60 protein-coding genes (1 of these 60 running past the window's edge) are annotated in these 55,098 nt (G+C 62.2%); 20 read left to right on the forward strand and 40 right to left on the reverse strand.

What is annotated here, in order from left to right; all coding sequences use genetic code 11:
* Positions 1-4: 4 nt before the first annotated feature.
* From WFP78_RS09095 to WFP78_RS09105, 3 genes are read right to left on the reverse strand one after another with little or no spacing between them, the layout of a single operon-like run.
* Positions 5-919, reverse strand: a complete 915-nt coding sequence (locus tag WFP78_RS09095) for a HEPN domain-containing protein (RefSeq protein ID WP_048577510.1) — start codon at positions 917-919, stop codon at positions 5-7.
* Positions 920-938: 19 nt separating this feature from the next.
* Entirely contained in the window at positions 939-1,391 is a 453-nt protein-coding gene (locus tag WFP78_RS09100) for a type II toxin-antitoxin system VapC family toxin (RefSeq protein ID WP_222887034.1), read from the reverse strand.
* A complete protein-coding gene (locus WFP78_RS09105) occupies positions 1,388-1,684 on the reverse strand; it encodes a type II toxin-antitoxin system Phd/YefM family antitoxin (RefSeq protein WP_169575441.1) in 297 nt (98 codons plus the stop codon). The genes WFP78_RS09100 and WFP78_RS09105 overlap by 4 nt, the downstream gene beginning before the upstream one ends.
* Before the next feature lie 461 nt (positions 1,685-2,145).
* On the opposite strand from WFP78_RS09105, the gene WFP78_RS09110 reads away from it, so the two are divergent.
* The 3 genes from WFP78_RS09110 (at position 2,146) to WFP78_RS09120 (ending at position 3,461) form a co-directional block, all read left to right on the forward strand.
* Complete coding sequence (locus tag WFP78_RS09110) at positions 2,146-2,490, forward strand: type II toxin-antitoxin system Phd/YefM family antitoxin (RefSeq protein WP_336960867.1); 345 nt, start codon at positions 2,146-2,148, stop codon at positions 2,488-2,490.
* Entirely contained in the window at positions 2,487-2,870 is a 384-nt protein-coding gene (locus tag WFP78_RS09115; RefSeq protein WP_169575440.1) for a type II toxin-antitoxin system VapC family toxin, read from the forward strand. The genes WFP78_RS09110 and WFP78_RS09115 overlap by 4 nt, the downstream gene beginning before the upstream one ends.
* 105 nt (positions 2,871-2,975) lie before the next feature.
* Positions 2,976-3,461, forward strand: coding sequence for a hypothetical protein (locus tag WFP78_RS09120; protein WP_222887033.1), 486 nt, complete (start codon positions 2,976-2,978; stop codon positions 3,459-3,461).
* Here the strand turns inward: WFP78_RS09120 and WFP78_RS09125 are convergent.
* Genes WFP78_RS09125 through WFP78_RS09140 form a run of 4 tightly spaced genes read right to left on the reverse strand, consistent with a single transcriptional unit; the run spans position 3,448 to position 10,200 of the window.
* Positions 3,448-7,215: a conjugal transfer protein TraG N-terminal domain-containing protein gene (locus WFP78_RS09125; protein WP_336960873.1), complete on the reverse strand. Its 3,768-nt coding sequence runs from the start codon at positions 7,213-7,215 to the stop codon at positions 3,448-3,450. The genes WFP78_RS09120 and WFP78_RS09125 overlap by 14 nt on opposite strands.
* 11 nt (positions 7,216-7,226) lie before the next feature.
* Complete coding sequence (locus WFP78_RS09130) at positions 7,227-8,651, reverse strand: conjugal transfer protein TraH (protein ID WP_336960875.1); 1,425 nt, start codon at positions 8,649-8,651, stop codon at positions 7,227-7,229.
* 53 nt (positions 8,652-8,704) lie between these two features.
* Positions 8,705-9,280 (reverse strand): hypothetical protein, encoded by a 576-nt coding sequence (locus tag WFP78_RS09135; protein ID WP_272799482.1) that lies wholly within the window; start codon positions 9,278-9,280, stop codon positions 8,705-8,707.
* Positions 9,280-10,200, reverse strand: coding sequence for a conjugal transfer protein TraF (locus WFP78_RS09140; protein WP_336961310.1), 921 nt, complete (start codon positions 10,198-10,200; stop codon positions 9,280-9,282). Before WFP78_RS09140 ends, WFP78_RS09135 begins: the two co-directional genes overlap by 1 nt.
* Before the next feature lie 129 nt (positions 10,201-10,329).
* On the opposite strand from WFP78_RS09140, the gene WFP78_RS09145 reads away from it, so the two are divergent.
* Together WFP78_RS09145 and WFP78_RS09150 are read left to right on the forward strand one after the other, a co-directional pair.
* Positions 10,330-10,545: a type II toxin-antitoxin system TacA family antitoxin gene (locus WFP78_RS09145; protein ID WP_333975775.1), complete on the forward strand. Its 216-nt coding sequence runs from the start codon at positions 10,330-10,332 to the stop codon at positions 10,543-10,545.
* Positions 10,546-10,566: 21 nt separating this feature from the next.
* Complete coding sequence (locus WFP78_RS09150) at positions 10,567-11,082, forward strand: GNAT family N-acetyltransferase (protein WP_336960879.1); 516 nt, start codon at positions 10,567-10,569, stop codon at positions 11,080-11,082.
* Positions 11,083-11,183: 101 nt separating this feature from the next.
* On the opposite strand, the gene WFP78_RS09155 is transcribed toward WFP78_RS09150, so the two are convergent.
* From WFP78_RS09155 to WFP78_RS09235, 17 genes are all read right to left on the reverse strand, one after another.
* Entirely contained in the window at positions 11,184-11,789 is a 606-nt protein-coding gene (locus WFP78_RS09155) for a S26 family signal peptidase (protein WP_336960881.1), read from the reverse strand.
* Entirely contained in the window at positions 11,761-12,606 is an 846-nt protein-coding gene (locus tag WFP78_RS09160; RefSeq protein WP_336960883.1) for a type-F conjugative transfer system pilin assembly protein TrbC, read from the reverse strand. Before WFP78_RS09160 ends, WFP78_RS09155 begins: the two co-directional genes overlap by 29 nt.
* A gap of 7 nt (positions 12,607-12,613) precedes the next feature.
* The gene (gene traN / locus WFP78_RS09165) at positions 12,614-13,738 is read right to left on the reverse strand and encodes a conjugal transfer protein TraN (RefSeq protein WP_336960885.1); all 1,125 of its coding nucleotides are present in this window, start codon (positions 13,736-13,738) and stop codon (positions 12,614-12,616) included.
* Positions 13,735-15,591, reverse strand: coding sequence for a hypothetical protein (locus WFP78_RS09170; RefSeq protein ID WP_336960887.1), 1,857 nt, complete (start codon positions 15,589-15,591; stop codon positions 13,735-13,737). The genes traN and WFP78_RS09170 overlap by 4 nt, the downstream gene beginning before the upstream one ends.
* A 251-nt stretch (positions 15,592-15,842) precedes the next feature.
* A complete protein-coding gene (locus WFP78_RS09175; RefSeq protein ID WP_272799475.1) occupies positions 15,843-16,859 on the reverse strand; it encodes a TraU family protein in 1,017 nt (338 codons plus the stop codon).
* On the reverse strand, positions 16,856-17,545 hold the full coding sequence (locus WFP78_RS09180; protein WP_336960890.1) for a conjugal transfer protein TraW: 690 nt from the start codon (positions 17,543-17,545) through the stop codon (positions 16,856-16,858). The genes WFP78_RS09175 and WFP78_RS09180 overlap by 4 nt, the downstream gene beginning before the upstream one ends.
* Positions 17,535-17,768 (reverse strand): hypothetical protein, encoded by a 234-nt coding sequence (locus WFP78_RS09185; protein WP_336960893.1) that lies wholly within the window; start codon positions 17,766-17,768, stop codon positions 17,535-17,537. The genes WFP78_RS09180 and WFP78_RS09185 overlap by 11 nt, the downstream gene beginning before the upstream one ends.
* A complete protein-coding gene (locus WFP78_RS09190; protein ID WP_336960896.1) occupies positions 17,765-18,100 on the reverse strand; it encodes a hypothetical protein in 336 nt (111 codons plus the stop codon). The genes WFP78_RS09185 and WFP78_RS09190 overlap by 4 nt, the downstream gene beginning before the upstream one ends.
* Positions 18,097-20,595: a TraC family protein gene (locus WFP78_RS09195; protein WP_336960899.1), complete on the reverse strand. Its 2,499-nt coding sequence runs from the start codon at positions 20,593-20,595 to the stop codon at positions 18,097-18,099. The genes WFP78_RS09190 and WFP78_RS09195 overlap by 4 nt, the downstream gene beginning before the upstream one ends.
* Positions 20,592-21,224 carry a TraV family lipoprotein gene (locus WFP78_RS09200; RefSeq protein WP_336960902.1) on the reverse strand — a complete coding sequence of 211 codons (633 nt, stop codon included), beginning with the start codon at positions 21,222-21,224 and terminating at the stop codon, positions 20,592-20,594. Before WFP78_RS09200 ends, WFP78_RS09195 begins: the two co-directional genes overlap by 4 nt.
* Before the next feature lie 34 nt (positions 21,225-21,258).
* Positions 21,259-22,554, reverse strand: a complete 1,296-nt coding sequence (locus WFP78_RS09205; protein WP_336960905.1) for a TraB/VirB10 family protein — start codon at positions 22,552-22,554, stop codon at positions 21,259-21,261.
* Complete coding sequence (locus WFP78_RS09210; RefSeq protein ID WP_336961315.1) at positions 22,551-23,339, reverse strand: type-F conjugative transfer system secretin TraK; 789 nt, start codon at positions 23,337-23,339, stop codon at positions 22,551-22,553. The genes WFP78_RS09205 and WFP78_RS09210 overlap by 4 nt, the downstream gene beginning before the upstream one ends.
* Entirely contained in the window at positions 23,329-23,928 is a 600-nt protein-coding gene (locus tag WFP78_RS09215; RefSeq protein WP_204369905.1) for a TraE/TraK family type IV conjugative transfer system protein, read from the reverse strand. The genes WFP78_RS09210 and WFP78_RS09215 overlap by 11 nt, the downstream gene beginning before the upstream one ends.
* Positions 23,929-23,969: 41 nt before the next feature.
* A complete protein-coding gene (locus WFP78_RS09220; protein WP_043152464.1) occupies positions 23,970-24,236 on the reverse strand; it encodes a type IV conjugative transfer system protein TraL in 267 nt (88 codons plus the stop codon).
* Positions 24,237-24,343: 107 nt separating this feature from the next.
* Positions 24,344-24,661 carry a hypothetical protein gene (locus WFP78_RS09225; protein WP_048577939.1) on the reverse strand — a complete coding sequence of 106 codons (318 nt, stop codon included), beginning with the start codon at positions 24,659-24,661 and terminating at the stop codon, positions 24,344-24,346.
* Between the two features lie 188 nt (positions 24,662-24,849).
* On the reverse strand, positions 24,850-25,614 hold the full coding sequence (locus tag WFP78_RS09230) for a DsbC family protein (protein ID WP_336960915.1): 765 nt from the start codon (positions 25,612-25,614) through the stop codon (positions 24,850-24,852).
* Complete coding sequence (locus WFP78_RS09235; protein ID WP_048577937.1) at positions 25,598-25,891, reverse strand: hypothetical protein; 294 nt, start codon at positions 25,889-25,891, stop codon at positions 25,598-25,600. The genes WFP78_RS09230 and WFP78_RS09235 overlap by 17 nt, the downstream gene beginning before the upstream one ends.
* A gap of 368 nt (positions 25,892-26,259) precedes the next feature.
* On the opposite strand from WFP78_RS09235, the gene WFP78_RS09240 reads away from it, so the two are divergent.
* The 6 genes from WFP78_RS09240 (at position 26,260) to WFP78_RS09260 (ending at position 30,706) form a co-directional block, all read left to right on the forward strand.
* Entirely contained in the window at positions 26,260-26,709 is a 450-nt protein-coding gene (locus WFP78_RS09240) for a hypothetical protein (RefSeq protein WP_222887020.1), read from the forward strand.
* A 112-nt stretch (positions 26,710-26,821) separates the two neighbouring features.
* On the forward strand, positions 26,822-27,241 hold the full coding sequence (locus WFP78_RS09245; RefSeq protein ID WP_200866987.1) for a helix-turn-helix domain-containing protein: 420 nt from the start codon (positions 26,822-26,824) through the stop codon (positions 27,239-27,241).
* A complete protein-coding gene (locus WFP78_RS09250; protein ID WP_272799468.1) occupies positions 27,238-27,873 on the forward strand; it encodes a GntR family transcriptional regulator in 636 nt (211 codons plus the stop codon). Before WFP78_RS09245 ends, WFP78_RS09250 begins: the two co-directional genes overlap by 4 nt.
* A gap of 179 nt (positions 27,874-28,052) precedes the next feature.
* Positions 28,053-28,193, forward strand: coding sequence for a benenodin family lasso peptide (locus WFP78_RS09255; RefSeq protein WP_148564814.1), 141 nt, complete (start codon positions 28,053-28,055; stop codon positions 28,191-28,193).
* 330 nt (positions 28,194-28,523) lie between these two features.
* Positions 28,524-28,919: a lasso peptide biosynthesis B2 protein gene (locus WFP78_RS23400; protein ID WP_419722944.1), complete on the forward strand. Its 396-nt coding sequence runs from the start codon at positions 28,524-28,526 to the stop codon at positions 28,917-28,919.
* Complete coding sequence (locus WFP78_RS09260) at positions 28,919-30,706, forward strand: asparagine synthase-related protein (RefSeq protein ID WP_048577935.1); 1,788 nt, start codon at positions 28,919-28,921, stop codon at positions 30,704-30,706. The genes WFP78_RS23400 and WFP78_RS09260 overlap by 1 nt, the downstream gene beginning before the upstream one ends.
* Here the strand turns inward: WFP78_RS09260 and WFP78_RS09265 are convergent.
* The 5 genes from WFP78_RS09265 to WFP78_RS09285 form a co-directional block, all read right to left on the reverse strand.
* Positions 30,699-32,717, reverse strand: coding sequence for an Atxe2 family lasso peptide isopeptidase (locus WFP78_RS09265; RefSeq protein ID WP_336960928.1), 2,019 nt, complete (start codon positions 32,715-32,717; stop codon positions 30,699-30,701). The two genes, WFP78_RS09260 and WFP78_RS09265, sit on opposite strands and share 8 nt — an antisense overlap.
* 120 nt (positions 32,718-32,837) lie before the next feature.
* Positions 32,838-35,444, reverse strand: a complete 2,607-nt coding sequence (locus WFP78_RS09270; protein WP_336960930.1) for a TonB-dependent receptor — start codon at positions 35,442-35,444, stop codon at positions 32,838-32,840.
* A 99-nt stretch (positions 35,445-35,543) separates the two neighbouring features.
* Complete coding sequence (locus WFP78_RS09275) at positions 35,544-36,608, reverse strand: FecR family protein (protein ID WP_336960933.1); 1,065 nt, start codon at positions 36,606-36,608, stop codon at positions 35,544-35,546.
* Entirely contained in the window at positions 36,601-37,149 is a 549-nt protein-coding gene (locus WFP78_RS09280) for an RNA polymerase sigma factor (RefSeq protein ID WP_048577931.1), read from the reverse strand. Before WFP78_RS09280 ends, WFP78_RS09275 begins: the two co-directional genes overlap by 8 nt.
* A gap of 276 nt (positions 37,150-37,425) precedes the next feature.
* Positions 37,426-37,776, reverse strand: a complete 351-nt coding sequence (locus WFP78_RS09285; RefSeq protein WP_235209798.1) for a helix-turn-helix domain-containing protein — start codon at positions 37,774-37,776, stop codon at positions 37,426-37,428.
* Positions 37,777-38,217: 441 nt separating this feature from the next.
* Between WFP78_RS09285 and WFP78_RS09290 the strand changes: the two genes are divergently transcribed.
* Together WFP78_RS09290 and WFP78_RS09295 are read left to right on the forward strand one after the other, a co-directional pair.
* Positions 38,218-38,853: a hypothetical protein gene (locus tag WFP78_RS09290; RefSeq protein WP_336960938.1), complete on the forward strand. Its 636-nt coding sequence runs from the start codon at positions 38,218-38,220 to the stop codon at positions 38,851-38,853.
* Between the two features lie 191 nt (positions 38,854-39,044).
* Positions 39,045-39,974 carry a DUF7146 domain-containing protein gene (locus WFP78_RS09295; RefSeq protein ID WP_336960940.1) on the forward strand — a complete coding sequence of 310 codons (930 nt, stop codon included), beginning with the start codon at positions 39,045-39,047 and terminating at the stop codon, positions 39,972-39,974.
* Positions 39,975-40,198: 224 nt separating this feature from the next.
* Here WFP78_RS09295 and WFP78_RS09300 read toward each other — a convergent pair whose 3' ends face one another.
* Genes WFP78_RS09300 through WFP78_RS09310 form a run of 3 tightly spaced genes read right to left on the reverse strand, consistent with a single transcriptional unit; the run spans position 40,199 to position 41,936 of the window.
* The gene (locus tag WFP78_RS09300; RefSeq protein ID WP_336960942.1) at positions 40,199-40,987 is read right to left on the reverse strand and encodes an ImmA/IrrE family metallo-endopeptidase; all 789 of its coding nucleotides are present in this window, start codon (positions 40,985-40,987) and stop codon (positions 40,199-40,201) included.
* Positions 40,984-41,367 (reverse strand): hypothetical protein, encoded by a 384-nt coding sequence (locus WFP78_RS09305; protein ID WP_336960943.1) that lies wholly within the window; start codon positions 41,365-41,367, stop codon positions 40,984-40,986. Before WFP78_RS09305 ends, WFP78_RS09300 begins: the two co-directional genes overlap by 4 nt.
* Positions 41,367-41,936: an RNA polymerase sigma factor gene (locus tag WFP78_RS09310; RefSeq protein WP_336960946.1), complete on the reverse strand. Its 570-nt coding sequence runs from the start codon at positions 41,934-41,936 to the stop codon at positions 41,367-41,369. Before WFP78_RS09310 ends, WFP78_RS09305 begins: the two co-directional genes overlap by 1 nt.
* A 175-nt stretch (positions 41,937-42,111) precedes the next feature.
* On the opposite strand from WFP78_RS09310, the gene WFP78_RS09315 reads away from it, so the two are divergent.
* The 7 genes from WFP78_RS09315 (at position 42,112) to WFP78_RS09345 (ending at position 48,794) form a co-directional block, all read left to right on the forward strand.
* Positions 42,112-42,960 (forward strand): adenylate/guanylate cyclase domain-containing protein, encoded by an 849-nt coding sequence (locus WFP78_RS09315; RefSeq protein WP_336960948.1) that lies wholly within the window; start codon positions 42,112-42,114, stop codon positions 42,958-42,960.
* 138 nt (positions 42,961-43,098) lie between these two features.
* Positions 43,099-44,646: an IS21 family transposase gene (gene istA, locus WFP78_RS09320; protein WP_336960783.1), complete on the forward strand. Its 1,548-nt coding sequence runs from the start codon at positions 43,099-43,101 to the stop codon at positions 44,644-44,646.
* A 34-nt stretch (positions 44,647-44,680) separates the two neighbouring features.
* On the forward strand, positions 44,681-45,424 hold the full coding sequence (gene istB, locus WFP78_RS09325) for an IS21-like element helper ATPase IstB (RefSeq protein WP_336960785.1): 744 nt from the start codon (positions 44,681-44,683) through the stop codon (positions 45,422-45,424).
* Positions 45,425-45,640: 216 nt separating this feature from the next.
* Entirely contained in the window at positions 45,641-46,336 is a 696-nt protein-coding gene (locus WFP78_RS09330; RefSeq protein WP_336960951.1) for an adenylate/guanylate cyclase domain-containing protein, read from the forward strand.
* Positions 46,323-47,135 (forward strand): E2 domain-associated cysteine-rich protein, encoded by an 813-nt coding sequence (locus WFP78_RS09335; RefSeq protein ID WP_336960953.1) that lies wholly within the window; start codon positions 46,323-46,325, stop codon positions 47,133-47,135. Before WFP78_RS09330 ends, WFP78_RS09335 begins: the two co-directional genes overlap by 14 nt.
* The gene (locus WFP78_RS09340; RefSeq protein WP_336960956.1) at positions 47,132-48,046 is read left to right on the forward strand and encodes a TIR domain-containing protein; all 915 of its coding nucleotides are present in this window, start codon (positions 47,132-47,134) and stop codon (positions 48,044-48,046) included. The genes WFP78_RS09335 and WFP78_RS09340 overlap by 4 nt, the downstream gene beginning before the upstream one ends.
* Before the next feature lie 34 nt (positions 48,047-48,080).
* Positions 48,081-48,794 carry an adenylate/guanylate cyclase domain-containing protein gene (locus WFP78_RS09345; protein ID WP_336960959.1) on the forward strand — a complete coding sequence of 238 codons (714 nt, stop codon included), beginning with the start codon at positions 48,081-48,083 and terminating at the stop codon, positions 48,792-48,794.
* Positions 48,795-48,916: 122 nt separating this feature from the next.
* On the opposite strand, the gene WFP78_RS09350 is transcribed toward WFP78_RS09345, so the two are convergent.
* From WFP78_RS09350 to WFP78_RS09380, 8 genes are all read right to left on the reverse strand, one after another.
* The gene (locus WFP78_RS09350) at positions 48,917-49,873 is read right to left on the reverse strand and encodes a hypothetical protein (RefSeq protein WP_336960961.1); all 957 of its coding nucleotides are present in this window, start codon (positions 49,871-49,873) and stop codon (positions 48,917-48,919) included.
* The gene (locus WFP78_RS09355) at positions 49,870-50,568 is read right to left on the reverse strand and encodes a Fe(II)-2OG oxygenase family protein (RefSeq protein ID WP_336960964.1); all 699 of its coding nucleotides are present in this window, start codon (positions 50,566-50,568) and stop codon (positions 49,870-49,872) included. Before WFP78_RS09355 ends, WFP78_RS09350 begins: the two co-directional genes overlap by 4 nt.
* A complete protein-coding gene (locus tag WFP78_RS09360; RefSeq protein WP_336960966.1) occupies positions 50,558-51,244 on the reverse strand; it encodes a hypothetical protein in 687 nt (228 codons plus the stop codon). Before WFP78_RS09360 ends, WFP78_RS09355 begins: the two co-directional genes overlap by 11 nt.
* Before the next feature lie 1,036 nt (positions 51,245-52,280).
* Positions 52,281-52,643, reverse strand: coding sequence for an SEC-C metal-binding domain-containing protein (locus WFP78_RS23405; protein ID WP_419722943.1), 363 nt, complete (start codon positions 52,641-52,643; stop codon positions 52,281-52,283).
* A complete protein-coding gene (locus WFP78_RS09365; protein WP_336960969.1) occupies positions 52,540-53,229 on the reverse strand; it encodes a phytanoyl-CoA dioxygenase family protein in 690 nt (229 codons plus the stop codon). Before WFP78_RS09365 ends, WFP78_RS23405 begins: the two co-directional genes overlap by 104 nt.
* 144 nt (positions 53,230-53,373) lie before the next feature.
* Positions 53,374-53,949 (reverse strand): ATPase, encoded by a 576-nt coding sequence (locus WFP78_RS09370; RefSeq protein ID WP_336960972.1) that lies wholly within the window; start codon positions 53,947-53,949, stop codon positions 53,374-53,376.
* An 8-nt stretch (positions 53,950-53,957) separates the two neighbouring features.
* Positions 53,958-54,314: a ParD-like family protein gene (locus tag WFP78_RS09375; RefSeq protein WP_336960975.1), complete on the reverse strand. Its 357-nt coding sequence runs from the start codon at positions 54,312-54,314 to the stop codon at positions 53,958-53,960.
* Positions 54,315-54,550: 236 nt separating this feature from the next.
* Positions 54,551-55,098 carry the 3' portion of a Ros/MucR family transcriptional regulator gene (locus tag WFP78_RS09380; protein ID WP_336960978.1) on the reverse strand. The gene runs 208 nt beyond the window's last position, so the window shows 548 of its 756 coding nt (coding positions 209-756); the start codon falls outside the window, past its right edge — the gene reads right to left on this strand; the stop codon is at positions 54,551-54,553.

The following is a 55,098-nucleotide window of genomic DNA, read 5'->3' on the forward strand; positions in this document are numbered from 1 at the left end:
GCGCCTATAGCTCGGCGCGCAGTTCTTCCAACCTTTTCTGGCAAAGTTCGTTGACGATCGTGCCAAGCACCTCGACGCGCTCGGAGAGGTACGCGAATTCCTCCTCCGTCATCTTGAAATGCTCCGAATGCCTAGCCTTCACATATGCATCTTTGAGCTTGTTGAAATACGCTTCCTGCTTGCGGGTCTCCCTTGGCCAAGCATCGACGAGGCGCGCAGAAATCGTTTCAGCGCGCGTCCGAAGGAATTTGATATTGTGGCTATATGGGGTGTAGAAGGTGTAGACGAGAAGAACGCAGTAATAGAGACGTTCGCACGCCTGTTGAAGATTATAGGCTGCGTCGGGAAATTGCTTGTTGTCGTAGAAGAACTGAAAGCCCAACCGTGACGATATTGCGAGGCCGAACCACTGGTCGAAATAACCCTTCGCCATGTCATAGGCTTGCTGCGGGGTCTTGGGCTTGGGCTCGTGCAGTTCGCTGTTGTCGACTTGATACAGCGCAATGCCATCGCGCGCGATGTCCATAAAGAAATAGCGGCCATGAGCCAGCCCATCGTTCACTTCCTGCAGCGTGTGAACGATGAAATTGACCGGCGTGCGCAGGCGGTTGAGGATCATGGTTTCCCGGTCGAGGCGTTCTTCCGCTTTCTCCCAATATTCGGCTCTGTCCGTCAGCTCCTTCTGGTTGACGATGATGAGCAGGTCGAAATCCGATCGATAGCCCCTCTCGGTATGCGGCTCATGCACCCACCGTCCGGTCGCATAGGAGCCGTAGAGGATGATCTTGAGGATGCGGCCAAGCTTGCGCGGCCCAGTCGGCTGGCCAAGCGCGTCCTCGAACTCCTCAAAGAGGATCCGGATGACCCGATCGAGTTCGCGCCGCTTGTTTACCGGAAGATGGTCGAGTTCGGTTTTCATCGTCTCATCGTCATTCGGGTCATGTGAGAGGGAAGCGCGAAGGCTCGTCTTCCCACGGGTTGAAGATCACGGCGCCGCTGTGGCGAGTATCCTTGATGTTTCGCGTCACGAGGAAGAGGTCGTGCTCGATCGCGGTTGCCGCGAGCAGCGTATCGATCACCGGCGGGGACTGCCCCGTCCGCCGCTTCACCTCACCCGAAATTGCGCCCCAGCGATAGACGATGGCGTCGTGAACGGAGAGGAGCCGGTCGCTGAAGCGTTCAGCGAGGGCGTCGCGGGCCGCTATATAGCGCGAACGATCCGGATGTTCCGGCTCGAGATTGTGGATGCCTTTATCGAATTCCGCGAGCGCCAGGACGCTCAGGAACATCCGGTGCTCGGGTTGCGCTGTCGCCCATGCCTTGACGCTTGGCGCACCGTTCCGGCTGGCCAACGCAGATACGATATGCGTGTCCAGCAGCCAGCCTTTCACAAGGCGACGTCCCGCCCGCGGTCGATCTCGCGCTCAAGGTTGAGGCCGTCGAGTCCGAGGCCCTCGAGGAACGGAACGAACGCAGGCTTGCCCGCATCCCTGGGCAGAAGCCGGTCGAGTTCGTCCACGCTCATCACCACTACGGCCTCCCGGCCGCGGACCGTGACCCGCTGCGGTCCCTCGCTCTGGGCACGCCTGACGACTTCGCTGAAGCGGGCCTTGGCATCTTCGAGTTTCCACGTACTGCGGGGACCGGATTTCTCACCTTCCGTCTTGCCAACTGCCGTGCCCATTGATTATCTCCTGACTAGCTAGTCAGATATAGACTGCTCCAGCCGCTATCGCAAGACCAATCGCCCCTTCGCGAGCAAACGGCTGATATAACTAAGTGCAAGGCTCCGCCCGTGGACCTCCCATGTCAGCCAGGGAGCGTCGGTCTGCGGAGGTGTTCTATCGGCACATCCATCCACTATACTCCGGCGATGTCCACGAAGAACGATTCGTACCAAGGCTCGCTGTTCCGCGAAGGCGATTTGCCCTCACGCAGGCGCAACAGCCTTGCCTCCCGATCCGATACTCAAGGCGATTTGTCTTCAGACCCGCCACCTGCCAGCTTTCACATTCGGGTCCGTCGCGGACCGGAACGTCATCCGCTTGCCCGATTATGGCGCATTCTGCTGCGCGGCCGCCCACATGACGAACCTTGATCCAGATAGTCGCAGGGTACCCGCTGACTAGGGAGCTATGCCCTGACGTGGCCACGACATTGAGCAAATATCTTGACATGGACCATGCAATAGTCCAAAAAATTCATGTAGCCGACGGCCAGTGGGAGTTCAACATGCGAGTCTCTGTGAGCGACGCCAAGGCGCAGCTGACCGAGTTGGTGCGGCGGGCCGAAGCGGGAGACGAGATTGTCCTGACGCGACATGGACAACCGGCAGTGAGGTTGGTCCCCGTCCGTCCGGCGAGCGATGGAACGGCGCGCCGCAAGCTCCTCGACGCCGCTCGGATAGCTGGAGCAGCGAAGGCAACCACCGGTCCTGACGCTGCGCATAGCCAGGATTTCCTCTATGGCGACGATGGTTTGCCCGCGTGATCGCGGTCGATACGTCTGCACTGATGGCGATCGTCCTTGATGAACCGCATGCGGCTACCTGTAGCGATGCGATCGAGGCTGCGGATGAATTGATCATCTCCGCCGGAACCGTGGCTGAAACTCTGATCGTCTCGGCCCGACGGAACGTCGCTGAGGAAATGGTGAGCCTAATCGACGGGCTTGGCTTCGAGATCGTGAGTGTGACCCCAGCCGCTGCGCACCGCGTTGCCTCGGCCTATTCCAAGTGGGGAAAGGGCGTTCATGCAGCCGGCCTCAACTTTGGCGACTGCTTCGCCTACGAAGTCGCCAGGGAGCATGGATGTCCTCTCCTCTTCGTAGGGGACGACTTCACCAAGACCGATGTTGAGAGCGCAATATAGTCGGCGAAAGGTCACGCTCCGCCCGAATCTCGCCTTGAGACGACTATGTAGACCGTGGAAATCTGGCCCGATCTGTGATATGGGGCAGTGGAAGGGATATTCCCGGTGGAAGCTGCCATCAACGATCAGGAGCCCCGTAGCGTCAGTGACCAGCCGAGACTGTCGGCCTGGATTTGGCGGCCATGGTACGCGAAGCTTTGGTGGACTTCCATTCCGATCTGGTGGCTGGGCATGGCGGCGGCGACACGAGTTTCCTCGCTCGAAGCCCTCTACGGTAGTGCGCTCGCCGGTTATCTGAATATCCTGTTCTTCCCGATGACGGCGCTCATGGTGCTGGGCGTCGGCTATGTTCGGGAGCGTCTCGACGGTTTTGTGCAGCCCGGCGACGGAACGCCACTGTCAGACGAAGAGGAAGAAGAGGCCCTCTACAGAAGGCGCGCTCTTGAAGAACATGATCGTTGGGCGAAAAGATGGCGCGCCGGGTTCGACCCAGCGGACCCGCGGTCTGGGCCTCTCTGGATCGGCAATCCCTTGAATCCGACTAACCCGGGGCACATCAATCCTCACACCGGGAAATTCAACGCTTCTTGAATGTGCTGTCGCCGTCACCCGGACTACCTTGGATATCGGTCGAGAAGCTCCCTTTCGCGAGAACAGAGTTTTGCTCGAGCGAGGTCAGCGGCCCGGTTATATCGAATGTGGCGCGCCCGTTGTCCGCATCCTGAAGGTAGCGATTGCGCATGCCTTCGCTCCCCAAGACACGATTCGATAGCTCACGGGAGAAGGTGGCTGCGGGATCGCTCGAGCGCGCTGCGGCACGCTCAGCGGCAGCAATCGACTCCCGCACATCATAATTGACGATGTCCAAACTTGATTGTGCGCTTTCGCTGGTGCTGCCTGTATCGTGGCTTTCAAAGCCTACCCTCGCACCGAAACGTCCCACCGTGGCGCGGTCTGTCTTCTCGACAGGCCCCGGTGGCGCCCGCCGGCCCCGGCCCGGAGTGCTGGCACGACCGCCAGTCGTTTCAGTATCGGAAACACTGATGTCCCGGCCCACGTCGACGCCAAGGTTGGTTCCCATCGTTGTCTGATCTTGGGCCAATCGTGACACGGACCGCTGCCACCCAGTCTGGGCCATGATCGCCTGCACATCACGCTGGAGCGTGTCGGCGACCTGCGGCTTCAGCCGCCATTCGCCCTTGCGGTCCATCTCGAACCCGCCGCGCAGCCAGTTGGAGAGCATGGCCTGGCCTTCCGCACCGCCGCCCATGAAATGCTCGATCGTATCCGATCCCGCCTGCTTGCCGGCTTCGAACCGCGTGCTGGTGTCGCTGCGCGCCGATTGGCTGAAATCCGTTCCGCTGGAGACGAGGAGATCGTTGTGCGCGAAGCTGAAGCGGGCGTGCCCGCCATTGGCGATCGCTCCCAGCTGGCTTTCGTTGATGAGCCCCGCTCTCCACATGGCCGCCGCCGTCTCAGGCGTGAGATTGAGGCCAAGGTCGCCATTCTGGTCCATCGCGATTTGTCGTTTGGTCAGCTGGATGCCGTTGTCGCCCAGAAGCCTTTGCATGCGGGTGAGCCGCTCCCGATCGACGATCGAGGTGAGCCGCTCGTTACGCGCGCGATCGGCCACGCCCTCGGCGCCGCCCTCGGCCATGTCGACCTGGTTGCCCGCGGTCCGGCTCAATGCCTGGATGAAGCTGTCGAGCCGCGCTGCCTCGCGCGTCGATACGCCGGCTGCCTCCGCGCCCTCGGCAAAGCCGAAATTTTCCGCCTGACGCCGCTGCTCGCCGATCCGCGCCGCGCCGCGCGTGCCTGCGGTTCCGACTTCCCGCTGCGCATCGAGCTTGCCGGAGCGCTCGGCAAAGTCGTACCCAGCCGCCTCGGCCGTCCGTCCGTAGACACTGGTGCCCTCGCGGCCCGCTTCGGCAGTGGCGCCATCAGCGGTTCCGACCTGCACCGCCATATTGTAGCGCTCAAGGGCCGTCATGACCTGCGCCTCGTTCCTTCCCGTCGCGCGCCCGAGCTGCGTAACGGCGGTGCTTCTCGCCTCGCCAGACAGCGCATTGATGAACCCGACCCGGCGCGCCGTCTCATCAACGGAGAGACCGAGCATCGAAGCCGCCTCTCGCTGGCCGTGATTGCTGCCGCTGCGCCAGCCCTGCTCGGTCGCGACATTGGTGCGCTCGACGCCCGCGACATTATCGCCGGCATAGTCGCGGCGCCCTTCCATCGCACCGACCTGGATCTGCGCCGACGTGAGGTCGTTCCTCAGCATCTGCTCCTGTTCGAAGGTGTTGGCGATCAGCTTGGCTAAAGTCGGATCGGCCTGGGCCTCTCCGATCACGCCCGAGGCTTTGAGCTCGGCATCGCTCGCCGAATAGCCGGCCCGCTCAAAATGGCGCGTGGCCGCCTGCATCATCATGCCGTAAGCTCGGCTGTCGCCGAACGCGCGCCATTGCACCAGGTTCTGGCTGAAGGCCGCGAACGTCCTCTCGCCGGCCTCACCCTGGCCGAAATAGCCCGTCCCGAGGCTCCTGAGCGCATCCTTCTCGGCAAATTGGTGGATCGCAGTGGTCGCGGCATTGGCCTGAACGGCGCGCGCAACCGCCGGGTCGGCGAGATCCCGGCCAGCCAACGCCGGCGCAAGGCTGCCAAGCTGACGAGAGCCCTCGATGCCGCCAAGCGCCATCGCCGTCCCGCCCGGGGTGCCGGGTCGCTGGCCAAGGATATGACCTGCCTCACCGAAGACGCGGTTGGCGCCGAAGGTCGATCGTTCCCCGAAATCGCCGAAGCTCGATGACGCAGCGGCGCGGGAGCGGGTGCCCAATGCCGAGGCCTGCGCTTCCAGCGCAGACGCTTGTCCCTCGGCCGTACCCATGGGCGCGGCGGCGGCCGTGCCTTGGCTCGCCACGCCGAGGGAGCCCGACGTGAAGGAGGTGAACACATTGCCGCTGAAGCGGAACACGGTAAAGACGAACGCGCCGGCTAGGCCGGCCGCGGCCGTGCGAAAGCTGCCGAAGATCGCCAGCGCCTTCATCGCCGCCGAAGGCGCGAGCAGCCAGGCGTTGGCCGCAAGCGCGTTCGAGCGCAACTCCGCGAGCGTCGCCGTCGCGCGACCGAGCGTGAGCTGATAGATGCCCGCATCGATAACGCCCCAGAGCGCCACAAAGACGAACATGCCGAGCGCAAAGCTCGCGACCCGCAGATTGATCGGCGTCAGGATGAACAGGAGCGCGATCGGGATCATGAACAGCATGATGCCGAACACGGTGGCGCGGATCGTCGGCATCCATTCGTTCGCCACCGACATGGTCGCGAGGCCGTTGGAGATGACTGCCCGATTGGCCATGACTCTCGCCGCACTCGCCGGTGAATCCTCGAACAGCACGTCGCCCACCGTGTTGCCGAGCAGAATGTGCGTCAGGAAGGCCTGCGCACTCAGCGGCCGGCCGAGCATCATCTGGCCCATCTCTCCGACCTGTTGCCGGCATCGTGTCATCTGCTGGACATTGTCCGTGTCATAGCCGGTTCGCGCGCAAATTTGCTTCGTATAGCCGTCGAACAGGACCGGGTCGGACAGGCGATCCGAAATATACGTCCAGGCATCGCTGCAACTGACCGTCGTGCCGCCCTTGTCGGCTTCGGTATAGACCGTTGAGAAGGTAGCGGGGCCTGCCATCGCCGCGAGGGAAGCCGGCAAGTCGGTTGAAGTCCGGAAGAGTTGGTCATCGTCCACGCCATAGGCAGCCGAAACCCGTGCCACCGGATAGCATTGCCGGACATAGTCTTTGATTGTCGCGTCCAGGAAGACGTCGGTCATTGGCCCGCGCGGCGAAACGGCGTTCAGGAACAAGTCGAAGCTGTGCCCACCGGCCCCGAACTCGATCTTGGCATTGGGATCGAGCGTGTTGTCGTCTATCGTCTCAACCATCGCGCGCTCGATCATGTTGGTCGCGCCGGCGACGAGCACGAGCAGGTTGGGAACGCCGCCGACCGGCTGATAGGCGTTGCGCACCCGGTCGTAGACATGGACCGTTCCCGTCGTGGCGACGAGTCCGACGAACAGGCCGACGCCGATGAGGATCTGGAAGCCGAAGGCGACCAGCCCCATGCCAGTCCCGCGCACGCTGGCGATGATCGCGCCGAGGCCGATCCCGACCGTCGCGACGATCATCACCAGCGTCTCGTAACGCGGATCGCCGAAGATCATCGACACCAGCCGGAAAGCCTCGACCGTCTCGGCAAAGCCGTCATAGGTGTGGAAGCTCGTGTCGACCGCCAGGGCGGGGGAAGCGAGGAACAGGGCGGGAAGGGCGGCAAGAAGCCTTGGAAGCCGGCGCATGACAGACGATCCTACTGGTTGCGGGCCGCGGCGCCGGCGGCGTCACGGGCGTCCCGATCGCGCTCGCGCAGGAGCCCGGCATAGTTGGCGGAGAGGTTGGTCTGGTTGAGGGCCGCCATATAGCTCTGGCGCATCTGCGCGCGTTGGCGCAGCACCTCGTCTCTCAAATCCCGTAGCTGCTCGATTCCCTTGGACAATATCCGCGTCTGGCAGACATTGGCGTTGTTGCTGTCGGCCGACCCCGCCACCGTGGCTCCTCGCTCTGCATTGGTCACCGTGAAGTCGATGGTGCGGGTGAGATCGTTGAGCATCTGGTAGGCGAGGGTGAGCGCGACCAGTTCGTCCGTGTCGGCGATCACCGAGTCGACGACGCCCTGGCGCACACCCCATTCGAGCATGCGATAGACGGGAAGCGTCCGGACATTGGCCACGAACTGCCGTTCCTCGGCCGCCAGCGCAGCGCGCGTGCGGATCTTGGTGGCGATCGACTGCATGCGCTCGCGCGCCAGGACGAGCGCACCGCGTCCGCTGCCGTCCTGCGCGCAGTCGCCGCCAGTGGGCGGGAAATTGAGCGTGCGGCGCTGGACGCCCCCCGTCAGGAAATCCTGCGCGCTTTCCGTGTCCTGCGCGGGGCATTGGGGGATGGCCGTGAAGAGCGGCACTCGGTCGCCATCGTCCCAGCGCATGTACACGTCGCCGACCCGGGCACGCATCACGCTCGCCCAGTCGCCGGCGCCGACCCGCTGCGCTGCGTGGGCGAGAAGCGAGCCGGTGCGGAAAATGTCCGTCACCTCTGCCGGGCAGTTGGCGAGCGCGTCCTTCAAATCCTCGGTGGGATTGTTGTTGTTGGCCTCGATCTTCTCGCGGCTCTGCTGGTAGCTCTTGGCGAACCCTTGCTTGACCGAGCGATAGCCGGTCATCTCCTCGATGATCCCAGACATATTGTCGTCGCCCTTGGCAATCTGCACCATGCGGTTGGCGAGCCGGCAATCGTTGACCTGGATCGAGTTCAGGAAATTGGTCGCCGCTTCCATCTTCGAGATGATGTTCCCCATCTTCTCGTCGAGCGTCTCGAGGAGATACTGGAACGCGACCGCGGGAGCTGCCTGGAGAATGCTTTCGAGCTTCTGGACGAGATAGTCCGGATCGAGGAACGACATACCGCCAAGGAACATGTCGATCCCGCCGCAGCCGGCGCGGACCTTGGGCAGGCTGACCGACATGAGATAGTCGTTGTGGACATCGACGCGGCCCGACATGCCACCGGCCGTGACGTAACCCCGCGTCTGGTCCTGGAAGCTGCCCGGCGACGTATAGGTCACATTGTCGAACCAGCTCTCGGCCCAGCTCTGCGCGTGAGCGGGAGCTGCGGCAACGATCGTCGCGAGGGCAAGGGCGATCAGCGAACGGACGATGGCGCGGTGGCAAGCGAACATGGCGGACTCCGGACGATTGGGGATGACGAAGGAAGGACCGAGGCCGCCATTGCTCAGCGCCTTCCTGCACGCTTCGCCGACAGCCCCACGATGCCGGTGAACTTGGACATGGCCCGGACGCCGACGTCGGGCCTCACCCCCGTCAGCATCTTCGCGGCCAGATAGAGATTGCGAGCCAGATTGGGCGAATGGTCGGTGCCGATCGCCACCGGCACGACACGCGCATCGTCCGCCATCGGCCGCACCCAGGCGACCGGATGCCCGACCCAGGGCAAACCGAGGCGTCCCGACCGGATCATCGCCTCCTGACTGCCGATGGTGTGTACCTGCCAACCATAGCGCGCGCCCAGCGCGGCCAGCTTTGTCCAGAGGTCGCCGCACGGTATGCAGCCGGGGCTTGTCGTCATCTCGATGATGAAGGCGGCGCCATGTCCGCGTAGCGTTGTCGTGAAGTCATCTGGAAAGTCATGCGTGACAGGAACGCGCGAGAGCCAAGCCTGCAGGGTCTTCGCATCGCCGACCGGGTGGATCGCCGCTCGCATCGCGTCCTCGCGGCTGACGGTCTGCGCGGATGCCGAGCCCATGCCGATGACGAGGCCCGGGATGCCGAGGAGGATGAGACCGCGCATTATGGCCTCGGCTCGCTGGAGGTTTTCACGAGATCGCCGCCGAGCGCTCGCGGATCGGTCGCTGATACCGGGCCGTTGCCAAGCGCATCGAAGAAGCCCGCATCCTCCCCCGGACCGGTCATGAACTGTTCCGGCCGGATGTCGCCACGCAGCAGGCGGACCGCTTGATAAGCCATCTGCGCGAGGTTGGGATAAGCCTCGACGCCCGAGGCGATGATCATGCGCTGCTGACTTCCTCGGCGAATGACCATCGTCGTCGGTGTGATCTCGACTCCAAACCGCTCCCTCAGGTCGGGCCGCTTGTCCAGATCCATGGGCGTGACCTGCCAGCCCATCTCTTCCTGGAAGCGCTGGATGATCGGCCACTGGACACGACAATAGCCGCAGGTCGAACGTGAGAACATGACGAGTGCGAACTCGCCGGCATGCGCGCGCAGATAGGACCGGCGAGTGGCGTCCTTCTCTGCGGTCAGCTCGGAGCGCGCGTCGCCCACCATCGGATTTGCGGACTTCGAGTTGAGTTCGGGATATTGCAGCATCGCGATCTGGGTGACGCCGGCGAACGCTCTTGCCTTGCGCCGCGCAAAATCCTGAAGCCGCCAGAAATCCGCGACGGCATCGACCGTCAGCACCGTTGCTGCATAGTCCCGCTGCTGCTCGATGAGCTTGCGAATCTTCGGCGGCGTCCAGGTGGCCAGCTCCGCCATGGGCGGGATGACCGGCTTCACCAGCACATCCGCTTCATCCGGCTTTTCGGGAGGCGCAGGCGGCGCCTGATACCACCAATAGCCCTGCTTGGACGCCACGGCAGTCGGGCTCGCGCCTTGCGCACTGACTGATTGGGGAACGGCGAAGAAGGCTGCCCCGGCCAAGCCCACGACGACAAGCCGATGACCAGGGAAGTACAAATGTATTGACATTGTCGTGGCAAATCGCCAAATGTCGGCAAGGAGTTTAGCGATATGGCACAGCACGCCCGTTCCGACCGAAGCGCCTCTGCGCGTAAGGACGATGTCATCCAGATCAGGGCTGCAGCCGAGCTCAAGGCGATGCTCAGCCGCGCCGCTTCTCTGCGAGGCCAGAAACTGTCCGAGTTCATGCTTGCGAGCGCGCGGCGGGAAGCCGAGGCCGCCATCCTCGATCAGCGAACCTTCTTTCTGGATGCCGAGAGCCATGAGCAGTTTCTTAGCCTTCTCGATGCGCCGGCCGTGCCGTCGCCTAGCCTTGAAAAGCTGATGAAGCGCGAACCGCTCTGGAATCGATGATCGGACGCGTCGCTCATTTCCATGTCCACGCGCCGTGTTACGCCGCCTGAGCGATTGAACTCCGACCATGATGTCGATGCGTTCCGCAATGGACGGCATGCCTCGCTCGATCTTTGGCTCAACGAGCGCGCGCTCGCCAGTGAAGGCGCTTCGGCCCGCACCTACGTCGTGTGCGGTGCTGACCGGCCCAGTCAAGTTGTGGGCTATTATACGATCACGACCGCGATGGAGGAGCGTGCGGCGCTGCCCACGGCAAAGCTGCGAAAGGGCATGCCGGACAAGGTGCCTCTCCTTCTCATCGCAAGGCTGGCCGTCGATTCCGCCTTCCAGGGGCTTGGCTTGGGTCCCGATCTGCTCGCCGACGCGCTCCGCCGCTGCGCGGCCGCCTCGGAGATCGCCGGCGTTCGCGCCGTCATCGTACACGCGATCGACGACGATGCCGTGGGCTTTTACGAACGGCATGGCTTCATCGCCTCGCCGTTGGGAGAGCGCGTTCTCCTGATGCCCATCGAGGCCGTCCGGGCCTTGCAAGACTGACGACACCCCGCATTGCGTAGGGGCGATCACAGCCTCCTGAAGATCGCCAGAGTCACTCCGCTGCGGGATGTGCTCGGCGAGCGTCCGTTGATCGCGCGCGGTCACAGGATGCGCTCCATGCGGGTGAGACGCGCGATCGGTAAGAGTCCGAAATAACGGCTGTCGAATCCGCGCGGATGCGTCGAACCCACATAGACCATGCCGGGCGGAATGATTCCGCTCCAGCTCATATGCTCGAGCTTCATCCCGTTATGGGCTTGCGGAAGGCTCACGCCCAGGAGCACGCCGTTGCAATAATAATGACCGTCTCTGCTATGAGGGATGAGGGGCGAGGGGGTCTCGAACATCGTCAGCCGGTCGCCGGCCATGCAGAGTGCATGCTTGGTGACGGACACCGGCTTTGGCCCGGCGATCGGGTGATGAAGCGTGAACATGACATAGTCGCCGCGTGCAATCGGCCCCGGGCTCTTGTGCACCGCGAAAGCCTCGATCGACGGCGACATGACCAGAGTGACCTGCGGGACGACGAGCGCCGCGAACAGCGCAGGGGGCAGGACGACCAGCATTGCCAGCCACAGGCGTTCGGGTCGCGCCGGTGCGTCAGGGCCGGGTGCGCCCAGCGCCACCGCCGCTTTGCGCGGCAATCGGCGCAGACGCGGCCACAGGCCGGCGATCGCCCTAGCGAGCGCGAGCAAGAGCCTGAGCATGGCTCACCTCCTCCTTCCCCCCGAGACGGGCATATTCTTCGAACATTCCCGAAAGCGCGCTGTCGCCGAAGACGACATGGGTCGCGCGGGGGCTTTCCTCGTCGCGCTCGCAATAGGCCTGGGTCGGATCGCCCGGGATCATCGCGAGCGCCGGAACCTGGGCGATCCCATGTTGGCGAAACACGATCGGATCGATGATGATCTGCACGTCGCGCATCACGCAGTTCGGGCCCTCGCAACCCGGGTCAAGCCTAAGGATTTGCGCCGTCAGCTTCGCCATCGGGCCCATCTTCCTGAGACCGCCGGGCACCCCGCGGAATGCCATGACGCCTCGAACCTTTTCGAGCTGGACGGCATAATTGCGCAGTGTCGAAATCGGCATGGACGAGGACACAAACAGGACCGGCACCCATCCCGCTGCGGCCACCGGCGGCGCAGCTTTGGCGAGCGCCAGCTCTTCCGCCGGCTCTAGCCCGAGCGCCCGACGCAGAGCCTTGGCCTGCCGCTCACGCTCGGCCGCGAGACTTGCCTCGCCGCGCGCCTGCGCTGCGCGAGCGCGTGCTTCCATGTCCGGCTCGGCAAGTCGCTTGTGCAGGCCGTCGAACGCGCGCCTTCGGTCGGCGGGATCGTCGGTCCGCGGAAGCCTGGGATCGGGAAGTTGCGCCGCATCGTTCTTGCCGCGGGAGACCGCGCGCTCCAGCCGGTTCATGCTCGCTTGGCCTTGGTCCGCGGCGGACTGCCTCGCAGCGCCGCGAGGGGCGTCACTCGCGAAGCTCTGCGCGAGCGCGGCCGTCGCCACGCCCAACAGCAGGCCCATGCAGGCGCTATGGATTGACCGCTTTGAGATACGCATCGATGCGCTCCCCCATGTCGATTTGGATTTCGGATTGGGCGCGGGCTTCGATGTCCGCATAATATTCGGAGAGATCCATCTTGCTGAAATCGAGCGCCTGGAACTCCTCCGGCGTGAACCCGCGGCACATCGGCTTCTTGGCCGTGCCCCACAGGTTGCCGTTGAAGGCCTTGAGCTGGGGACGGCCCTGTTCCTGGATGATTCGGCCGAGCTTGGTGTTGAAGCAGCAATGGCCACGGGCCTTCTGCAGGCAGACGCCAAGGAAGCTCGAGGTGCAGTAGCTGCCGATCTCGTGGCACATGCCTGACGAGCGCAGCATCGCCGTCTCCATGTCTTGGCTGTCGCAACCCGCGAACAGGAACTCCATCATGAAGTTGATCGCCAGGCTGACGGCGATCGAGGTGGGGTCGAGACCCACGATCAGCGCATTGGCGCCGGCACTCGCGGCCTGGCTCGCGGTCGCACCGGCCTTGAAGGCGACATAGGCAGCCTTCATGCCCGTGAACACGCCCTTCGCGACCGCGATCTTGGTACCGATCGACGAGATGGAAGAACCCATCCCGTCCTTCACGATCTTGCCCTTGTCCTTGCAGCAGTTCGCGAAGGTGGTCGAAAGCCCGGCGGGCCGGCACCGCACTCCGCGTCCCGAGAATATCTCGATCTTTCCCAGGCAATTGCCGTCGGCATCGACGCCGCCGTCCGGCGCGGTGCCTGGATCGTCCATCGGCGGCTCATCCACGATGGGATTGGTCGCGAGATCGGCACACTGATTGGGCGAGCAGGCCGGCGCGCCACCCTCAGTCTTTACGAGGCAAGCATATTGCGGGCCGACCGGGCAGCTATATTGGCCCATCGCATCCGCGACGCAGGCGACCTCCTGGATCGGGCAAGCCCAAGCGCCGCTGGTGGTGGAACGGCAGCTCGCCTGCTCACCTTCATCGGCCGCATCGCCGTTATTGTTGAGATCCGCCGCGCAGATCTGCTGCGCCCTGGCGGCACTGGGGCAGACGAGAACGAAACCAATGCCGAGCACCAGCGCGAGCGCGGCGCCGCGCGGATCGAGATACCAATATCTCGTTGTCGGGAGGCCGTTCATTGCACGCTCCCCGTGCAGACCATGTCGGCGCCGGCGAGGCGCACGGTCTGCATCATCACGACCGCTTCGGGAAAATCGTCGAGGCAACCGCAGGCGGAGACGACCTCCTCACCGGGGCCTGCCGGGCATTGATTGTCCGCAGTGCAGGCGTGGAAGAAGGTGTCGTAGCCGGTCGGCACATTCTGTTTCGCACCCACGACGCCATCGGGCGCCGCCTCGCTGTTGGCCTTGGCCGCGCGGGTCTTGCACACGGGCTCGCAGGCCGCGACCGAGCCCCGGTCGGGAAGGCTGAAGGCGCGCGTCGATGTCGCATAGCTTCCGTCGCTCTGGCGCGTCCGGTCGGCCAGCATCGTCTCGGTCGAATGGTCGATGATATAGGCGCCGCGGCTCGTGTCGGGCTTCGCGATGTCATCGACCGCGCAGCGATAGGTGCGGTCCTTCAGGAAGAAGTCGCGCGTGAGTTGTGTCGGGCAGCTCGGCCCGCCCAATATACGGGTCTGGGGGAGGGGGCGTAGCCCGGTCACGACGCCGTTGATCCAGGTCTGGACACCATCGACCAGCTCGCTGTCGAGTTTGCATTGCGGATCGGAAGCGATCGCGCCGCAACCATCGACGACCTGCTCCAGCGTCTTGCAGCTGTTGTCGACGTCGACATGGACCTGCGCGAAGCCTTCGCCGCCCTCCGCGACCGCGACGCGCAGCCAGATCTCATGATCGCCTGCGGTAAGATAAGGCCGCAGATCGAGGTTCGGATAGGCGTAGAAGGTTTTCTTGAGTTCGCATTTGCCCGGAGGAAGGCCAAGGCTAGTCCAAGCGGAGGGGCCCGAGCCGATGAACTGCCCATCGATCCGCACCTGCGCCCAATCGTCGGCAAAGAACTGAGCAAGCCGTGCGTCGACGATGCGGTCGGGGTCGTTCACATGCAACGTCATGCGGAAGTCGATGAGCGTGCAGCTTCCGCCGGCGAGGCTGTTATCCGCCGGTGAGCCCATCAGGAAATCGAAGGACGAGCCGTTCTGTATCGTGGAATAGCCGCCCGAGGTTCGGCTGATGATATCCTCCGCGCCGGGCTTCAACACGGTCACCCGCCGCTCGATCGAGCAATGGCGATATTGGAGCGCGGTGCCCGTACCGGTCGCCGACCCCTTGAGCGCCTGGAACACGGAATTGCTTGTGGACGCGGCATAGGCGTCCGACGCGATCGTCGCGGGATTGGCGCGATAGGCGGTCTGGGGAAGGTCGGGATTGGCGGAGCAGGCGGTCGACCTGGCGCCCACATAGCGGATGGAGGGGCCGTCGATCACAGCCTCGGCAACGCCGTAGCGCGGGTCGGCGGTGGTGAGCGCGCCAATCATCCCGCCGCCAAGGTCGCGCAGCACCGAGGCCATATTGCCCCAGGCGAGGTTGGTGCCGCAGCTATTGTTGAGGCAATAGCATCCGGCGAGCTTGGGCATGTCGACCGAGGTCAGCTTGAGCGCTCGCCCCCCGTCGACATCCCAGCGGAAGAAGCTGCACCCATTCCAGGTGCCGGGCTGGCAGGAGACGATCCCGTTCGCGCAAATGCCCGATACCGGGACGGGAAGGTTCGCCGTGCTGTCGACCGTTCCGTCGAGATCGGTGTCGCGGGCGATCGTGACCTTGCCGAGATCGCCAGTCCCTGCCGGTTGCACCAGCACCTCCAGCATCGACGCGGTTTTCTGGCAGGCGATGTTGGGCGCGAACGTGCGACTGTTGTCGACCGTCGAAATCTGCTGCCCGGCCAGGCCCGGCGTCACATAATTTTGCTGAAGCGCGTCGCTATCGCCGCTCTTTGCGCGCGACGCTTCGGCTGCGGCCCGGGCGCGCTCTTCCATCGTCTGCGCCGCTGCGGGCGCGGTGAGCGGGATGGCCAGCGCGGTCGCTAGGACGGAACAGGCGGAGAGGAAGCGCCGATCCCATCGGGGGAGCGTTGCGGCCGCGCTGGCCGGGGGTGGAGCGGCGCCGCCAGGGGGGCATGGCGACGCCGCTCCGGTTCCGCACGGAAGCCATCGGCCGTAGGGGCCTTGGCGAACAGACCTCCGGAATGGACGGCTGTCTCGCGCGGAACACGGCGGAAGCGACCTGTTCATGGCACGGGTATCCCGGCGCAGCAGATCACCTTTTCGAAGAGCATGAACTGGGCGTTGTCCTTGCCCGGCGCGTGCTTGGCTGAAGACCAGAGCGCGCCGGGCCTGCCGATATTGACGCACTTGCCGCCCTTCACCGGCTCCACGATCTGGAGCTTGTAGCGGGACTTGGTCCACACGGGCTGGGGGATGAAGGAGCAGCCGTCCGCCGAACTGATGGTGAGCGCGCCCAGCCGACCCATCATGAAGACCCCGCGCGCCGCGAGCCCCGCCCAGGCCTCGACGCTGTCGTCGAAATGGATGTCGCCGGCGATCGGATAGGTCGCGCCCCAAGAGCCCATGCACCAGAACAAGGGGTCGATCACCTTGCCCGCCGCTGCCGCGGCGCTGTCGCCCATGCAGGCGAGACCGGCGGCGGGATTGCCGAAAAGAATGCCTTCGGGCTGGATGATCGCGCCGAGCGTGCCCGACTGCCAGGTCGGCAGAACCTCGGTGATCATGGCGACGTCGAAGCCGTCATTCTCGAGGCACGGCAGGTCGGTGAACATGTCGAGCATCGCCCAGACCGGCGAGATGTAATAGTGCATCTGCGCGAACATCTTGCGGGTGTTCGTCCCGTCCGAAATCGACGACTGGCTGCCTTGCAGCTTGCCGCCGGTCGGCAGGAGATCGGCGCCAAGCGCCATCATGCAGCCGGGTTCGGTCACGATGTCGACCATCCGGTTCGGCGACCAATAGGAGACCTTGACACCGAACCAGAACTGGAGTCCCTTGCGGCAGGCGCACAGAGGCTTGGACGAGGATTGTGCGTCAAGCGCCTTGTCGAGCTTGTCGAAACTCCCCACCCGGATGCCGCCGACCGTGATCGGAAAGATGCAGGTCCAGCGCACCTTGGTGATGGGGTTGAAGACCGTGCCGGCCTCGCATTTGGAGGCATGGGCCTGACTCGGCCAGGCGAGCGTCATCAGCAACCCGATGACGAGGCCCGCGACGAAGACGGGAAGACGCCCGATCATCGCGTCGCTCCTTTCGCCGCGGTCGCGGCAGCCCGGCTCTTGGGGCCATATTCGGTGAGGACGAGGCGCGTGCCGGACTGCTCGACGATGACCGGAGCCACGGTGAGTCCCAGACGCTGCTTGACCCGCTCCTCGAGAATGTAGATCGGGCGGCCGGTCTTTTCGCTCAGATCGATCGCGTCGCCATTCTGTGCCCCAAGCGCGGAGAGCAGGATGAAGTCGCTCGCCCGGGCACTACGGAGCGCCCAGCCAAGGTCTTGGCGATGCACGACGACAAGGCGCTGCGGCAGCTTCACATAGGTCAGCGGGTTGAAGGCGAAGCCCTTCGGGTAGAGCGTCTTGCCGCCCGGGAGCGTGATGTCGAAGTCGAGCGTGTAGAAGGGGACGACGCTGCGCACGCGATCGGCGACGGCGACGCCGAGCGGCGCCGCCTTCAGAGCGCTCCATTTGTCGCGCGGGCCGAACGCCTTGCTCATGTCGCTGCGCAGCGTCGCGACCTTGGCCTCGATCTCGGCGAGCGCGTCTGGCTCCGCGATCGGCCAGGTTCGCCCGATCGTGCTGCGCGATTGGGCGCTGCCCGCGATCGGCGCGGCCGCAGGCAGTGTTGCCGCGACGGCCAGCATGTTGCCCGTGACGAGCACCAGAAGAGGACCGCGACGAACACGGCGGAGCAGATCAGCGGCCATGGCGCTGCCTCCAATGCCTCTCGGGAGGCTCGGGAATGCCGATGAGGGCCGCGACGAAGGCGGAAAATGCGAGCGGCGTCAGAAACCAGATCAGCGTGCCGGCATCGCCGCCGAACGACGGCGACATCAGCAAGAGCGCGCTCTGGACAGCCAAGAGCAGGAAGCCGCTGACGGTGAGCCGGATGGCTGATTGCGAGGGCGTGGAAGACACGAGGCCGTTCATTTGCCCCTTCTCCTGCGCAGGCGGCTCATGACCCTCGCGGTGCCCGCCGACAGGCTGAGCAAAAGGAGACCGGTCGCCAGGCACGACGCGGCAATGATGAGCGAAGCGCGGAGCACTATCATCGTCGGCTGCTTGAGGAACAGCCCGGCGACGAGCACCAGCAGCCCCATCATCACCGTCTCGATCATCACGAGCCGGAAGCGCCACTGGAAAGATTCCGCTTCGAACCGCTCGGCAAGGCGCTGCTCAACGATGACTTCGATGGCTTCGTTGTCGGACCAGTTGAGTGGCAGCTGGTCGGGGTGAGGAGTATGGCGTGCCATGTCGGTCATGCTCCCACGAGGCCGGACGCGGCGCGCGCGCCCAGGATCTGCGAGGGCTCGACGCCGGCGAGGCGGCAGATCGCTTCGAGCGGTGAAAGTCCCTGGCGCAACAGGGCCTCGAACGCGGCCACCTCGTCGGGCGCGGACGTGTTGATCCAGTAGGAGAAAGGATCGACCACGAGCCGGGCGATGCCAAGACCCAGGGGCGAGTCGATGAACACCTCGCTGTAGTTGGGCTTGGAGTTGCGGACCGACTTCAGGAGATCGAGGACGAACCCCGAATAGTCGAGGATCTTGTTGTCAACCGCCCGATCATAGGTCGAGCCCTGAAGCAGGAACCGCGTCGCGGCATTTTCGAGGATGACCTGACCCGTCCCGCCGAACAGCGTCAGGTCGTTCATCGACTGCAGCACGATGCCGAACGAACCGCGATATTTGCGCGCGCGCCGATAGCCCTGGCCGAATGCCTCGGCGAGGCGCGAGAGATCCTGCCCGTCAGTCCGGGTCATGAACTGCGCGGCTTCGTCGCATAGCACGAAGCGGGGACGGTCACGCGCGGACAGGTAGAGTTCCTGCGTGACCGCGTTCACCACCACCATGACGATGACGTTGAAGAGGTCGGGCATCGCTTTGAGGCGCTCGAGCTCGAGCACCACGAATTCGTCATTGCGGATGTCGAGGGTCGACGGCCCGTTGAAATAATGGCCATAGGCGCCGCCCGAGCCGAAATCCCGCAGATTGAAAGCCAGCTCGCGTGACGTCGGCACGAGGTGGTCGACGCGGTCGAGATCGGTCTCGACGAGTGAGGGATAGGTGCCGAGCCACTCGCGCACGGCATCAATGCCATGATCGGCCCTCCCTGTGTCGATCGTCCATTGAACGGCGGACTTGAGGAGGTTCCATTCCGAGGTGGTGACGCCCTTGCGCGTTGAGGCGTTGGCCATCTCGGCGACGATGGCGACCGCCATGGTGATGGCCGACTGCTTGTCGTCGCCGTCGAGCGCCAGCCCCATGTCGAAGGGGTTGAGCACCAGATGCTCTTCGCCGATGTCGATATAGCGGCCCGAGCAGAGCGTGCAGAGTTTCCGGTAGCTGCCGCCGATATCGATGATACGGATGAGCGCGCCGCAGGCATAATATTGCTGGCAGAGATTGTTGAGCAGGAAGCTCTTGCCCGCGCCGCTCTCCGCCGAGACGATGAAATTGTAGTTGTTGATCCTGGGGTCGAAAAGATCGAGCGTGACAAGCTGGCCCTTGCGCCCCGTGTAGAGAAGCGCCGGACGCCCGCCGCCGCGAAAGTCGGTCTGGATCGGCGCCAGCATTACCGCCGCTTTGACCGGCATGCGGAAGTCGCGCTCGAGCAGGCGCAGCGTCGCGCGGTCGGGATAGAGCCCGAACGGCAGGCTCATCACCAGCAGGGTCGGGTTGAGATAGCTCTCCTCCTGCATCGAGAAGGGCAGGGGTTCGCCCTCCCACAGTCGCTTGGCGCGCGCGGCGAGATCGCGGGCATGGGCACGGTCGCGACCGAACACCCAGATGGTGGGAATGACCCGGACGAACTTGCTGTTCCCCGCCTCGTCGAGGATCCAGCCGATCTCCTCGATCTGCTTGCCGACCTCGACGGCGAAACTGCCCGCGGCCTTTTGCGCCGAGAGGATCTGCGCCCGCTTGTGGATCTCGAATTGGGAATGATCGAACAGGATATTGAGCGTATAGAGGAAGGGGCCGCCGATCTGGTCGCTATCCTCCGAGGCGCCGCGCATCCCGCCCATCAGACGGTTGGCGCGCTCCGCGGTGATGCGCCGGGCTGGCGCCTTGGGCGTCAGGCAGCGTGCAACCTGGTTGCCGAGGAAAACCTCCGCGCCCTCGAACACGAGATCGGGGCCTGCATCGATGATCTGCTTGGCGATCGGCGGCGCGCCTGTCGCTGTGCCGTCGGCGAAGACGCCAGGGGCCTGCGTCGCGACGCCGTTGAAGACGCGCCGGTAGAAGGCGACCATCTCCTCTGGCGGGAGCCGGCGGATGCCGAGCTTTGACAATTGTTCCTCGACCTGCCGACGCAGATCCTCGCCCAGCGGCCGGCGTGTCTTGATCGACAGCAGCGTGCGGAAATTGCGGACCGGGATGCCGTGCAGGGCCTTCAGGCCATGACGCCCTTCGCTGAGATACGCGTGGGTGTGACGCGCGGAAGCCTGAATGAGCGGATCGTCGCGGGTCTTCAGATCGAGAAACGCGTCGAGGGCGTCGTCGATCAGCGGATCCGCGAAGGTATGGAGCTGCAGGACTGTCCCGTCGGGGAAGTGGATATTGAGCAACCCCTGCAGCGCACTCTGGACATGCGCGAACATATAGGCGGTGGGCACCAGCTCCCAGGCATGGCCCCAAGTGTCGTCGATACAGAGAAACGCGTTGGTTTCCTCCTCCCAGGCCACAAGCGGCAGATAGTCGGAGAAGCTGTCGCGCCGCACGGCATTGCGCAGCCGGCTAAAAGTCAGGCCACTCATGGCTGCGGCGCCGGCGGCACGATGGCCGGTGCGGGTGGAGTCGTCCCTGCCGGTGCGGGCTCGCCATCGGGTGCGGCGATATCACGCACCTGGCCGAGGATCGGTGCCTGAGCCGCACGATCCGGTGCGGCGACAAGTGCGCCGCCCACGACCCAGACCGGCTTGTCGACCACCGAATAAACATAGCGCGGCATGTAGAGCCGATCCGGGCGCTGCCGATCGGCATAGGGAAGGATTAGCGTCCGGACGGTCTGCGCGGGCTTGAGCATCGGCGTGACCGGCGCTTCGATCAGGCCTTTCAGCTCACGATAAACACTGTCGCGATAGCTTCCATAGGCGTTGCCCGCGCTTCCTCCGCGCGATCGGGAAACCGCTCGGTCGGCGTCCTGCCCGCGCAGCATGGCACGGTCATTGGTAACCTTGGGGTCCGACTTCGAGGTGACGCCGGCAACCGCATCCGCATAGGCCCGATCGGGATGGATGCATTGGCCGTGGTCGCTGTTCTTGCAGTCGAACTTCTCCGAATAGGGCGACATGATCGAGCCGACCGTCGCGCATCCGCTCAAGCCCGCGAGCAGGCTGAGCGAGAGCAGAGACCGATGGAGAGACTGGTGGGCCAGCAAGAGCATGGCGGAACCTCCTGTAAGATGGGGGAGCGTCGCATCAGAATTTGGCTCCGACCGACGGCTTGATCTCGAGGGCGAGGCCTTCCTGGATGACGACCACGACATCCTTGGCCGCGCCGACTTCGACCACCGGGCCGGCCTGGCGGGCGAGATCGAGATAAAAATCGGTGAGCTTGTCCGATGATTTGGAGAGCCCGCCGGCAACGCCCGACTTGACGGCATCGCCCGCGTCGAGACTGCGCACGCTGCCAAGCGCCGAGGTCGAGAGGCTCCCGAACGTACCTTCGACCGACTGCGAAATGCCGGCGATCGTCCCGGCGATGAACGAGCGCGCAAGCGTCGCGCCGGCGCGGGTCACGACCTTCCCGGACAGCCCCTTCTTTCCATCGGCATCGACGAAGAAGCCCTTGATCGCCTGGTCGACCACCGCGTGGCTCTCGAAATCGACGCACGAGATCGAGACGAGCTGGATCTCGACCCGCTCCTTGGCGAGGCTGCCGGTCGCGTTGCCGATGACGAAGCAGCCGGCGAGATTGGCCTTCACCTCATTCGGAAGCACGGCGGGCGCCTGGACCCGGGCGATGATCGGCTCGGGATTACTGGTCGCGTCCCGGCTTGCCAGCGCGTCGATACCGGTCAGCAGCCGCGCCTTCATGAAACCAGGTGGCAAATAGATCGTCCGCTTCCCTTTTTTTGACGCGGCCCCGCCGCCCGCGCCTCCCTCCGCCGCTTGCGTGGCGGTCGCCGCACCGATCGCGCCAACCTGCCGTTCCGTGGGCGGCGCGGGTGGTGCCGCCGGAGCAGTAGGCGGCGCAGGGATTTCGTCGGCTGCGCCCCTGGCGTCGGGAGGAGCGGGCGGGTAGGCGGGGGCCTCGCCGGGTAGGGCAGGCGGAAGGTCTCCGTCGCCGCTCGCGCTTTGGGCGTGGCCGGTGTCGGCGGCGCCCGGGACCACCTTGCCTTCCTCGATCGCAGTCACCCGGTCTCCGAGCAGCGTCTGTCCGTCGAGGATCTTCTGGAGATCGCCGCGCAGCTTCACCTCGAGGCTGTCGCCGCGAAGACCCGCGCCCATGTCGAGATTGGAAGCCTGGGGCGCCTTGGGCGCCTCCTTCTGGCCGCTGGTGCTCGCCGTGTAGAGACCGAGGCCAAGCAGTGCGATCGTCGATACGACACCCAGTTGCTTGGCGCGTAACTTCTGGTTGGAACTGAGCTTCGACCACTGCGCCGGCAGATCGAGCAGAGCCGGGCGCGGGAGATTCGCCGTCTCGTTGACGTCGCCACCCTGACGGGCCGACGGGCCAGCCTCTCCCTGAGGTTTCTCTTCGGGCGCTGTCATGGCTGGACACTCCGGCGAACGACGATCAGCCGAGCCGTCTCATTGGGACCCAGCGTCAGTCGGTCGATCGTGATGGCAAAGATGTCGGCCCCAAGCGCCGCATCGAGGAAGTCGCGTTCATCGAGCGTGATCGCGACGCTGGTGCGGACCAGATATTCACTGACCGAAAGCCCGGCGCCCTCGACTTCGAGACGCCGCCGTTCGCTGAGCGACGCCGTGGGAAGGTCGGCAAGGGTGAGCCTGTCGTGGGACGGTGCCACCTCAGAGAACGACGCGGGCACCCGGTCCTGCAGGATCGCAAGCGCAATCCCGACAGCCCGCTCTTCCTCCACTAACGGGCCCAGAAGCGCATCATTGGCGCGCGCGCGCTGTGCCCCGCCGGGGACCAGCGTCACGGTCTGGGCCGGAATGTCGGCGGGCTCGGTGTAGAGCGGATAGATTGCGCCGTTGCACGAGACGAAGAATTCGGACGGTGTCGTCACATAGGTGCGCGTCTTCATGTCGCCTGGCGCCGCGCCCGGATCTTCGGTTTCGAGGACGAGGAACTTGATCCATGCGTCAGATCCACCGCGTTCGACCGCGAGGCCCTTCTCGGCCGAGAATTTGACGTCCTCGATGTCGCCGCCGACGCACACGACATGATTGACGTCGCGATTGGAGAGCCGGATGCGACTCGTCTGATCGGGCAGTGCCGCGATCGACTGGGCGAATGCGGGAACGCAAGCGGGAAGGGACGCGACGAACGCCCCCGCGAGGCAAGCGAGCCTCGCGCGGTTACCGGACATCGGCACTGAAATTCTCCTCCTGGAGGGCAGTCAGCCAGAAGCGGCCGTTCTCGAGCGCGTAGCGAATGCGCAGATTGCCGCGGAACTTGCGGATGACGCCGCCGATCACACGGACCTTCTCGACGGGCACGAGGATTTCGCTGCCCGTCCATGTGACGGGCTGGTCGCCGCGGATATAGGTCGCGATCGAGAGCGTCGGATTGTTGCCAAGCTCATCGAGCAGCCGGTTCAGACTGTCGCGCAGGCCATTATACGCGCTGGGATGCGCGATCCGCAGCAGTTCCTGGAACTGCCGGTCCGCCGAATAAGCGGAATAGGTGCCGGCGAGGCCCACGATGTTGAACGTGATCGAGCGGAGATAGCTCTCCGACGGTTTGTTCCCCGTCACATAGAGGTCGCCGTCTGCGCCGAAGGGCACGATCACGGTGCGCGTGTTCTGATTCGAGGTGTAGATGAGCGTGCCGAGCACCGCGGTGATGCCGAACAAGCCGGCGATCGCCACCTTGAGCAGCCGGTTCTCCTCGAACAGGTTGGCCGATCCCTGCAGATAGCGATGCAGGTGCCAGCTCGGGCGCGTGTCGCCGATCATGTCGGCCGCTGCCTTGCGTCGGAATGGATGTGCCATCTCGCCTACTCGAAGAAGCGGGTCTGGGTCGGACCCGGATAGTTGCGGAAGCGGGCAAGGCCCCATCGCCAGGCCAGGTGCGGGATGAAGCCGCGCGGCTTGGTCCGCTTCCAGGGAATGAAGAGGAGAAGAGCGCCGATGAGCGACCAGCCGATGATTCCGCCGACGATGACCGCGACGAAGATCACGCTCATCACGACGATGAACTCCTGACTGTCGAACCAGAGGATCTGGACCGGCCGGTGCAGGAACTGCGGAAGTCGTTCGTCCACGCCCTTCTCCCTTGCTTCACCACGCTGCTGAGCGTGGTCTTCGGAAGGCGACCATCACCTTCCGTTCCGGTGGACGGGCGCCGGCGGACCGGCCACCCGACCTGTCTTCAGATCAGCATGCCGAAGGTCTGGAGGATCGAATCCGCCTTGATGAGGCAGACCGCCGCCACGATCGTCGGGATGCCGATCATGATGTTCGAAAAGAGCCGCGAGACGCCGAACAGGAAGGCGGCAACGCCACCCACGAAGCCGAGCGGTCCCTTCACGCCCTGGTTCACGACGATGTCGTAAATATCGTAACCAAGGTCGCCGGCGGCCGGCGCCTGGAAGGCGTGGGCGACGCTCGTGCCGGCGATCGCGGCCAGAAGGAAAAGGACGGCCGCGTCGATCGTGCGGAACGTCCTTCCCCGAAGTAAAGTCAACATATTCAGTCTCCTTGTGGTCACCAGAGCCGTCCAGATCATGCTTGCCGGTACCGATCGGTGGTCGTGTCCGGCCGGCGGCTTCGCTGGACGGCCCCTGGAGGCGCGCTGCCGCCGGCATCCCGGTCCCTCGTCGGCACTGCATTCGCCGCGCGCGTGCGAGATCCGCCAAAGTCGTTGGGGCCGCCCCTTCAGGGACTGGGCTTGGGTTTCCGGCTTTCGGTCTCGAGGAACGCTTCGAGTTCGGCCTGCTGGAAGCCCGAAACGAGTTTGCCGTTGACGAAGAGCGTCGGCGTGCCTGAGACGCCCATCTTGCGGACGGTTTCGGCGTCGCGGGCGACCTTCTCTGCGCCGGGACGGCATTTGTGCAGCGTGGCAGGCTGAGCACCGGAGTAGACGGATTTGAAGGCCGCTGGGCTGTCCGGGGAACAGAGGATATGCTCGGCTTTCGCTGCCGCCTGCGGGTGAATACCGCTCACGAAGTAGACGAGGCGCTGGACTGGTTTCCCCTCGGCTTCCTTAGCCAGCCAGAAGCGTTCGAGCGCCTGGCAATAGGGACAGTCGGGATCGGTGAACTCGATGACCTTGGGCGCGCCTGCAGGCCCTATCACAAGGGCCTCTGCGGGATTGATCGCGCTGAGGCGCTTCCTGGCGCTCGCATCCTGCGCCAGCGCTGTCAGGTTGACCCCGTTCTTGTCGTAGATCGCCGCAAAGAGCAGATGCTGGCTCTCCGGCGCGAAATAGATGACTCGTCCACCGGCAATAGCCTGATATATCGGACCACTGACAGGCGCCGGACCGAAGTCCTCGAAGGTCAGATTGGTGAAGGTCTGGCGCAATTGACGCTGAGCCTCCGCGGCGGCCGCCGTGAGCGGCTCGGCGCTGTTCTCTTGCGCATTGGCGGGAGCCGACGCGCAAAGTAGCGCAGCCAGGATCAGTTTACCGCTGCGGGACATCGGAGGACTCCGGACGAACGAGGGAGGTGCGCGCGAAAATTCGCCTGTCGAGAGTGAGCGAGTTTCCGAGCTTGATCGCCGCCGACAGAGGCGCCGGTGTCGCCGCAGGGGGAGGCGGGACAGAGTCGGCCTTTTCGCGGATCGAAAAGCCGGTCTCGCCCTGGACGACCGCGAGTTGGGCGGTACGGGCGCAAGGATAGGCTTCCGCGTCGGGACGATAGCTCTGGCCGCTGGCGGGATTGGCGCCGATGACATGCAGAAGGACTGCTGCAAGCATGGGCGGGGAGCATGGAAAGTCCATGGCACGCGTCTCCTCATGGCGCCGCAAGGCGCTCGGGTCTGGGGTTTGGATGGTCCGGACGGTGGAGCTGGAGTTAGGTTCTAGACCTCCCCCAATCCGGTGCGTTCACAGCAATGGCGGTCTCGAACGACTGCCGCAATAGGCAGGGCACTGAAGTGCCGAAGCGGCGCAACAAAGAAGAGATAGAGCAGAACGGATCGAATGAAGTCGAGGAATGTCGAGACGATCAGATTTGGCGTAAAGCGGCACTATAATGCCGCTTTTGCCTCCGTTCGTCTTGCAAAAGCACCTGTTCGGGTTCGCGAACGGGTGCCGGCGCACTAGTCAGGCAGGAGAGACAGGCAATGGGTCGAGCACGACGCAGCTTCAAACTCCGGCTTTCATCCGCAGGCCTTGACGTCCTGATCGATTCCCACTGCCATCTGATTCGCGTTACGCGCTCGCTGATCGCCTGGGGAACCACGCTTCACGTGGCGATCGAACATCTGAATACCCTACCACCCAGCATAATTGCCGACCAACTGAAGGAGCCGGAACTCGCCGGCTTTGGTGGAAGTGAGGAGCATCATGTCGGGGCGTCGCACCAACTCTGGAATATCGCCACAAGCATTACCGAACGCGTCCAGGGTCACATGGCGGAAGGCCGGGCGCCGACCCTCGGCATGATCTACATCCTGGCGCTCCGGCAGATCACCACGGCCGACCAGTCGGCGCTGTTGCGCGCGTTTGATCGCGCTCTACAATCGGGAGCCAGAACGCCTGCTATCCGGGATACCCATGATCTTGCTGGATAAATCCCGACAAGTTGGCCGAGGTTCCATATTGACACTAGTGGTAAGTACACCTTAGCGTTCGACCTTACGGAAATGCCTTGGCGGGCGGAATCTCCCGTAAGGAGACGCGGATATGTCGCATTTGATAGCGACTTCCGTTGCTGAAAGTCCGATCCTGTATGTGAAGGTGCAATCGGGGCGGCAGATTGAAGAGGCACGGAAGAAACGGCGCCTGACGCAGCGCGATCTGGCGCGCGAGCTCGGCATGGGTGTGCGTTGGCTTCGTGAAATCGAAGCCGGCAATCCCCGTTCGCGGCTCGATGATCATCTTGTCTGCGCCTACAAACTGGGGCTCTCGACCGGCCACATCCTCATTCCTCTGCTCTTCGCGGGGCAGAAGATGTGCTTTCCACGGCAGTTGGCAATGGGAGACCTCAGCGATCTTGAGCGCATGTGCATCGAGATGATTGCGCAGCGAAATTTGGATCACCTGACCCAGGCTCTCACCCCGGCGTGGGCGAGTCCTCCGGTCCCGGCAGGAGCCGGACTATGATGTCGGCAATGGACCCTCCATTGCAGGAGCGTGTATATCTTGGGCTGAAGGCCGACTACCTGGCCGGTCAGTTCGTTCCGGGCAAACGGATCGACATCCAGGACCTCGCCAACCGGCATCACTCAAGCAAGACCCCCGTTCGCGAGGCTGCCTTTATCCTCGTCGGCGAGGGGATTTTCATGCACCATGCAGATGGGGGATTCTTGGTTCCGATCATCGAGCCAGCCGAGCTCATTGAGCTCCTCGAGTGGCATATGCAGCTGATAATGGCGTGTATCTCGGGTCTGAGAGAACCTGCGCTGCGACGTGCCCTTCAGCAATATTCCAACATGGTTGAGGATTCCTCCGCGGTGGCTTTCGCGTCGCGAACAATGGAAATCTTTACATCACTGGCTGATGCAGGAGGAAATAACCAAGCATCAATCCATGTCCGTCGATTGAACGAACGACTCCACTACGCGAGAATTGCAGATGCCGTCGAACCGAAGATTGCCGAAAGGGAACTTTCGACTCTCACGCGCCCTCAAGTCGCGGATTTTCAAAAAGCTTTGCGAAGGAGAATAGAAGCCTACCACTTGAGGAAAATATGCCGTCAACAGCATATTATCCAAATGGGGCAGGCATCAGAATAACTAAATAAATTCAGTCATTTAATAAAGGAGTCCCAGTGGCCGCTGGTCGCGAACGACCTCTCCGCCGTCTACCGCAGAATATCGCGCCAACCTGTCGCGATATATTCGCACCACGTGAGTTCAGAATGGCACTACTCTAAATTGCCGCCATTCACGCGGCAGTTGATGAGGAGTGTGTCATGGAACGGAATGACGATCACAACATCGATGCGCTGATCGATCTCGGCGTCGCGACCGAAGCCACCAAGGGCGGCCAGTCGGTCATCTTCGATAACCAGAACGGTCGGGATCTGACCGGCCCCGGGATCGCCGACGACTGAAACGATGCGGACGCACGCCCCACAGTGTGCGTCCGCTACCGGAGAAGGCACATGGACTTCACAATCCGAGAGAACATCTATTGCTGCAGTTGCACGGGGCGCATTATTCTCTTGGATACTCAGGCCGATAGGTATTTCATGCTTCCCGAGGAAGTTGGCTCGGCATTTCTCAGACTGTGGAATTGCGAGCCTGCAGAAGAACGAGATCAACTCGACCTCGGGCGCCTGAGATCAACGGGTGTCGTGGTGACCGATTGCACAGCACCACGTGGCGGTCGCCGTCCCTCCACGATTGTACCAGCTAGCTCTGAACTCATCGCGCTCGAACCAATGCGACGTCATCGGGTCGATGCTGCTCGCGCTGCAGTCTATCAGCTAAAGGCCTGGCTGGGCATTCGCACGCGACCTATGGTAGAGGTCCTTGCCGATCTTCTGGGACCAACACCTTCTCAGCTTCCTGATAGGAGCGAGGCAGCCGATGCACGGTTGACACGCATCGCGACGGCATTTCGGGCTACCGCCGGGATATTTAGGCAGCGGGACCAATGTCTGCCTCGATCAATTGCTTTCACGCGGATGTGTAAGGCAAGTGGCGTGAGGGCTACCCTCGTAATCGGGGTGACTCTGGATCCATTCTCGGCGCACGCATGGGTTCAATCCAGCGGTCTCGTTCTCAACGATACGTTGGAACGGGTTCGCTGCTTCACGCCGATATTTGCAGCCTGATGGCGTTGCAGTATCTCATATTGGTTGCCCGAGCCGGAGTTCTTGACAAAGGGATGGTCGAGGACGTTGCGGCGCGGCTAGGCATGCACGTGCAGCGCGGCGGGTCTAATGTCGCCAGCCTGACTTCGGGCGGACGGGCACCGATCAAAATCGACCGCGGTCGCGTCATAATCGTAGGTGACTTGTTTCATCGCTTCGGCTCAGGGCCGTCCCTTGATAAATTAGAGCCGTCTTTGGGTGCCTCCATCCTGGCCGATCCGATGAGAACCCTGCTCGCCCGCTTCTGGGGCGCATATCTCGCCATATGGACGGATGGCGATGCGGTCATTGTCATGCGAGACCCCTCCGGCCTATTGCCTTGCTGCTACACGGTTCACGAGCAGCTTGTCGCATTCGCCTCGGACCCGCAGACGCTTTTTGGCTTTACGCTGGTCCGTCCGTCGATCGACTGGGACGGCGTGGCGAACCTGCTCTACGCGGATGATCTCGCGCAGGTGCGAACCGGTTTGGGGGGTGTTGCCGATCTTCTCGCTGGCTCAGTGGCGCGGGTCGATGCGAACGGATGCGGGCAGACCAGTTGCTGGTCGCCATGGCAGTTTGTCGATCGGGGTGGGAAGGAAGATTCTCAGCCACATATTGATCGGCTTCGGCGCGCCGTCGAGCAGTGTACTCGTGGTTGGTCGTCGAGCTTCTCAAAGGTCCTGCTAGCCGTGTCCGGAGGGCTCGACTCTTCGATTGTCGCGAGTTGCTTGGACCCGAAAATTGACCGCGAATGCGTCACAATGGCCACCGCCGACCCACGCGGCGACGAGACCGATTACGCTCGCGAGCTCTGTAAGAGCCTGTCTCTCCGTCTTTCCTGCTTCCACTATTGCCTTGAAGACGCGGACGTGCTGACATCTGCCGTGGCGCACTTGCCCAGACCCGGTGCAAGAACACCGATGATCGCCTTTGATGCGGCGATAATCAGACATGCCGATCACATAGGAGCGGACCTGTTTCTGACCGGGGCTGGGGGAGACAACATCTTTTATCTGACCCATTCGGTCCGGCCGGTCATCGACCGCTTTCTGGCCGAAGGGATATCGTCGGGGCTGTTCGATACGATCCGTGACATCGCAAGGATCACCGAGACCAGCCTTTTGGAAGTAGCTGGACATGCGCTTCGTTTCTTGAGCCGGAGGTGCAGGAAGTACGAATGGCGAAACGATGGGTCTTTCCTTCACGCTGATTGCCTCGCAGAGCTGAGAGGCAAGCGTCCCGATCATCCCTGGCTCGCAGCCCCGCCTGATGCGCTTCCCGGCAAGGCTGGACACATCGCCATGATCACTCGTGCGCAGCAATATCTTCACGGCTATGATCGAGGCCTTCCCTTCACCTCGGTCGCTCCGCTGCTGTCGCAGCCGGTCGTCGAAGCGACGTTGCGCATCCCGACCTGGGTTGCTTGTGAGGGTGGGATAGACCGCTCCGCCGCCCGTCGTGGCTTTGAATCGCGCATACCCACGAACATTTTGCGCCGCCAGACCAAAGGCGGTCCCGATGCCTTCGCAATCCAGATCCTCCGGTCGAATATGGAGTTGGTGAGGGATCGGCTGTTGACCGGCAGGCTGGCCAGCAACGGGATCGTCGATATCGCAGCCGTCGATGCTGCACTGGCGCCTGAACGACTGGGCAGAGACGCGACCTATGTGCGTCTCCTCCTTCTGCTGGATACCGAGGCGTGGATCGACGGCTGGTTGACCAGGGATGCGGGCGCACCAATACTGACCGGCCCGGCGCTCAATTGACACTCCCCAGCGGGCCTTGTTCCGCTCCAAGCTGACCTGCGCGAAGGTCCCTCCAAAATTGAACCTCTTTTGCATCCTCGCCGCCGCTTGGAACCTCACCCTTTAGCCAGAAGTCAAACCATCTGAGCGTTCGCCGATATATTGCCAATCGATGTGCCGGCTGCCACTTGTTGTGGAATTCGTTCGGAAAAACAAAAAGGTCGACCGGCTTGTGCGCCTGACGCAAGGCCGTATAGGCCTCAAGCGCGCTCAAATATTCGCTGTCGGCCGCCTGAAGCAGGAGAGGTATGCCAATGGCCTGCGCATTCTCCACAATGGAAATTTGACGCCAGAATTCAGGCGCCGAGGCGAGCAGGTTGGGATATCCGACCTGGCTGAAGGTGCGATCTATCTGAGGGCCAAGCAAAGCACCCTGATTTCGCTCCCAGCAACAGCCGCTCATGATCGCCGCTGCAAACATCGAGCTATGGAGCATCGCATATTGCACGGTAGTCGCCCCGTCGCTCAGGCCCGTGATCCCGATTTTCTTCGGATCGATCAGACCCTCCGCTATCAGTTCCCGGAGAGGCGTCTCTATCGAGGAAAGAATGCTCTTCCGGTTCGCCCAGTTTTGCAAATTAGTCCGCTCGGCCGCGATCAGGTTGCCGGCCCCCGCGAGAAGCCCAAGATGAGGAGGGCGGTTGACACTGAGAACCGCATATCCTTTGGCCGCGAGAGCTAGGATCGGGTATTCATCGCCAACGCCCCCGCGCAAATGGCCCCTCGACACATATTGCACCACGATCGCTGGGTATCGCTGTCCCGCCCGATATTGGGCAGGGTAGACCAGATCGGCAGTGCTCTCCAAACCGAAATCGTTACGCACGTTCATGCGCCTGACTCGGCCGAATGACAACTTGGCCCATTCGGGATTTGGGTCGAAGATCGTCGTCACCTTGCGCGTCTGAAGATCGATTCGAACGAGGCGTCGCGGTTCGGTAGCCGCCTCTCGTAGGCAGAGCAGCGCATCGGCTATTGGGCGGCAATCTGCAAGATAGTCAGTGGTCTGCAATATGCGCTTCGGCGCGCTTTGCCCGGGAACCCATTCGTATATTCCAGTTGTCCCATTCGCCCAGCCTTCTCGACGGAGGAAAATGACCCGGCTTCCATTGCCCGTCAGCCAGGCCGGCGCGCGGGCTTGAGAGCAAAGCGCATTCGCGCAGGGGATGACAGCCCCGGTTGAAGATTGATATCTGACGGTTGTATCCGGCGTCGCGAAATTGCCGCCTGCCGCTTCGACCCACGCTTGGCGGCTGCGTCGATCGATCGGGATGTATCCAGCTGACTTGGGCCGCATCAACGATGGTAGCGACAGCAATGCGCGTTCGGGGTCCGTGGCCGGACGGATTGACCCTGTCGCCAAGTCGAGTGCTTCTACGCTTTCTGTCAATGTTCCAGGCAGCTGAGGCTTGCTGTCTGCAATCGGGATGAAGCGGTCATCATAGTGGAACCCGCCAAGACCTTCTCGCTGGACGGCAATTCTCTGACGCGCGATTTCCGGCTGAGTGACGAACACGAGCGAACCGCCATCAGGCGTCAGCGCGAAGCGAACGACGTCCGACTGGCTCTTGGTCAGTGGCTCGCTGCCAGTGCCATCAGACCGGGCTTTCCAGACCTGCACTCGACCGTCTTCCTTCTTAAGGAACGCAACCCATTGGCCATCTGCAGACCATAAGGGTGTAATGATTTCAGAGATCCCACTGCCGACGGTCAGATCGGCGACCCCGACGATCTCCGCACGGATCAGGTCGCCTCCCTGGTCCACAACAATTGGGCGCGCGCCGGACAAGGGAACGATCATGATCGCCTGACAGTAACTGTTCGATCCGGCGTCTGCTTTCCTTAGTTGCAGGACTACCGAACTGCCATCTGGTGAGATGGTGAAAAGCGGGCCTATGGCCTCGTAGGGGCCGATATCGCGAAGCCCCAATAGGTCTTCAGGGCGCACCTCTCTCTTGGCGGAGACACTCACGGCACCCGTTGGCGGAACGACATCGGCACAAGGTGCAGCCGCGCGCGCCGTGTCAGATGACTGAGCCAAGGTAAGAGACATCGCCGCCAAGGCGAGGGCCGATATTTTGGAAGGCACAGCTCACCACGCTTTCCGGAGCATGATGCTGACCGTCCGACCATTTGCAGGGTAGTTCGTGGTATCGAAAGACGGATCGCTCGTGCTTGTCGTGCGGGTTGAAGCTGGTCGTTCGTTAAACGCGTTGCCCACCGAAAAAATGACGTCAATCCCTTGGAAGGGGCCGGATCTTGTTGGGCTTCGCCACTGAGCGGTGAAGTCAACGCTCAGAAAAGATCCCACGTCCACGAGGGGAGTGAGTCGGTTGTCGAGAGTGCCGCCGACATAGTTTGCAAAGCCGGATAGAGTCAGTTGGTCGTGTTGCCAGTTCGCGCCCCCCTGTGCTCGCCAGTGAGGCGGATTGAAGATCGTCCCGGCAGCATCTGCGAAAGGCGTGCCGACGAGTAACTGGCGTTTGCTTTTAATATATGTGGCGGATGCTGAAACGTTCAGAATATCTCGGTCTGTCAGCGTGAGCTCATATGCCGCGGACAGATCGAAGCCGCTGATCTTCTGACGGGCGGTGTTTTGGGAAACATTCTCGACAATCGCATAGACGGACGTGGGATCGTAGGGCGCGCCCGTGAAATTCTCTAGACCAAACAGTGCTCCTCGCGTGAGGGCGTCTATCTGGGCGGCCGATGGGTTTGCGTTCACGAGGTGGCTGTAAATCGGATTTGTAAGGGCGCCGTAGAGAGACGTTATCGGCGTACCGACGCGATCTTTGTAGTTAATGTGATAGTAGCTGGCCTCTAGCCTGAGCTTCGGTATGGCACTCGGCGCGAACGCAAGCGTAGCGGTCCAGCTCTCGGACTGCTCGGGCCTCAGGCTTGAGTTGGCCCCTCCCGTGTACAGAATTGTGGCACCGTCTGTTGTTGGACCAGGGCCGAAATAGCCCGCCGGTAGTAACGTCGCCTGATATCCGCGATATTGGCTGTAGAGCGTTGGTGCCTTGAACGACTTGCCCCAGTTGAATTTGGCGGTGACGCCGGGGAACGGAACGTAGATTGCCCCAAGACGTGGGGCGACGAAATCGCCGACCGATTGATAGTTCTCGTAGCGGACTGCCACCGTCGTTTTGAACTGCGATATGAATGAGAGGGCGTTGTCTGGCCCGACCCACGGCAAAGAAAGCTCACCGAATGCAAAGGAAACTTTGTGCTTTCGATCGAAATCGAAAATCGGTCTGGTCGTGGTTCCCTCAGTCTGGCTGCTATTGGCTTTGAGTCCGGTCTCTCGAAATCCGCCGCCGACGACCAGGCGAGCGATTCCGCCGGGCAGTCGAGCCAACGGGCCCTCGGCGAACGCTTCGACGTCTGCGATGGTATTGCGGTATCGCACTTCTCGTCGAGTGGTGAGCACGCCACGCTGATAAACGGATCCTGGGGCATTCGTTGTGCTTTCGCCATAGCCGCCATTGACCGTCAGTTCCCATCCCTTTGGAAGCACGACGTTGAGTGATGGGTTTAGGCTAAACGTCTCGGCTTTGCTGTTAACGACACTGCCACTGGTTAGAGCGTTGAGGTTCAAAGAATAAGGTAACGTGATAGACGATGACCGGCGGCTATACTGTCCATCAAAGTTAAAGCGAACGCCGTCGAGCAGTTGGTTGAACCCGGAGACAACGCCGCTGATTTGCTTTTGGCCAGGGACAAGTGTGGCTGAGTCGTCAAGTCCGGTGACAAAGGATCGCTGGCGCGCGGTAATTGCGGTCGAACGCTGATAATCGACTATTGCGAGAATACCTCCTCCACGCCAGTTCGTGCCCGAAACGGCATTATACTGTTGTTGGGTTCCGCCGCCGTCTGTCGTGGTGCCGACGCGTGCAGATGTCGTCAGCCCATTGAATCTTCTGCGGAGAATGATGTTAGCAACGCCTCCAACCGCATCTGAACCATAGAGTGCTGACGAGCCATCAGGGACTATTTCGAGTTTCTCAATCGCGGCAACAGGGATTGCCGAGATATCGACGCCTTGAGTGACGCCGTCATAAGCTACTCGATGCCCGTTCAAGAGCGTGAGCGTCGCATCGGGGCCGAGGCCACGCAGGTTGAGGTTCGATGATGAGTTCAGATTGGTGCTGCCCCCCTGGCCACCACCTGAAAATACCCCCGGATTCTGGCCCCCACCAAAATTTTGTGGCAAAACACGTACAAATGCTCCGAGATCAGAAAATCCTCGCTGCTCTATATCGGAGCGCGTGGCGCTGATTACCGGGGATGTTGCTTCTCCACCTCGGATTCGTGATCCAGTGACGATAATATCGGACGTTTCTGTCGGACCTTCAGCTATTTGGCCCGACGGATCCGATCGCCCCCGGATGATGATGACATCCTTTCGGAACTGAGCTGTCAGCCCCGTTCCTTCCAGGAGCGCTCGAACCGCCTCGTCAGCGCTGAAGGTTCCATGCAGTCTGGGAGCTGCCTTTCCGAGCACCGCTTCGGAGTTGAAGATGATCTCCTTCCCCGACAGGCGGCTGACTGTCTTCAGGGCTTCGCCCAGGTTCCCGACCTCGATGTTGTACTCGATGCGACGCTCCGCCGCGGCAAGGGCGGGGGCGACCGGCACGAGCGTACCGATCGCCCCCGCGCCAAGGAGCGCACACCGAAACCGAGACCCCATTCGAACCATCTTTTGCCCCCTTCGAAACTCCCGACAATTTGGCGAGATTTTCAGGGAGCATCGCAACAAAACTGCAACCTACGGGGTAAGGGACAAAAAAGTTTTCGGTTATCGCTTCCGCAGCGTGATCTCGTCCGGTTTGGTCCTTTCGACTTCAAGATCGAACAGAGTTGCAAGTCGGTCGGCGACCTGATCGGCATCATTTACCCGGAATCGGCCGCTAACGCGCAACGTCCCGATACTCGGATCGCCCAGACGGATAGCGGCTGTAGAATCCATGTTGGCTTCGGCCACGACCGCAGCGAGGGGCGTGCGCTCATACTCACGCACGGCCGAGATGGCCGGTAGCGGGGCTATAGGCTGAAGCTCGGCTCTTCCCGGCGCGGATCGAAGCACGGTCGGCGTGATAGCCGCGAAGCTGAGGGTCTCGCCCGGTTCAAGACGCGCCACGGCTGTCCGGCCGGTCGTTCCCTTGATAGTGCTGGGGCGTTCGACGTCGACTGCACCGCGCAGCAGCCTAACGGTTACGCGCTCATAGCGATCTAGACTGACGTCGAAGATCGTCCCGCGTGCAGTCACGCTTCCTCCACCAGCTAGGACGACAAAGGGGCGCGTCTCATGCGCAACATCAAAGCGGGCACGACCACGTTCGAGCTTCAACTCGCGCCGACCAGTGCTGAAGCTCGTGAGGAGTTCACTGTTGGGATCGAGATCGACCGACGAACCATCTGCGAGCCGCACCGTCCTTCGGGAACCGTTCAGCGTCGCATAGTGCTGGCGCTCGACCGCTTGATCAACCTTGGGCTGTGCCACCTGAACCGGAGCGTCTCCAGCCCCTGGTAACTCCACCTTTGCGATCCATCCTCCGATACCGACGGTCAGGAGGAGACTGGCTGCGATTGCCACCCATTTCCAAGCGCGTCCGCTCTCTTCATTGTCGTTGGCTTCACCGGTTTGCTCTTCGTCCTGAGCCGCCATGAAGCGCCCCAATGCGAATATCTCGCCGGCTTCGTTGTATGCGCCTCGATGCGATGCCCCGAGGGCGAGCCACTGCTCGAACTGGGCGCGCCACTCCTCAGCATCAGGACCCCGCATCCTGGCGAACCACAGGGATGCCTCACGCATCTGCTGGTCCATCCTCGGCATAGCCTCCGGCATCTCATCTTCAGCCATGGGCATTTCCGATAATCTTGCCAATGCGCACAATGGCCTCCGCCACATGCCACTCCACGGTCCGGATACTGATATCGAGTTGTTCGGCTATCTGCCTATACCCGAGTTCTTCAGCGCGATGTAACAAAAATACCTCTTTCGTCCTTGGCGGGAGGCGCTCGACAGCCAGTCGATAGCGGTGCCGCATCTCGTTCATTTCCGCGATGGCGTCCGGCCCGGCAATCTCCTCGCCGGCCGAATATACCACGGGATCGAAGGATTGTGCCTTGGTCCAGGCGCGCACGCGATCGGCCAGGAGATGTCGAACAATGCCCTGCAAATAAGCCCCGGGATTGCTCAAGGCGGCGGTGGATCGCGAAGCGACCAGCCTCGTGAAAGCCTCCTGCACCAGATCATGCCTGTCCTCCTCGAGCCAGATGCGCCGCTTGAGAAAGGAAAGCAGCTTCGGCGCCTCCCTTCGATAAACGGCTTCGAACTGGCGATCTTCATAGCGTGCAGACGCACGCGCGCAGATGCCATCATCCCCGTTGCCGCGAAACATTGGTCTACGCGCACGTTTGGAGGGCGAAGCGCGCCAAAGGGCGACGCCAGAAAAGTAGCGAAGGCAGCATGACAGGACCACCCAAGGGTGGCGGGCAATAGCGTCCAATGCGTGCGCCCAACCGTCATGGATGGACACGTTGCCATGCCTGGAAGGTTTATCCTGCAGGCGGTCCCCAGCCGTTTCCCGCGCTGCGCGAAAACTCTGCAACGATTTCCAGATGGTTGCAAGGCGCTACAAGAAGGGAACTCCCATTTTCCCATCTGCATCGCCTCATCAGCCCTCGTTCTGCTTGCGCGCCGGCGGAACCGCGACGAGTTCGACCAACCGGTCAAAGAAGCGGTCGAGCAATTCTCTCGCCGCCGGCTCCAGCTCGACAAGGATCCTTCGGCCATCGTTCGGATCGCGTCGGAGTTTGACCAGCCCGCGTTGAGCCAGTCGGTGGACGATCCGTTGCGAATTCCGTTCCGATGCGCTCGATGCTGCTGTTAGAGCGGTCAGCGAACGCGGCTGGCGACTCCTGCAGGTATAGAGATCGAGGAGCATCTCGAATGCGGGAATCGTAAATAAGTCCCGGCCGAACTCATCTGCTCGCAACCGCTGCACCTGTTCTGCAAAATCGACCATGCTGCACCTGTTTACGGTGGCTGTGATGCGCGAACCCTCCATCATTTCAGCTGCTCCCGATCCGACTTGTCGGACGGGCGGGAACCGACGGGAATCATCTTAGGGCGAATGGGCATGACACGCTCCTTTCTCAGGCGAGAAAGAATCTCATGTCTCCACGCGCCATATTGTAAGTTCTTGCCCGTAAATGACTTCCGGACTGCATTGATCCATTCTGGATGATTATGTGGGGGCCGCTAAATCGGGCTCTGAGTTCGAGTGGGGCGTTCATGAAGCAATGCATTGCATCAGCCAAACGCATGCGCGACAATCGCCGTTGGACCGTTCGCGCATGCGGCTCACTTTGTCCTGTCTGCGCCAGATGGTGATTCCTCGCCGTGCTACGCTCGCTTAACGGTGCTCGGTATAGATGCCGCGCTCGATGTGGTTATGGAGCTTACCTTGATCGAGATCGACCAGATCATGTCCGAAATGGCCAGGCGGCGTCCGGTCTTCTGTTCAGAGGCCGATCTCCAGCACGAACTCGCCATGGAGCTGCGCTTGCGCCAACCACACAAGCAGGTCCGATTGGAATATCCGCTTGGCGGTGACCTGCGCGGAGCGATCGATGTCCTCCTCCTTGGGGAGCGACCCTTTGCTCTGGAGTTGAAATATCTCTGCAAGGGGCTTGTTGCCGAGGTCAACGGAGAGCGATTTACACTCCGCCAGCAGAGCGCCCATGACATTCGGCGCCATGATGTCTGCAAGGATGTCGCGCGAATGGAGGCCTTCGTTCGCCGGACAAACCACGGCGCTGCCGTTCTGGTCGTTTCAAACGACTCTGCTTATTGGCAACCCCGCCGGCGCACCGATACGGTCGATGCGGCCTTCGATATTGCCGAGGCGAAGGAACTCGCCGGGACACTCCAATGGGGCGCCAGCGCCGGCGCCGGAACGATCAGGGGACGAGATGTCCCTCTGCAGCTGACTGGCCGGTACCCGCTCGTCTGGCGGGACTATTCTGATCTAGGCGTCATGGCCGGCAGGTTTCGCTACCTGTGGATACCAGTGTCGGCTCCGGGTGCCGAGGCTCATTGACGGAGCGTTGATCGGGATAGCGGCGCGAGCGCCGTTCGGGAGGGGAGGGAGAGCAGGGTTGCCGGATGATTTCAAGGCTGCTTCAGCCCTGCAATCGCCAGCACTTGCCTGAACCGCCTGTCCGTCCAAGCCGTCGTTGAGACTTCGCCCCGGGGACCGAAAGCGGCTGGGCCATTCGCTCGGATATCCCCATGGCACGCACCAGCAACAACCGAAGCCCGGAATTAGAGGCGATCGGTTCCGACATCGTTAAACGGCTCGGCGGCACATGGAAGCCCGGTGGGGCCATGTGCCTATGCCCCGCGCACGCCGACCGGGCTCCGAGCCTCTCGGTGCGGGTCGGGGACCATGCGCTGCTCTTCAAATGCTTCGCCGGTTGCGACACGCGTGACGTCATCCACGAGATCCTGCGCCTCGACGAAAATGCCCTTCACCATGTCGAGAAAGCCGCAAAGGCGTCCTCAGCCATAGGAAAGGATTTGTGGCGGCGCCAGCGTGCGCAACGCGTTTGGGACGATGCTCGGCCGCTCAGCGGGACGCCGGCCGAACTATACTTACGGCGCCGTCGGATTGCCATTCTGCCGCGCGCGCTCCGTTTCCATCCCCGCACACCTCTAGGCCAAGCCGAGGCGGTAGATTTCCGTCCCGCAATGATCGCGGCGCTGCACGACGGCGGTTCCCACCCCGAAGGGCGCTTCGTGGCGATCCAGCGGACCTTCTTCGACCGCGATGACGCACGACGCGCCCGCGACCTGTCCGATCCAAGGATGATGCTCGGGCGGCCCGATCGCGCCGCCGTGATGCTCGCTCCAGCGACATTCGTTCTTGGTCTTGCCGAGGGCATCGAGACCGCGCTCTCGGCGATGATCCTGTTCGGCATTCCGGTATGGGCGACGCTGGGCAGCGACCGTCTGCACCAGGTTGCGATACCTGATTACGTGAGGCGGGTCGTCCTCTTCCCAGACAATGACATAGCGGGCGAGATCGGCGCCGCGAGCGCGATCGAGGCCTACGCGATGCCTGAACGCATCATCGAGACCGAATACCCGCCGATGGGCTTCAAGGACTGGAACGACGTGCTGCGATTGGGAGGGGAGCGAATGAAGAGGCTGGCGAGCTAGTGGTCAAACCTGACGCTTGGCACCCGGCCAGGCATGGCGGAACGACAATGAATGGTGGTGAACGGTCTGACCGCTTCGGCGGACAGTCCGGAAAGTCCGCTCTTGGTTCGAACGAGGTGGAAAGCTGACATCGAGCCGCCTTGAGGTTAGCTCGTCCGCTCGGCGCCCGATTTCGGCCGTTCTTCCGTTGTGGAGCCTTATTTGAGAGCTGCCATTGGGCGAATCTACTGGGACAGCATTGCGACATCATCAAGTACAAGCAGCGTTGCGACCTGACTGTTCGGGAGGCCGAACGGCTGCTCGAGCAAAGTAAATCGATCCGCTGTGTATGTGTCGAACCAAGCGGAAGCCTTGACCCGCTTTGGTTGTTTTGGTTCGATGCCATTCTTGAATAGCAGCGGGAAAGCGGTGCTTTCGGGTTGCAGGTCGGCTCGCGGAAACCATCGGTCCGGTACGACAGGAGGTCGCCTGAACCATTTTCGCCCATCCTGCCCGTGACAAACGAGAAGTGCGGGAAACCGGTTGGTGCCCAATGCACGGATGGCGGTTGCGGTGACGCTGGCATCGAACAGGGTAGCCAGTTCACGGATTCCCGCCAGGGTTATCCGATCCAGATCACTGACAAGCGGTCGGAAAATATAGCCTGGAAGGAGCAAGTCTGCTGCATAGGCATCAGCTTGCAGTTCCGGGTTCGATCGCCGTTCGCGGCGCTCGTCGCTCGTCGGCTTGTCGATGTCAGTGCTCCGACAGATCAGGCACTGCCCCCGGTGGTGGTGCCAATGCCCCAGTTCATGGGCAACCGAGAACCGCTTCCGTCGATCGGTCGCCCGTGTGTCCACTGTGATGATGGCCCTGTCGGCGTGCCCCACAATTCGCGCTTCGCAGGATTTCAGGGAACGATATTTGACTTTGGCGCCCAAGTATCGCGCCACTACCTCGACGTCGATCTCTGATGGCTCGGTTACGCCAAGTTCTTGGAGCGTGGTTTCGGCTGCCGAAACACGCCCGATCACTCGTTGTCTCTTGCTTCGGAGTCCTGTTCTAGTTCGGCCAGATCCTCCAGAAGGCCATTCAGATCATCATCGTCGACCGTGTTCCCGCTGCGTGCCGCCATCGTCACCGGCGACGCTGCAGCACTTCCTATAGCCTTCAACTTGGCCCTCATACGCTCGCTATCAAATTGTACGACGCTCGATGTCGATCGCTCCTTGTCGATCTCCTCCCGTAGCGCCTTGAGACGCGATTTCCGCGCGAGCAACTCCGCCCGCTCGATGTCGCGCCGGAGCGCTTCGCCATCGGCGGCCGTGGCGTCGCCTTCAGCGGCCAGGATCTCTTCAACCATGAAGTCGTCAAGGATCGACAATCGCATCGACTTATTATCGCCCACGCTCATCATCCCATCCTTTCGGGAAATTCGTTCAACAAACGTCGCTTCAGTCGCTTGCGCGCCGCAGCCAGACCCTTCACATCCACACCGAGCAGCGCTTCGAGATCTGCGCCGATCATGTTGTCGGCCAAACCCTCGACCAGCAATTGGAGTTGCTCGTCATCCGCGATGATCCGATCGATTTCCGCGAGGGTCTGACCGTCATCCATGCGCGATGCGACCAAATGCTCAGGGGAAGGAGCGTTGTCGGCGAGGTCATGTCCGTTCTCGCTGTCGAGCACGACGAGGACCGGCCGTGCACCCGCCTTTTTCGCTTCGCTTTCGGCAGATACCAGGCTCCGCATCACACCCGCCAGGAACCGGACGAAATCGGCGCCACGCCGGCATTGTCGGCTACCACTGAGAACGCGGACGATCGCTTCCTGACGCAGATCCTCGGCTGCAACCTCGCAACGGTTCGCGAACCATTTCGAAATCTGGATAAGCTTGTTTGCCTCGCCGTTTGAGAGGCTATTGAGACGGACGCGCGCCTCTTCAACGGACAGGGGGGCGTCATCCTCATCAGCACCGACCATGTCTACCGTTTCATGCACGCCGCTATCCCCCTCGCCCCTATAAGCGATGATCCTGCGGAATTCGGACGCGGCCGCGTCCGAATGACCGATCCCGCCCGCTTATGTTGATGAATGACGATTTGGCTGCGGCTTGCAACCCTGGAAGCATCGCTCGTCAAGTTGAAAGGAGCTTAACATGGCGAACGACTGGAAGCACGACCGCGCGTTGGACCATATCGCGAAGAAGATTGCGGACGTCGAGACGGTCACGATCGTTGACTACAAGCGCGAGACCTCGTTGGAGAATATCCCGACGAACAAGGCGTATCGGGTCGACAGCGTACATCTTTACGCCGACATCCTCAATCTGAACGATATGCTCAATGTCACCACGCAGGAGGGTGAAACCTGCCATCGTCGCACGCTGCGCTTTCTGAATCTGCACTTTCGGGCGGTTCGGCGCATCATCGCATCCTGCGAGGCGCGTCGCGTGGACTTCCACAATCAGCGTCTCCACGCGCTGGTCACGAAACCTTACGGAACCGAGGAGAGCGACGAGGCAATGCGCGTCCATCGCGCGGTCGCTATGGGCCAGTTGATCATCGACGTGCTGGACGAGACCGGCGACGATGACGAACAGATTCCCGCAGCCAAGGTGCGGATCGGAATCGACACCGGCGAGGCGCTTGCGGTCAATAACGGCCGCAGCGGGGGACGCGAACCGCTTTTCCTCGGGCGGCCGGCGAACCATGCGGCCAAGATGTCCGGAGGCGGCAGCGCCAAAGGGATCTATCTCACCAACGAGGCGCGCGCAGCGATCGGACTGGCGGAGGTGGATAAGCCAGCCGGTTCCGCGCTGACGGTTGCGGAGATTGCTATCTCGCAGGAAGAGGCCGACCTCGACACTGACAGGGACCAGATCGTCAAGGAGTGGCGCGAGGACCTCGAAAAGAACCCGATCGGCTCATTTGCATTCTCTCGGTGCGAATTCCGATCGAAGCCGGCCAGGGATTCCGACGTGAAGCCGGCCACCATTCCGGACTGAAGTCGGCCACCTCTCCGATGTGAAACCGGCCACCGTTCCGACATGAAGCCGGCCAGCCGGCAGGGACGATTGAGGGTACCCGTGCGGGTCAGCAACTGAGGCAAGAGCCTGGTCCTTTGACGAGGACAGGAGGGCTCGATGCCGGCCAGGAGAATGCTGACCATGCGACATTTACGGCGCATCATGCGCTTGCATCACGAAGGGGCATCGGCGCGCGAGATCGTGCGCGCGGTGGGCGTGGCGCGCAGCACGGTGCAGGACGCCCTGAAGCGCGCGGCGGCAGCGAAGCTGTCGTGGCCGCTGCCTGATGATCTCACCGACGAGGTGCTGGAAGCGCGGCTGTTTGCGCGGTTCGGTGGCGGGGCCCGCTTTGGTGTGCGCAAGCGCCCGGAGCCGGATTGGGGCCAGCTCGTTCGCGAGCTCAGGCGGCCGGCGGTCACGATGGTGATCTTGTGGGACGAGTATCGGCAGACCTGTCCCGACGGCTACGGCTACTCGCGGTTTTGCGAGCTTTTGCGGGCTTTCCAGCAACGTCTGTCGCCGGTGATGCGGCAACATCATGTCGCCGGCGACAAGCTGTTCGTCGATTATTCCGGCAAGCGGCTGGGGATCAGCGATCCGGCGACTGGCGAGATCCGGATGGCGGAGATCTTTGTCGCGGTGCTGGGGGCGTCGAACTACACCTTCGCCGAGGTGACCTGGTCGCAAACGCTGCCGGACTGGATCGGCTCGCACGTTCGGCTGTTCCGGCACATCGGCGGTGTTCCGCGCCTCCTGGTCCCGGATAATCTCAAAAGCGGGGTGAACAAGGCGTCGTTTTACGATCCTGAGATCAACCGCAGCTACGGCCGGATGGCCGCGCATTACGACGTCGGAGTGCTGCCGACGCGCCCAAGAAAGCCCCGGGACAAAGCATCCGTGGAGGCTGGAGTGCGCTTCGCGCAAAGCTATATTATCGGCCGGCTTCGCAACCAGATCTTCTTCTCGCTGGATGAAGCCAACGCGGCGATCGCCGAGGTGATGACGTGGATGAACACCCGCCCGATGCGCAAGCTCGGTGTCAGCCGGACGGATCTGCTCGAGAGCCTGGAACGGCCGGCGCTGCGGGCATTGCCGTCAGCCGAATATGAATATGCCGAATGGCGGCTGGTCCGCACTGGGCTTGATTACCACGTCGAGATCGAGAGCTTCTACTACTCGGTTCCCCACGCGCTGATCCGCGAGCAGGTTGATGCCCGCATTACAACGCGCACGATCGAACTCTTCCACCGCGGCAAGCGCGTTGCCGCTCATCAGCGCCGCTATGGCAGTGCCACGCGTCACGGCACGCACACCGAGCATATGCCGCGCGCCCACCGCCACTATGCCGAGTGGTCGCCCGAGCGCTTTTGCCGTTGGGGCGCCGATATCGGCCCCGACACCGAAGGCCTGATTATCGCCATCCTGTCGCGCCGCCCCCATCCCGAGCAGGGCTTTCGCACATGCCTGGGCGTGCTGCGCCTTTACAAGACATTGGCCAGCAGCCGCGCGGAGAGCGTGTCGGCCTACGCCCTGGCGACCGGCGCGCTGAACTCCAAAAGCGTCGCCTCCATCATTGCGCACAACCTCGATCTCGCTGCGCCCGCTCAGGAGGGCGGCAGCGTGGATAGCCACGCCAATGTGCGCGGTGCCCGCTACTTCCATTGAAAGCCCGTTACTTGTCTTGAAAGGACATCCAGAAATGCTGCTTCACCCAACGCTCGATCTTCTCAACGAACTCGGCCTGACCGGCATGGCCAAAGGCTTCCAGAGTCTCGATGCCCAGCCCGAAGCCCGCGGGCTCGACCATGCCGAATGGCTGGGCCTGCTACTTGACCAGGAGGTCACCGTGCGGCGTCAAAAGCGGTTCGAAAGCCGAGCCAGGACCGCGCGGCTGCGCCAGGACGCCAGCCTCGAGGATGTCGATTACCAAGCAGCTCGCGGTCTCGACCGCAGCTTGTTCCTCAAGCTCGGCTCGTGCGACTGGATCCGTTCGAAGCGCAACTTGCTGCTCACCGGCCCGTGCGGTGTCGGCAAGAGCTTCCTGGCCTGCGCGCTCGGCCAGAAAGCCTGCCGTGAAGACTTCTCGGTCGTCTACCACCGCGCCTCCAGGCTGTTCGCCATGCTGACGCTGGGCAGAAGTGACGGCCGCTATGCCCGGATGCTGCGGGCGCTGTCGCGCGCTTCGCTGCTCATCATCGACGACTGGGGGCCAGAAGCGCTCAACGCCGATCGTCGCCGCGACGTGCTCGAGATCGTCGAGGACCGATACGATCGTGGCTCGATCCTCATCACCAGCCAGGTTCCCGTGGATCGCTGGTACGAAATCATAGGAAATCCCACGCTCGCCGATGCCATCCTGGACCGCGTCGTACACAATGCTTACCGCATCGAACTGAGCGGTGAGAGCCTCCGGAAAAGAGGCTCACCGCTTCAAGATGCTTGACCTCGATACCAAATCAGGAAATCAACCCAAATGACCCGCACGGGCCACCCTCAAATGGCCGGCTTCGCGCCGGAATGGTGGTCGGCTTCGCGCCGGAATGGTGGCCGGCTTCGTGTCGGAATAAGTGGCCGGCTTCGTCGGAATACGCACTCTCGGCACACCCCACCCCTGCGCACGTTGGACATTGGTGCGCTGACGCCCGCCAATTCACGGCGAATGGAAGCGGTATCGGTTTATGCCGACATAGACGGGTTCACTGCCTATGTGGCCGACCATATCGAAAATGACCCCGAGGATGTCGTGAGGGTTCTCCACGTGGTGCGCGCGGAACTGGACCGTGTCCTGAGTCGGGATTTCGATGGTCGCCGCATCCGCTTCGTCGGCGATTGCCTGCACGGACTTCTGATGGAGGGCACGTCTCAGACCACTGACAACGCTGCAAGCGTGACAACCGCAACGCTGTGCGCTGGAGCACTGCGGTCGAGCTTCGAGCTGTCGCTGGAAAAGTTGAAGGAAGAAGGCATAGATGTCGCGAACCTGGGCCTGGCCATCGGCTTCGAGTTCGGCCCGATGACCGTAACCCGATTAGGTATGCAAGGGGATCGCGTCCGCTGCTCGGTCAGTCGCGGCGTGGTTGCCTCCGAGGAAGAGCAAAGGCGATGCGACGGTAACGAGACGGCGATCGGCAAAGCGGCCTATGACGTTTCCACTAAGGCCGTGCAGAACCTCTTTGGTGCAGCCCGCAAGGTCGCCAACCTTGATTATAACGAAGCAGTCGAGGCGTTGGCCGAGGATGAGGATGCTTCCGCCCGCGCCGTGCAGAAGGCGGCCTATGCCACCGCAGCGCCGGCGATCGCCAGGGCAGCAGAAGTAGCCGTCAAGCCATATGCCAGCGGTCGTGAAGGCCGATAGCATTCTGCTCCTGGCAGAGATTGCCGACGATTTCGGGGCAGTTGTTTTGCAGCGGCTGCCCAACCGACTTGATGTGACCATCCCTGTGCCGATGCCGGATGGCAGGAGTCCGATCTACAGCATCACGGCGGAACTCTCGGGCAATATTGTATCAGCACGCGAATCCGCCCCGACGCGGCTACCGGCTTTCTGCCCGGATCGCCATATCAACGAGAACTCAACCTTCTGCCTTGGCTGGGCCAAGGTCGACCCGTTCGAGGTGATGAGCCAGGACAGCGCTTGGACCTGGTGGGCGCGTCTGCTGAAATTCCTGCGCCTGCAGGAACGCGCCGCACGCCTCGGTCGCTGGCCCGATCACCGAGCATGGGCACATGGCGATGCCGCCATTCACCAGCTTCGCGCCGAAAAGGCGGCCGTTCGATTGGGACCAGCATATATCGAGCACCTGGCTCAAAACCGGATCTCGGTGGCACGGCGTGGGAACGGGGCGCATGGGCATGGTCTTCGGATAATGGCCGACGGCGCGTGGCTGTACTCGATTTGGGAGGACGCTGCGCGAGCAGTCAACCTGCGGCGTCGTTGCATATGCGAGGCGGGTACCGGGCATAGGCCTACGGTCCTGCGGAACTGCGGCGATCATGCTGAGGCGGCCGTCGAGCTGGCATTGGCGGTACGCGACCGCGAGCGCGAGGAGCGGCGCTTCTGGGCGGATTTTGAAGGGAAACTGTGCTGCGGCACCATGAAGGATTGCCCGCTCCGGCGTGGCCACACACAGCATGAAACAGGGAGTGGAAAATGATCGAGCGGTTCGAAGGTGATTCTGGAAGGCGCATTCTCATCGACGAACTGAGCCGACAGAAAATGCTGGCCGGCATACCTGAACTCGCGGCACAAGTGGCGGACGCTGGCGAGCTGTGTGAGTTCGCCGCCGATGAGGTCATCATCCAGCAAGGTGACCACTCGAACGATGCTTTCCTCATCCTTTCGGGGGTTTGCGACGTCGTGGTCAACGGGCGCCGGATCGGCAAACGCTCCGCCGGAGACCATGTTGGCGAGATGGCTGCGATCCAGCCGACACAGGCACGATCTGCGAGCATCGTCGCTGAGGACGTCGTGGTGGCAATGAAATTGTCCGAGGCGGCTTTTTCCGCTCTCGGGTGCCAGTTTCCGCAGATTTATCTGTCCATAGCGAAGGAACTGTCTAGGCGCCTTTTGCAGCGCAATTCGAACATCGGTGCCTACCGCGAAAGGGTGCGGGTTTTCATCATTTCGTCAGTGGAGGCTCTCCCGATCGCACGCATCATTGAGACCGCATTCGAGCACGATTCGTTTTTCGTCGAGTTGTGGACGGCCGGCTGCTTCAAGGCGGCAAATTACACGATCGACGACCTGGAGGCGGCCGTCGATAACGCCGACTTCGCCATCGCCATCGCGCACGCAGACGATTTTGTTGAGAGCCGTGACGAAATGTGGCCGGCACCGCGCGACAATGTCATTTTCGAACTCGGTCTGTTCATGGGCCGTCTGGGGCGCACGCGGGCGATTCTGATGGAGCCGAGGGGAAAGGATGTGAAGCTGCCGAGTGACCTTGCTGGCATCACAACCATACCATATCGGTTCGAGAAGGGCGGACAGAATGCGGCGCTGATGGGGCCAGCTTGCAACAAGTTGCGCGATCATATCGTCGCCCTGGGGCCGATGAACGGCTAATTCACACGGCTGGCAGGGTCGTTTGGGGACATCGGTGGCGACGGACGAAGCATTTTTGAAGGGGCGTGTCGACACGCTTTTCGGCTCCAATTTCGAGCAGCGAGAGGGGCGCGTCGTCCCTGCCACAGCTGACGTGGCGCTGAAGGATGGTGCTGTTAAGATCGAGGCGGCCTTTCTCTACGCCGATCTTGCGGGCTCGGCGAAGCTCTCGAAGACATGCCCGTGGACGACGACTGCAAAGATCATTCGCGCATTTCTGGATTGCGCTACGCGGCTCATCATTAAGCATGGCGGTCATGTGAGAAGCTTTGACGGCGACCGCGTAATGGGCGTCTTCATGGGCGATTCGAAGAACAGCTCGGCATCGAATTGTGGCCGTGAAATTCATTGGGCCGTTCGGAAGATTATACAGCCGGCTGCATTCAAGCAGTTCAAATCGATTAGCGATAACGGCATCGAAATCCGAAATTGCTCGGGTATCGACGTCGGAGAGGTTCGCGCGGTTCGCTCCGGAATAAGGGACAATAACGATCTGATCTGGATTGGAAAAGCAGCTAGCTTCTCGGCCAAACTTTCAGACGTTAGGGACGAAGGATATAATACCTACATCTCCAGCCGAGTTTATAACCAGCTTAATCAGGCAGCTAAGTTCGATGGCAACAGCAAGAACATGTGGTCATCAACGAGTTTTGTTTTCGCGGAAGAGGGCGAGACGGTATATAAATCCAATAACTGGAAAAGGCCTTAGCTTCGTGGCTTGGCCAAGCCACGCGAAGGCCGCCATTGCTTGAACACAATGGCGATCGGCTGGAGCGTCTCCAAGGCGGCGGTTCTGGGCCTGTTTACGCGTCAAGAGCGATTGTGAGCGGCTCAACGCTCATTGTTGTCCTCTTCGTACCCCGCATATTCATCCTCCGGGGGGGCGTAGTATTCGGCGGCATCGTATACCTGCGTCTTGATGTAGCGACCGGCCAGGCCGACCACGGCGAGGCGGGACAGGCCGGTCATTTTCAGCCCGCACGCGATACACTCGAAGTGATTGGGCAGGTACTCCTGCTTCTCGACGATTTCGTCCCCTTCCAGCTTTCGCGCTGGCGCCGTCACGGGACCGCCGACGACCAGCGCCTGCGACCCGCAGGCAGGGCACCCTACTCGATGGCCTGCCTGGCGGGTCGCCCAAACCTGGGCCTGTGCAGTAAGCGTGGCTCGTTCGTCCGTCCCCTTCGCCTGCCAGACCTTGCTGTGCGCCTCGACATCGCCCTTAACCACCTTGGCACTCTCGTCGGCAGCCGCCGCCATGATCGCCTCGGCCGCCTTCGCTTCATCGGCACCTACGAACTCCTCGAGCGTCACTCCCATTGAGGCAAGCAGCACCGAGCAGGTCTGGTAGAACCGCGGCTGCCACGATGAGCCCTTCACACCGTCGAAGCCTATCTCGCCCGAGTGCAGCTCGGCGTTGCGGCGGCCGGTATGCTGAATGCCGAAGCTCTCATGCTCAGCGGCAAAATCGGGCAGCATGGCAGCCAGGCGCCTGAACACCTCAGCCACCGTGATCGACTTGGGCGAGAACTTCTTCTCAATGGGCTCGAATCCGAGGGCGCTGACGAGGTTCGATCCGTTCTTATCGGGCTCCGCGAGCAGCGCCGGGTGGACATTGGCCAGTGCAGCGCGCGCCAAGAGCTCCAGCGCTAGGCTCGACCAGAGCGCATAGTCCCACTCGTCGCTGTCAAGACCCTCGACCTGCTGCATGTACCGCGCGGCTTTGTCGTAGAGCGCCTGCGAATCCCACGTGGCGGCGAGCGCCCCGCGCCCAACCGTCTGCTTCAATTCAACCTCCCCAAATAGACGCGCTCCAGCCTCCGATCCTCGCAGCCAGGCGACATAGGCGGACGCGAATGCAGCATCCGCCAGTTGTCGATTATTAGCGTGTCGCCGGTCTCGACCATCGCGAGTGGTGTGGACACGACCGACTCGAGGTGCTCGCGAACCTTGCCGAAGGCGAGTTCACCAATCCGGCTCGCCGGTTTCAGAAACACGTCGTCCCAGCGGATCAGATCGCCCTCATCGCCATGCTCCTGCCACAAGCGCAGCAGGCGCATGGCGCCCGATTGGGGGCGCCGCGGCCGGACGACGGCGCGGCCCATGATGTCCCGTTTCACCGCATCTACGACCGCCCACCCGTCCAGCAGCAGAGTGGGAACTTCGACGAACCCCTTCACGCAGCGGAGCATGAGGTAGCGTGGCGGCCGTCGCCAGTGCGCAAGGTCGGTGTGGAATGGGAAGCGGCCGAGACCGAAGATACCGCTGTAGGTGTTGGGCGTAGAGATCGCGCGTGGGACGAGCTGCTGCACGAGCGTTCCCTTCCAGGGCACGATCGGCTCGCCGAGAGCGGCAGCAACCTTCGCAGCATCGGCGTCGCCGTCGTGGCGCGGCAAGAAGGCGTACCCGCTCGATGCGATCCGTTCAACCAGCGCTTCGCCATCGCCGCGCATGCGAGCCGCTGGTGCGGTTTCACCAGTCATCGTGATGTGCCAATCGCGGCCGTGCCGCGGCCGACTGTATCGCAGCGACGACGGCGCCGCCGTCGACCAGGATGGCCTCGACGATCGTCTGCAGTTGTGTCGTGTCGTTCGCGTATGCCCCGATGTAGCCTGCGCGGATCAAGTCGACGAAAGGCTGTTCGCGCATGTAGCGTCCGCCGAGCGCATCGTGGTCGATGCACAGCCCGCCGCGCGGCTCACGGCTCGCTGGGGTCGCGACGAAAGATTGGAAGTGATCGAGCGGCAGCAGGACGCCACCTTGCCGGATCGCCGCATTGCGCTTCACGAACTTCAGGTAGAACACGCCCGGATGCAGCCGATAATCGGTACCATCCCCGCGCCCGGGTCGCGCGAACGCCCCCATCCGGGCGATCTCTTCCTCGAGCTGCTCGTCGGGCCGATAGACCCAGCCGCCTCCAGATGGTTCGAGCATCTTATGCTGCACCATCACGACGTTGCGCTGGATAGTGTTGATGTAAACGAGGTCGACTCCGAGCGCGTGCTCCAGCGGGCGGCGGTTGGCGGTGATGACCTCAAGACGCTCGTCGCCGCGGGTATAGGTCGCACGGCCGGTTGCGTCGCTTCCGACCAAATCCATGCCGCGGACCCAGCGGGCGTCATGCTCAACGAAGCCGTCTTCGATGGCGTGGATGCACATGTCCCGACTGGATTCGATAGTGTCGATCGTTCCAAAATCACCATTTTCGTCGCCGTGACGCGCGAGATTGCGGTCTCATCTTCATCTAGAAGCTCGACAACTTCCGCCGGCGCGTCGGACGACAACCCGAACGCGCGCAGCGCGGTTCTAAGGCTCTGTTCCTGAAGTGCAGCGTTTCCTCTCACGCGACGCGGAACGCTCAGCGACGCCGAGATAGATCGGAGCGCGACATCGTTGTCCGCGATCGTCGCGAGCCTCTCGACGATGTGACCGCTCAGCTTCGCCGAAAGCATTGTCAGCTGCTCTCTCTCCACGAGCCTGGTCTGAAGCGCCGTGACATGCGTCGGGTTCTTGAGGAGCCCGATCAGGCCATCCGGCGACGAGGGCTCGATCGGGAACACCCGCTTGAGCTTCACGCGCGACTGAATCGTGGTGATCGCGCTCGGGTTACCGATCACGCCAGCCATCATCCTAGCGCCACTTGTCGTGTCGGCGATCAGCAGGCATAGAGTCGGTGCCCTCAACGACGCGAATGCGTTGTGAGGGATCGCGATCGTGAACTCGCCGACGCCTCTTCGTGACGCACTAAGCGCGGACCAATCGGCCGCGTCGAGCCGTAAGACGGCAATGGGTTTCGTCTCCAAGTACGTTATGAGTGTCGAAATCCAGCTGTTCTTCATGCACGCATGCACTTAACCGAGCCGACCGTCGCGAAGCACCGCAGGCTCCCGGTAGCTCTCTTCGCATTCATGATACCATCTTGGATCAGAACGGTTACGAAACCAAGCGCGTTTTGTCCCCGACGGCGTTTGTCGAGGAAGCTTGCTAACGGCGGCTAGCGATACGCCGGTCCGCAAACAACCCGAACGTTGCCGTATCTGCTTACCTTAACGAAGGACAGGTTCGGGAAGGCCAAGAGGCGGGCGGAATGTCTGAGATGTTGGCGGAGCCAGATGCGGGGCTGGCTTTCGCCAGCCCCGGCAAGATCAGTCTCGCCAATAATCATGGCGTTCGACGCCATCGAAAGCAGCCCGTCTCAAGACAGCACCGCTTGAAATCTGAGGCCCGAGCCACACGGGCAAGGATCGTTGCGTCCGAGCTTCTCGACCAGCTCCTTGTCACCATGGACAAAGCGCAAGCCGCGCTTCACGTTCGTTTCGGACGGATAGCCCTTGCGGCGCTTAGACGTGCGCTCGAAAGCAGGGCAGGTCGAATGGGTCGCGATTGTTTGCCATCGTGGCCTCCTGTCATTGTGGGCGATGTTCGATAACACGACCGCCATCGCCGATCGAGCATCATGTAACCCCCAACCATGCGAGACCTTCCGGCAGTTCTTGAGTGCTGAAATCGATCTGCAGCACACGCCGCCGCTTAGGCCTGACGGCAGCCTCAGATGCATGGAGGATTGGCGTGGAATAGGCCCAGATATCGCCAGCCAAAGCGGTGCAGGCGATCGTGCCACAGAGACGGACTGCTCTCTCGACATGGTCGGCGCGTACGCGTCCCATTTTATGCGAACCCGGTGCGATCAGCAGCGGCGCATTCGTGGAGGGCACATCGTCGAGATGCACGCGCAGCGTGACCATTCTCGCCAAGAGGTCGAATGGCGGTGCCACATGATGCAGGCCGGCCTTGATCGACCATGGGCCATACCCCTCCACATCCGCCTGGTGCCGGACGCAAATCGTCCGATCTTGATGCCATGCGAGGGACCAGTTCGTGCTCTCTGTCTTGTCGAACAGGATAGCACGGACCGCCTTGCCCATGCCCCCTAAAGCCTGCCGTGCCACGAATCCAATCGGTCCACCTGATCCAACGTAGGTTTCCAGAGCCGAAAATCCACTGATCCGCACACCTGCTTGCTCTGCCGGGAGTGAAGCTAGGACGGCCTCCAAGTCATTCAGATGGGGCAGAACCGCGCCCCGGAACAACGCGGCACCATGTTCCTCGAGGGTGAGATGATCGAAACCGGTATCCATCAGCATGGTCTTGGCTAGGCCGCCCGAGCCTGTTTTTGCAATGGCGGAATCTCTGATTTCGCGGATGAATGAGCGACTGCTTTCGACGAGCCCATAGGATGCCCCGAACGACCGGAATGTTGGCTAGCCTGCCATCATCCGCCCCTGACCCTAGATCTCAAGGTCTGTTTTATAAACCGATCTGATCCAATCAGGCAGGCGCGGCACCGCGAAGACCAATCGCCCGTTCGCGAATGTCAGGCAATGGCTCGGCGGCTGGTTGAGGCTGGAATTGTCAAAGACCATGCCGCGATCCGCTTTGAGGACCGCGGCGCGGATGAAAGGTGTACCGCGCACATAACGGGCACGGATCTTGTCCTCGGGGACGACATGTCCGTCCTCCTCGACCCGTGCGCCGACACGCGCGACAGAGAGATCTGGAGTATCGACGCCGACATGCATCACGATGACGGTGAAACCTCTGGTGCGCGCTTCGTCAATGAGTTCAAGCTTGGAGGGATGCGAGAAGACGGTCTCGGTCACGAAATCCCGACCCTGAGCGAGATAGTCGGCCCGGCGCGAAGAAGCGATGTTGGCCGCTTCGTAAGATGCAGCTGGGGACGGATCGCGCAGTTCGTCGCGCTGGATGATGTCGGCGTTGATGAACGGTCCTGCGAAACTCGGCGCGATGCGGGTCTCGTAGAGTGTGGACTTGCCGGCACCGTTCGGCCCGGCAAGCACGATCATCGTCGGCTTCATGCGTTACGGGTGGCCTTCTCACGCACGAGGTTGCCGGCCGCATCGAGACCGACACCCAGCCCAAGCTGTCGCCGCCGGGCAAAGAAAGCATCCTCGTCAGACCCGGGTTGCCCCATTTTCTCGACAAAGCTGTCGAGCCAGACGTCCTTCTCTTCGTCGGTGAGGACCGTTGTCTCGATGGCACCGCCGAGCGCAGCGGTGATGCGGGCATGATCGAAATTGCCGGATTTCTCGATAGCGCGGCCGATGCGCACCCAATGGGCGATCTGGCCGGCGATCGAGCGGCTCTGCAACTCGGATTCGCGACGCACGATCTTCATGATGTCGTCACCAAGCTTGATGGACTGTGCCATGGATCACCTCCGAGGCATGAGGTAGCATTTTGCTACCTTAGTTTCAAGCGCATCTTTCGATGCGCCGCCCTCGGGTCGCTCGCAATCGAAGTTTCAGCGAATGCCGCCGCCAAGCACCGACTACCGATAATGAATGACCGGCAGCTATCAGGAAGCCGAACCTCGCCTGCGACCGTCCGAAATGTTGGCGACAGCGGACGGAGACGGCTTGGGTGTCAAGCGTAAGATTTTCACCACTAGCCGGCCGCAGGCGCCTCGACGGGCGCTGTATCCGGTAGCGTCGCTGCAGCGTCGACGGCCTTCGGTGCCCGGCTCCGTCTGGGCTTCGGTGCGGCCTTGGCCGCAATGGGCTTGGCGTCGCGACTCGCCGCCTTACGCTTGGCGTTCTTGGGCGCGACCGCCGCAGCTTCCGCCCGCGCAGCCTTTCCACGAGCGCGCCGAACGGGTTCGGATTTTGCCGGAGGAACCTCGACAGCAACCGGCGCTGCCGCTTCTGCGACACTTGCCGGCGCAGCTTCGGGTTCGGGCGCTGGAGGCGGCGACACGCCCTTGCGCTTTCCACCCAATCCAAGCCGCATCGCGACTTCGCGCCGCGCTGCGGAATAGCCCGGCGCGACCATCGGATAGTCGGTGGACAGGCCATAGCGCGCGCGATATTCGGCCGGCGTCAGTCCATGCGTCGAGAGATGACGCTTGAGCGCCTTGTATGGCTTCCCGTCGATCAGGCTCAGGATCTGGTCGGGCGTGGCAAGGCTTTCCTCCACCGTCACGGCCGGCCTGAAAT

The organism is Sphingobium aquiterrae, from assembly GCF_037154135.1.
Lineage (GTDB): Bacteria > Pseudomonadota > Alphaproteobacteria > Sphingomonadales > Sphingomonadaceae > Sphingobium > Sphingobium aquiterrae.

What these genes read in the sequence shown, in the direction of transcription:
- WFP78_RS09095 (WP_048577510.1), bottom strand. Translation starts at nt 919, where the DNA reads ATGAAAACCGAACTCGACCATCTTCCGGTAAACAAGCGGCGCGAACTC.
- WFP78_RS09105 (WP_169575441.1), bottom strand. Translation starts at nt 1,684, where the DNA reads ATGGGCACGGCAGTTGGCAAGACGGAAGGTGAGAAATCCGGTCCCCGC.
- WFP78_RS09125 (WP_336960873.1), bottom strand. Translation starts at nt 7,215, where the DNA reads ATGCGCCGGCTTCCAAGGCTTCTTGCCGCCCTTCCCGCCCTGTTCCTC.
- WFP78_RS09130 (WP_336960875.1), bottom strand. Translation starts at nt 8,651, where the DNA reads ATGTTCGCTTGCCACCGCGCCATCGTCCGTTCGCTGATCGCCCTTGCC.
- WFP78_RS09135 (WP_272799482.1), bottom strand. Translation starts at nt 9,280, where the DNA reads ATGCGCGGTCTCATCCTCCTCGGCATCCCGGGCCTCGTCATCGGCATG.
- WFP78_RS09140 (WP_336961310.1), bottom strand. Translation starts at nt 10,200, where the DNA reads ATGTCAATACATTTGTACTTCCCTGGTCATCGGCTTGTCGTCGTGGGC.
- WFP78_RS09145 (WP_333975775.1), top strand. Translation starts at nt 10,330, where the DNA reads ATGCTCAGCCGCGCCGCTTCTCTGCGAGGCCAGAAACTGTCCGAGTTC.
- WFP78_RS09150 (WP_336960879.1), top strand. Translation starts at nt 10,567, where the DNA reads ATGTCCACGCGCCGTGTTACGCCGCCTGAGCGATTGAACTCCGACCAT.
- WFP78_RS09155 (WP_336960881.1), bottom strand. Translation starts at nt 11,789, where the DNA reads ATGCTCAGGCTCTTGCTCGCGCTCGCTAGGGCGATCGCCGGCCTGTGG.
- WFP78_RS09160 (WP_336960883.1), bottom strand. Translation starts at nt 12,606, where the DNA reads ATGGGCCTGCTGTTGGGCGTGGCGACGGCCGCGCTCGCGCAGAGCTTC.
- traN (WP_336960885.1), bottom strand. Translation starts at nt 13,738, where the DNA reads ATGAACGGCCTCCCGACAACGAGATATTGGTATCTCGATCCGCGCGGC.
- WFP78_RS09170 (WP_336960887.1), bottom strand. Translation starts at nt 15,591, where the DNA reads ATGGAAGAGCGCGCCCGGGCCGCAGCCGAAGCGTCGCGCGCAAAGAGC.
- WFP78_RS09175 (WP_272799475.1), bottom strand. Translation starts at nt 16,859, where the DNA reads ATGATCGGGCGTCTTCCCGTCTTCGTCGCGGGCCTCGTCATCGGGTTG.
- WFP78_RS09180 (WP_336960890.1), bottom strand. Translation starts at nt 17,545, where the DNA reads ATGGCCGCTGATCTGCTCCGCCGTGTTCGTCGCGGTCCTCTTCTGGTG.
- WFP78_RS09185 (WP_336960893.1), bottom strand. Translation starts at nt 17,768, where the DNA reads ATGAACGGCCTCGTGTCTTCCACGCCCTCGCAATCAGCCATCCGGCTC.
- WFP78_RS09190 (WP_336960896.1), bottom strand. Translation starts at nt 18,100, where the DNA reads ATGACCGACATGGCACGCCATACTCCTCACCCCGACCAGCTGCCACTC.
- WFP78_RS09195 (WP_336960899.1), bottom strand. Translation starts at nt 20,595, where the DNA reads ATGAGTGGCCTGACTTTTAGCCGGCTGCGCAATGCCGTGCGGCGCGAC.
- WFP78_RS09200 (WP_336960902.1), bottom strand. Translation starts at nt 21,224, where the DNA reads ATGCTCTTGCTGGCCCACCAGTCTCTCCATCGGTCTCTGCTCTCGCTC.
- WFP78_RS09205 (WP_336960905.1), bottom strand. Translation starts at nt 22,554, where the DNA reads ATGACAGCGCCCGAAGAGAAACCTCAGGGAGAGGCTGGCCCGTCGGCC.
- WFP78_RS09210 (WP_336961315.1), bottom strand. Translation starts at nt 23,339, where the DNA reads ATGTCCGGTAACCGCGCGAGGCTCGCTTGCCTCGCGGGGGCGTTCGTC.
- WFP78_RS09215 (WP_204369905.1), bottom strand. Translation starts at nt 23,928, where the DNA reads ATGATCGGCGACACGCGCCCGAGCTGGCACCTGCATCGCTATCTGCAG.
- WFP78_RS09225 (WP_048577939.1), bottom strand. Translation starts at nt 24,661, where the DNA reads ATGTTGACTTTACTTCGGGGAAGGACGTTCCGCACGATCGACGCGGCC.
- WFP78_RS09230 (WP_336960915.1), bottom strand. Translation starts at nt 25,614, where the DNA reads ATGTCCCGCAGCGGTAAACTGATCCTGGCTGCGCTACTTTGCGCGTCG.
- WFP78_RS09235 (WP_048577937.1), bottom strand. Translation starts at nt 25,891, where the DNA reads ATGCTTGCAGCAGTCCTTCTGCATGTCATCGGCGCCAATCCCGCCAGC.
- WFP78_RS09240 (WP_222887020.1), top strand. Translation starts at nt 26,260, where the DNA reads ATGGGTCGAGCACGACGCAGCTTCAAACTCCGGCTTTCATCCGCAGGC.
- WFP78_RS09245 (WP_200866987.1), top strand. Translation starts at nt 26,822, where the DNA reads ATGTCGCATTTGATAGCGACTTCCGTTGCTGAAAGTCCGATCCTGTAT.
- WFP78_RS09250 (WP_272799468.1), top strand. Translation starts at nt 27,238, where the DNA reads ATGATGTCGGCAATGGACCCTCCATTGCAGGAGCGTGTATATCTTGGG.
- WFP78_RS09255 (WP_148564814.1), top strand. Translation starts at nt 28,053, where the DNA reads ATGGAACGGAATGACGATCACAACATCGATGCGCTGATCGATCTCGGC.
- WFP78_RS23400 (WP_419722944.1), top strand. Translation starts at nt 28,524, where the DNA reads ATGCGACGTCATCGGGTCGATGCTGCTCGCGCTGCAGTCTATCAGCTA.
- WFP78_RS09260 (WP_048577935.1), top strand. Translation starts at nt 28,919, where the DNA reads ATGGCGTTGCAGTATCTCATATTGGTTGCCCGAGCCGGAGTTCTTGAC.
- WFP78_RS09270 (WP_336960930.1), bottom strand. Translation starts at nt 35,444, where the DNA reads ATGGTTCGAATGGGGTCTCGGTTTCGGTGTGCGCTCCTTGGCGCGGGG.
- WFP78_RS09275 (WP_336960933.1), bottom strand. Translation starts at nt 36,608, where the DNA reads ATGGCTGAAGATGAGATGCCGGAGGCTATGCCGAGGATGGACCAGCAG.
- WFP78_RS09280 (WP_048577931.1), bottom strand. Translation starts at nt 37,149, where the DNA reads ATGTTTCGCGGCAACGGGGATGATGGCATCTGCGCGCGTGCGTCTGCA.
- WFP78_RS09285 (WP_235209798.1), bottom strand. Translation starts at nt 37,776, where the DNA reads ATGGTCGATTTTGCAGAACAGGTGCAGCGGTTGCGAGCAGATGAGTTC.
- WFP78_RS09295 (WP_336960940.1), top strand. Translation starts at nt 39,045, where the DNA reads ATGGCACGCACCAGCAACAACCGAAGCCCGGAATTAGAGGCGATCGGT.
- WFP78_RS09305 (WP_336960943.1), bottom strand. Translation starts at nt 41,367, where the DNA reads ATGAGCGTGGGCGATAATAAGTCGATGCGATTGTCGATCCTTGACGAC.
- WFP78_RS09310 (WP_336960946.1), bottom strand. Translation starts at nt 41,936, where the DNA reads ATGGTCGGTGCTGATGAGGATGACGCCCCCCTGTCCGTTGAAGAGGCG.
- WFP78_RS09315 (WP_336960948.1), top strand. Translation starts at nt 42,112, where the DNA reads ATGGCGAACGACTGGAAGCACGACCGCGCGTTGGACCATATCGCGAAG.
- istA (WP_336960783.1), top strand. Translation starts at nt 43,099, where the DNA reads ATGCCGGCCAGGAGAATGCTGACCATGCGACATTTACGGCGCATCATG.
- istB (WP_336960785.1), top strand. Translation starts at nt 44,681, where the DNA reads ATGCTGCTTCACCCAACGCTCGATCTTCTCAACGAACTCGGCCTGACC.
- WFP78_RS09330 (WP_336960951.1), top strand. Translation starts at nt 45,641, where the DNA reads ATGGAAGCGGTATCGGTTTATGCCGACATAGACGGGTTCACTGCCTAT.
- WFP78_RS09340 (WP_336960956.1), top strand. Translation starts at nt 47,132, where the DNA reads ATGATCGAGCGGTTCGAAGGTGATTCTGGAAGGCGCATTCTCATCGAC.
- WFP78_RS09355 (WP_336960964.1), bottom strand. Translation starts at nt 50,568, where the DNA reads ATGACTGGTGAAACCGCACCAGCGGCTCGCATGCGCGGCGATGGCGAA.
- WFP78_RS09360 (WP_336960966.1), bottom strand. Translation starts at nt 51,244, where the DNA reads ATGTGCATCCACGCCATCGAAGACGGCTTCGTTGAGCATGACGCCCGC.
- WFP78_RS23405 (WP_419722943.1), bottom strand. Translation starts at nt 52,643, where the DNA reads ATGCATCTGAGGCTGCCGTCAGGCCTAAGCGGCGGCGTGTGCTGCAGA.
- WFP78_RS09365 (WP_336960969.1), bottom strand. Translation starts at nt 53,229, where the DNA reads ATGCTGATGGATACCGGTTTCGATCATCTCACCCTCGAGGAACATGGT.
- WFP78_RS09370 (WP_336960972.1), bottom strand. Translation starts at nt 53,949, where the DNA reads ATGATCGTGCTTGCCGGGCCGAACGGTGCCGGCAAGTCCACACTCTAC.
- WFP78_RS09375 (WP_336960975.1), bottom strand. Translation starts at nt 54,314, where the DNA reads ATGGCACAGTCCATCAAGCTTGGTGACGACATCATGAAGATCGTGCGT.